Below are 57671 nucleotides of genomic sequence, written 5' to 3' on the forward strand. Positions count from 1 at the left end.
ATTGAGACTCTAAATTTTTTGCGTCATCTAGCGAAGTAGCTTGGCTGTTAGAACTCAATCTGTACGAGTGCCCACACAGATGATTGCTTTATATTGTTAAAGAACGTTGCGATTAAAGCGCTTTGCTTTATCTCGCTAGGGCTGCGCATGTTACGCTTTCCTATTTTTTTGTCAACACTTAATTTAAGAAGTTTTAATATTAAGTTTTACTCGACTCACTTACCGTTTGTTCAGCGCTTTTCATTGCTGCCTGCCGGGTCAGTGGATGCGCATTATAGGGATTATCAGGAAGGGGTCAATGCTTTATTTAAGTTTTATTCAATTATTTTCAATTTAGTACAATTACCATACAAACAAAGGGCTGCAATGGAAATTATGTATAAAAAGCACACACAAAAATTGTTTTGTTGATGAATTAAGTAAAAGCGACACATCTCAATGATGTATCACTTTTACTCTATTATCAGTTTATTGTTTTGTAGTTATTTCCCAGACGGCAATTGAGCCTGAAATTTCGTTACCCACTATAAGCAATGCTTCATTTGTTGCACTTTGCTCTGCAGGTACAAACGCCATTCCTTCAGGAGCAAGATCACCTGTTATGTTAGAACCTGCTTCTAATCCTCGATTGTAGAAATAATCTTGGAACTTCACATCGTAAGGGTTGGTTATATCAAAGACCATTATCCCACCCATTCGCTCTAATCCAACAAAAGCAAATAGTCGATCATTAATTTGGCCTAATGTTAAAGCCTCTGGTTCAGCACCTTTATCATCTGAGCGAGTATCGCCTTTATTTTCGTCTTCGTTATTATTAAATGCCTCCCCATGAATCGAAGCCGTAATACGTCCTATAGTATCGCCTGAGTCAAATACCACCAGCCCGTTACTATCCCAAATAGTAAATGAGCGTGCGCCATATGCATAAAGCTCTTCGTATTGACCATCATTATTAGTATCCCCTTTTACAGTGGTTACTTTTAATCTACCAATATCGCTATCATCATTATTTAAGTCATCAAAATTTGCTGCGAGCGTTAAATCTTCAACACGGCTTTCGTCTATATAGGCAAGACAGCCATCGTCTTCATCGTAATCAAGCCCGCCTTTTGCTAAACAATCAGCCTCATCGGTGGCATCGAAAAAGTATTCACGCGCGTCCCCTTCATTAGCTGAAACAATAAAGTTTGCTCCTTTCCAGCTAAAACTCGAGATTGTGTCAGGCTGATACATACCAAATAAGCCTGAATATGATTTAAAATTTACACCGCCGTCTTTATCTGAAGCATCTATTTTTAAGTTAGACCAATCTTTGAAGCCCAACCCTTTTAGCTCAACGCTATTATCTTCAAGGTTAATAATAGCGAGACCGTTATTTTCTTGAATCGATACATAAGCGTATTTATTATCTTTAGAGATACTGACATATTCAGGCTCTAGATCCATTGCTACAGTAGTATTTATTAGGTTGCCATTTATAGTGCGCCCTGTTGGATTAGCAAATACCAAACCTTGTGCTTCAAGTTCTGCTTGCTGATTGTTATAAGAGGCAAAGCCAATACTGGTAGCAGTATCTTCTATTACACCATTTACAACATTGATGATACTAATTGACCCTTCTGGATCAATACTGTAGTCACCGCTTGGTTCACCTTCATTTGCAACAACTACTTTTGCACCATCGTGGCTAAATGTAACCATGTCGGGTAAAAAACCAGCCGCCACATTTTTAATAAACACAGGGCTGTTGCCACTAATATCGTAAAATGCTATTTGACCAGATTCCCCCACATTCTTTGCAGCCATTGCAACTGCAAGTAGCTCATTATTAGAATCAATTGCGATGCTATTTGCATCTCCAGGAGTATTTTCGTTTAGGGAAAGAGTAATTACACTCGTTAAGTTTGTTGACGTTACAATGCCTTCGTTGTCTTTAACCAGCGCTGTGGCATCAAAAGTGTCAGCTGGAATAATATTGACCACAGCTGCATTGCCTGAACTATTAATTGCGTATATCCACTTTTTTGATTTTTGATACGCCACAATTTCAGCTGCCCCTTCAGGGCTTTGTGCATTGAGTACCGCACGACCAACTAGATTTATATTAAGGCTTGAATTGGCATCTACGCCATCGTTCCCGTCTAAGCCGTCTATGCCGTCTGTACCATTGATACCATCAACGCCATTGATTCCTGGAGTTCCTTGTGCACCAGCTTCACCTTGCACACCGTTAACCCCATCGTCACCATCAATAGAGCAGCCTGTGAGTACCGATAGGATTGATAGTGCAAGTATTGTTCTTCGTAACATTGTTATTTCCTTAGTATTGTAATTGATTAAATATCAACACATAGGAATGACAACAATATGGCATTTTTATTTAATTACATTTATGCAATAAAAAAGCGAGTTTTTAAACTCGCTTTTTAAATTGAATAAACTTAGTTATTTTTTAACAGGCCGTTTCCAACCATCTAAGTTTCGCTGTTTACCACGTGCAACCGCTAATTGTTCATCAGCCACTGCGTTTGTAATGACCGAACCAGCTCCAATTGTAGCTGTTGCACCAATATTTACAGGTGCAACTAATGACGAATTTGACCCGATAAATGAGTTATCGCCAATGATAGTTTTTGATTTATTTACGCCATCGTAGTTACAGGTAATAGTACCTGCACCTATATTAACCTTTTCGCCAATTTCAGCATCGCCAAGATAAGTTAAGTGATTAGCTTTAGAGCCTTTTCCTAAACGCGATTTTTTCATTTCAACAAAGTTACCAATATGCGAATCTTCTTCCATAATAGCGCCAGGACGAAGACGGGCGTAAGGGCCTAGTGTACATTTAGCTGCGACAGACGCATCTTCAACTAATGTATTCGCTTTAATAATTACGTTATCGCCAATCGTACAATCTTTAAGGACACAATTAGGACCGATTTCAACGTTGTTACCCAGTGTTACTTTACCTTCAAAGATAACATTAACATCAATCAGCACATCTTCGCCGGTTGTCACTTCGCCGCGTACATCGATACGCGCAGGGTCTGCAAGTGTTGCACCGTTTAGCATTAATTCTTCTGCTTGCCAAGCTTGATATGCACGTTCAAGACCAGCAAGTTGTACACGGTTATTTGCACCTTCAACTTCCATTGGGTGATCCGGTTGCGCTGAGCTGATCTCAACACCTTCAGCGTGTGCCATTGCTACGATGTCTGTTAGGTAGTATTCGCCCTGTGCGTTTTCGTTAGACAAGTTACCTAACCAGCTTTTTAATAGCTTGCCATTCACTGCCATAATGCCAGTGTTTACTTCAGTAATTAATAGTTGCTCTGGTGATGCGTCTTTTTGCTCAACAATTCCGACTAACTTGCCGTCTACACGCAACATACGGCCGTAGCCATTAGGGTTTACTAAATTAACAGTTAATACTGCTAAGCCATTCTTAGGCGTCGCTTCAAGCAAGCGCTCAAGTGTAGATTGTTTAGTAAGTGGTACGTCACCGTATAAGACTAGAACAGTGTCTTCATCATTAATATGAGGGTTTGCTTGTGCTACAGCATGACCGGTACCAAGCTGGTCTGCTTGAAGCACCCAGTTTACGGCATTATCAGCCAATTGCTGTTGTAATAACTCGCCGCCGTGACCATAAACTAAATTAGTTGAAGTTGCACCTAATGCATTGGCGTTATCAATGACATGTTGCACCATGGGTTTACCCGCAACTTTGTGCAGTACTTTTGGTAGAGCCGAACGCATACGAGTACCTTTACCCGCAGCTAAAATAACCGTCGTAAGTGACATTAAAACAATATCCTTCTTTCTTTGTTTTAGTTAACTAACACAATCACACCACTATTTATTTGGTGACGCATGCCACTTCATGTGCGCATGCTCGCAGCAAAAATAATCACATGCTGCGTACCTAAATTGAATGAGTGTTTGTTTATCTAGCTTTATTGTAACGAGGTTTGCTGAAGGATATAAGTATAAGAAGTGATCTAATGCACTCTTTGCATCAATAATTTATTTTAAGCACAAAAAAGCCCACTATAAAGTGGGCTTTTAATAAACCAGATAGGCTTACTTATTACGTAATTGCTGAATAACACGTAGCTGAGCAATTGCTTCAGCGAGTTGAACAGCTGCTTGGTTATAATCTAACTCAGCAGTGCCACCTTGTGCCATTTGTTGTTCAGCGTCACGTTTAGCTTGTTCTGCAGCTTGTTCGTCTAAGTCTTCACCTCGAACAGCTGTATCTGCAAGTACAGAAACAATGTTCGGTTGAACTTCTAGCGTGCCACCTGCAATGTAGATGAGCTCTTCTTCACCAAATTGCTTAACTAAACGTACCATACCAGGTTTAAGGGCAGTTAGTAGTGGAGCGTGACCGGCATTTACACCTAACTCACCTTCACTACCACTTACTTGAATAGATTCAACCAAACCAGAAAATAATTTCTCTTCAGCGCTTACTACGTCAAGATGTACAGTCATAGCTGCCATACTACCCTCCTAATTACATGCTTTTGGCTTTTTCTGCCGCTTCTTCGATAGAGCCAACCATGTAGAACGCTTGCTCTGGAAGGTCATCAAACTCACCGTTTAAGATGCCTTTAAAGCCAGCAATTGTGTCTTTAAGTGAAACGTATTTACCTGACGCACCTGTAAATACCTCTGCCACGAAGAATGGCTGAGATAGGAAGCGTTGGATTTTACGTGCACGAGATACAAGTTGCTTATCTTCGTCAGAAAGCTCGTCCATACCTAGGATTGCAATGATGTCTTTAAGTTCTTTATAACGCTGAAGAACTGTTTGAACGCCACGTGCTGTATCGTAGTGCTCTTGACCAATTACTTGTGGGTCAAGTTGACGTGAAGATGAATCAAGTGGGTCTACCGCAGGGTAAATACCAAGTGAAGCGATATCACGTGAAAGTACTACTGTTGCATCTAAGTGAGCAAAGGTAGTTGCTGGAGATGGATCCGTTAAATCATCCGCAGGTACGTATACCGCTTGGATTGAAGTAATTGAGCCAGTCTTAGTAGATGCGATACGCTCTTGAAGTACACCCATTTCTTCAGCAAGTGTAGGCTGGTAACCTACTGCTGATGGCATACGACCAAGAAGTGCTGATACTTCTGTACCTGCAAGTGTATAACGGTAGATGTTATCTACGAAGAAAAGTACGTCACGACCTTCGTCACGGAATTTCTCAGCCATAGTAAGACCCGTTAACGCTACGCGTAAACGGTTACCTGGAGGCTCGTTCATCTGACCGTATACAAGCGATACTTTATCAAGTACGTTTGAATCGTTCATCTCATGGTAGAAATCGTTACCCTCACGAGTACGCTCACCAACACCTGCGAATACTGAGTAGCCGCTGTGCTCGATTGCGATGTTACGGATAAGTTCCATCATGTTTACGGTTTTACCAACACCGGCACCACCGAATAAACCAACTTTACCACCTTTAGCGAACGGACATACAAGGTCGATTACCTTGATACCTGTTTCTAAAAGTTCAATTGAACTTGATTGCTCTTCGTAAGAAGGCGCTGCACGGTGAATAGACATACGGTCTTCTTCGCCGATTGGGCCTGCTTCATCGATTGGCTCACCAAGTACGTTCATGATACGACCTAAAGTTGCAGTACCTACTGGAACTTTAATCGCTTCACCTGTGTTTTCTACTGAAGCACCACGACGTAAACCGTCTGTAGTACCTAGTGCGATAGCACGTACCACACCGCCACCTAGCTGTTGTTGAACTTCTAGAGTCAAACCTGCTAAATCGCCATCTGTTACTTTTAGTGCGTCATATACGGCTGGCACGTTGTTTTGCGAATATTCAATATCCACAACGGCACCGATAATTTGGACGACCTTACCTAAACTCATGTCTATTCCTCTCTTTAATCTTTGCCAGAAGCATTAAACTGCGGCTGAACCAGAAACAATCTCACTAATTTCTTGTGTGATTGCAGCTTGGCGCGCCTTGTTATAAATAAGCTGTAACTCATCCATAAGGTCGCCAGCGTTATCAGTTGCAGCTTTCATCGCAACCATACGGGCAGCCTGTTCAGAGGCAGCGTTCTCAACTACACCTTGGTATACTTGAGACTCAATAAAGCGTACTAACAGCGCTTCTAAAATCGCGTCTGGGTTTGGCTCGTATAAGTAGTCCCATGCATGTGCAGAAACTTCTTCTTCAGCTTTTGGCAAAGGGAGTAACTGATCTATCATTGGCTCTTGCTTCATGGTATTAACGAAGTTGTTATATACCAAGAATAAACGGTCAATTTTGCCTTCAGAGAATGCATCTAGCATTATTTTTACAGGACCAATTATGTCTTGTACTGAAGGTTTATCTCCTAAGCCCGCTTTTTTAGCGAGTAGTTGACCACCAAAACGTTGGAAGAAACCAGCAGCTTTGCTGCCTAAAGTTGCAAACTCGGCGTCTACACCTTTTTCTTTCCACGCTTTAACGTCTTGTGCAACTTTCTTAAACTCGTTTGAGTTTAAGCCGCCACACAAACCACGGTCAGTAGAGATAACAATATAACCAACTCGTTTTACTTCACGCTCTTCTAAGAACGGGTGAGTAAAATCAAGATTTGCTTGAGCAACACGACCAATTACTTTACGTAATTTTTCAGCGTATGGACGGCTTGAAGCCACTCGTTCTTGCGCCTTTTTCATTTTAGACGCAGCAACCATTTCCATTGCACTGGTGATCTTTTGAGTATTTTTAATACTGCCGATCTTGCTTTTAATCTCTTTTCCGCTGGCCATGACTCTCTCTCCGAATCAAGGTGAGCTTTAGCAAGCTAAAGCGCACCATTAATAACTAAATTACCAAGTTTGCGTAGACTTGAACTTCTCTAGAAGTTCTTTAAGCTGCGCTTCGATCTCGGCGTTGTAGTTACCTGTTTCATTGATTTGAGCCATAAGCTCTGCGTATGTGCTGTTTGCATAAGAAAGTAAAGCTGCTTCGAAATCCATGATTTTAGGGATTTCAACATCTTTTAAATAACCTTTCTCTGCTGCAAATAACGACAAAGACATTTCAGCAACAGACATTGGTGCGTACTGTTTCTGCTTCATTAGCTCTGTTACACGCTCACCATGCTCAAGTTGAGCACGAGTTGCATCATCAAGGTCAGACGCGAACTGCGAGAACGCAGCTAATTCACGATACTGAGCTAGGGCTAGACGGATACCGCCACCTAGTTTCTTAACGATTTTAGTTTGTGCAGCACCACCAACACGCGATACCGAGATACCAGCATTTACTGCCGGACGGATACCTGAGTTGAATAAGTCAGTTTCTAAGAAGATCTGACCATCGGTGATAGAGATAACGTTAGTCGGTACGAACGCAGAAACGTCGCCGCCTTGAGTTTCAATGATTGGCAATGCCGTCAATGAACCTGTTTTACCTTTCACTTCACCATTAGTGAACTTCTCAACGTAATCAGCGTTTACACGCGATGCACGCTCTAGAAGACGTGAGTGAAGATAGAATACGTCACCTGGGTATGCTTCACGACCTGGTGGACGCTTAAGTAGCAATGAGATTTGACGGTAAGCAACAGCTTGCTTAGATAAATCATCATATACGATTAGCGCGTCTTCACCACGGTCACGGAAGTATTCACCCATAGTACAGCCCGAGAACGGAGCTAAGTACTGAAGTGCCGCAGACTCAGAAGCAGATGCAACAACAACGATTGTGTTTTCTAATGCACCGTGCTCTTCTAATTTACGTACTACGTTAGCAATAGTAGAGGCTTTTTGACCAACCGCAACGTACACACACTTAACGCCTGTGCCTTTTTGGTTGATGATTGCATCGATTGCTAGTGCAGTTTTACCTGTTTGGCGGTCACCGATCACAAGCTCACGCTGACCACGACCAACTGGAATCATCGCATCAATAGATTTGTAACCAGTTTGAACTGGCTCATCAACAGATTGACGTTCGATTACACCTGGTGCAATTTTTTCTACAGGTTCAAAACCGTCGTTATCTAAAGCGCCTTTACCATCGATAGGTGCACCAAGTGTGTTTACAACACGACCAAGTAGACCACGACCAACAGGAACTTCTAAGATACGGCCAGTTGTATAAACTTTTACGCCTTCTGTAAGGTCAGCGTAAGGACCCATTACTACTGCACCAATTGAGTCACGCTCAAGGTTTAGTGCGATAGCATAACGGTTGCCAGGAAGCTCAATCATCTCACCTTGCATACAGTCAGCTAGACCGTGGATGCGAATGATACCGTCAGTAACAGATACAATTGTACCTTCGTTACGAGCTTCACTTACAACTTCGAACTGCTCAATACGTTGTTTGATCAGATCTGAAATTTCAGTGGAATTAAGTTGCATGCTCTTTTTCCCAATTACGATTGTAGTGTTGTGGCTAAGCGGTTTAATTTACCGCGTACTGAGCCGTCGATTACAGTATCACCAGACTTGATAATTAGTCCGCCAACAACTGTAGCGTCTTCACTACAATTCAGCTTAACTTTGCGTGCGAAACGTTTTTCAAGTGCCGCTACCAATGATTCTTGCTGCTGAGCAGCTAGAGGGGTTGCCGAAATCACGTCTACTTCGATTTCTTTATCGTATTCTGCTTTAAATTCAGCAAATAACTCTGCAACCGCAGGTAGGGCAATCAAACGTCCATTTTCAGCCATCACCTTCACTAGGTTCTGACCTTGTTCGTTGAGCTGCTCAGCACAAATCTGATTAAATAACTCAGCTTGTGCAGTTGCAGTAGGCAATCCAGCTAAAATGCTTGATGCTTGTTCATTGCTGGCAACTTCACCAGCAAAAAACAACATCTCATTCCAGCTTTCCATAGTGCCTTTTTCAACGGCAAGTTCAAAAGCCGCTTTAGCGTATGGGCGAGCGATAGTAGTCAATTCAGACATGCTCATACCCTCCTAATTACAGCTCAGCGACAAGTTTTTCAACGATGTCACTATGTGCGGCTTGATTGATTTCGCGCTCTAAAATGCGTTCAGCACCAACCACTGCAAGAGTAGCTACTTGTTTACGTAGCTCTTCTGTTACACGGTTACGTTCTGCTTCGATTTCAGATTGCCCTTGAGCAATAATTTTTTCACGCTCTTGCTGACCACGAACTGTTTCTTCGTCAACAATTAGCACGGCACGCTTTTTAGCTTGATCAATGATATCAGCCGCTTGAGCTTTTGCATCTTTAAGCTGATCAGCAGCTTTCTTTTGCGCAAGTTCTAAGTCTTTCTCGGCTCTATCAGAGGCAGCTAAACCATCTTCGATTTTCTTTTGGCGAGCTTCAATTGCACCGTTTAATGGTGGCCATACGAATTTCATACAGAAAAGTACGAACACCGTAAACGCAATTAATTCACCGATAAGAGTGGCGTTTAAGTTCACAACCGCTCCTCCTTAAATAGTAAGCTGTTCAAAAAATAAAATTAAAGTACGAACAACAATACCATCGCGATACCAACACCAATCATTGCTACAGCATCGATTAGACCAGCTAGGATGAACATCTTAACTTGTAGTGAAGGAGCAAGTTCAGGTTGACGCGCACACGCTTCTAGGAATTTACCACCCATGTTACCGAAGCCGATTGCAGTACCGATTGCACCAAAACCGATAAGTAAAGCTACAGCGATATACTTAAGACCGATCATTAGTTCCATTTTTTTCTCCAAAGTTTCAATTGTAAATTAAAGTTAAAAGTAAAATTGTAAATGTATAAATTAGTGATTATCAGAGCTTGCCATGCTTAGGTAAACGATTGTAAGCATCATGAATACGAACGCTTGTAATACGATTACTAAGATATGGAATACTGCCCAGATAAAGTGCAACGGAAGTTGCATTAAACCAACTGCGCCGATTAAGATGAAAATCAACTCACCAGCATATAAATTACCGAACAAACGCAGTGCTAGCGAGAAAGGCTTAGCAACAAGAGCAATAAGTTCAAGTAACAAATTAAATGGGATCAAAAGAATTTGAACCAATGTGTTGTTTGAGCTGAACGGGTGAAGCGTTAACTCTTTAATGAAACCACCGATACCCTTGATTTTAATTGAGTAACCGATCATCAATAAGAAAACACCTAGCGCTAGCGCTGCTGTTAAGTTGATGTCAGTAGTAGGTACGATTTTCATGTATACGTCATGTGAGTCCATACCAAATGCAGTTTCGCCAACAAAGCCAGCAAATGCAGGTAGGAAATCAACAGGTATTAAGTCCATTAAGTTCATTAAGAATACCCAAACGAATATCGTTAATGCTAATGGTGCGATAAGCTTGCTCTTACCGTGGAAGGTATCGCGTACGTTGTCGCCAACGAATTCGACTACCATTTCAATGAAACATTGAAATTTACCCGGTACACCCAGTGTTGATTTTTTAGCGGCACTACGGAAGATCCATAAAAATATAAGACCTAAACCGATAGACCATGCGAGGGTATCTATATGCCATGCCCAGATCCCACTGTCACTACATGCTTTATTAAATGCGAAACCGGCATCGGTATAACACATCTTTGCATTAGTTAAGTGGTGCTGAATATGGCTAGATAGAGTAACTTCTTCTGCAGCCATGTTATATCCCAAAAGTTAATGTTTAAAAAAAACGGGTGCAAACAATCCTGTTATTAGCGTAAGTACATAAATACTAAAAAAAGGTAACATTATTACCGTAAAATGCTTTAGTACTAGCGCGAACAATATGATTGTCAGCAAAAATTTTAGTCCATTACCACGCTTTAGCGAGGTATATGCTTGATTTACCTTACTAGCACCCATATACCTGAATGCATAGATGGCAAATACACAGTGGGGAAGTACTGCTACAGCGCCTCCAGCTAATGCTGATAGACCAGCATCTACTCCCCAACCGATGAAAACAATTGTGGCAGCAACCAATGCTACACTACCTTGCAAACAGATTAATTTAAATGCAGCCAACTGATAAGGCGCTGCTAACTTATTAGTCACGTTTCGTTAACCTTATTGGCATTCTATTTGTCAGGGTATGAAAACTGGCGAAATTATACTGAATCCTGCCAGTTTTGCAACTTGAGTCGGTGTATTGTGGTGCAAAATAGCGACAATTGTCTCATTTTGGACATGATATTAATTAATGCTCGGAATAGTCTTGGTTTATACGGTGTAAAATTCCATCTAACTCATCTAAATTAGTGTAGGAAATAACCAATTTACCTTTGCCTTTTTTGTTGTAGTTGATTTCTACTTTGGCGCCCAAGTTGTCTGCTAATTGCTGTTCTAACTGTTTGACATCTGGATCTTTTTCTAAAGGCTCTTTTTTAGGTGCGGGCTCTAAAATTGAACGAACTAACTTCTCTGTTTCACGAACAGTCAACGCTTTTGCAACGGCCAAGCGCGCAGCATCAGATTGCGACTCACCTTCTAGCGCTAACAAACAACGAGCATGACCCATTTCAATGTCACCATGTTCTAACAATATTTTAACATCATCGTTTAAGTTATTTAAGCGCAGTAAATTAGTTACCGTGGTGCGAGATTTACCGACAGCTTCAGCCACTTGTTGGTGCGTTAATTCAAATTCATTCAGTAAACGGCTTAATGCAATGGCTTCTTCCATTGCATTTAAATCTTCACGTTGAATATTTTCAATCAGCGCAATAGCAACAGCCGCTTCATCAGGCACATCCTTAATAATACAAGGAACAACATCCAGCTTCGCTATCTGTGCTGCACGCCAGCGACGTTCACCAGCAATAATTTCATAACTATTTTCTGCAATAGGGCGCACTACGATTGGTTGAATGATACCTTGTGAACGAATAGAGCTTGCTAATTCTTCAAGTGCTTCTTCCGACATGTCTTTACGCGGTTGGTATTTACCTGAATGTAAGAACTCAATCGCTAATTTCTGTAAATCAGACTTTGGACCATCAACTGATTGTTCTATTACAGGTGATACCTCAGCCGTATCTTGATTTACCGGCGTTGGTGCTGGTTTTGATGAACTTAGTAAAGCATCGAGTCCTCGGCCTAAACCGCGTTTTTTAGCAGACATGTTATTTTTTTACCTCAAAGTTAGGCGACGATAGGAGATTTTTTTTCTTTTCTGCGAAGCATTTCACCGGCAAGGGCTAAATAGGCTTTAGCGCCACTTGATGCCCGGTCATAGTACATAGCGGGTGCGCCAAAACTCGGCGCTTCAGCTAAACGCACATTACGTGGAATAACGGTGCGGTATACTTTATCACCAAAATGTTGTTTTAACTGTTCTGATACATCATTTGCTAATCGATTACGTGGATCGTACATCGTACGCAAGATACCTTCTATTTGCAGTTTTGGATTAACCATTTTAGCAAGTTGGGTAATGGTATCCATCAAAGCAGTTAATCCTTCAAGCGCATAATACTCACATTGCATTGGCACTAAAATGGAATCTGCAGCAGCCATTGCGTTTACAGTTAACATATTTAAAGAAGGAGGACAGTCGATAAAAATAAATTCGTATTGATCTGATATTTTTTCTAAAGCATTCCGTAAGCGTACTTCGCGAGCAAAAAGCTCCATCAGTTTTACTTCTGCTGCGGTAACATCGCCATTGGCAGCAATTAAATGATATTCACCAGAGGTCTCTTTGCATACGACTTCATCGATTGGCTTTTCTTCGATTAATAAATCATAGATGGTTGCAACATCGCTGTATTTATCAACACCGCTTCCCATGGTGGCATTACCTTGCGGATCGAGATCGATTAATAGCACTTTGCGTTTTGTTGCAGCCATAGAAGCTGCTAAATTTACAGCTGTGGTGGTTTTACCCACGCCGCCTTTTTGATTTGCTATTGCAATGACTTTTGCCACAGTGCTCTGATCCCTAGTCTTTAGAAAGAATAATTAAATGTCTTTGTGCATCTAACTCTGGAACTTCCAATGCTATTTTTTGCTCAAATTTAATGCCTGCTGGTAATGATTCTAGTTCGTCACTAGGAAACACACCTTTCAATGCTATAAATTTACCTGAATGATCAATTAAGTGTGAACACCAGTCAACCATATCTTGTAATGAAGCAAATGCACGACTTAATACACCATCTAATTTAACACTTGGCTGGTATTGTTCAACTCTAGACTGTACAGGGGTGACATTTTTAAGCCCAAGCTCATGTTTAACTTGCATTAAAAATCTTACTCGCTTGCCTAAGCTATCCAGTAAAACAAACTGAGTATTGGGTAGCGCTATCGCTAAAACAATACCCGGTAAACCAGGACCCGTCCCAACATCTATATAATGATGACCGGGTAGGTGAGGAGCAACAACTAAACTATCCATGATGTGTTTAATCATCATTTCCTCTGGCATGCGCACAGATGTTAGATTATATGCTTTGTTCCATTTGTTAAGTAACTCAACATATTGAACGAGTTGTTGCTGTTGTTTTTCAGTTAGCGCAATATCAGTTTGCGCTAACAAAGAGGTCAATTGTTGCTGTAACACGGTATTCCTTAATCACTACGCGATTTTGCGTAATAAGCCTTGCTTCTTTAGATACACTAATAATAGCGAAATCGCCGCAGGGGTGATACCAGAAATACGCGATGCTTGGCCGATAGTGTCAGGGCGGGCTTCTGTTAACTTAGCAACAACTTCATTTGATAACCCCGAAACAGTCGAATAATCATAATCTTTTGGCAATACGGTTTCTTCGTGACGTAATTGTTTATTGATCTCATCTTGCTGGCGTGCAATGTAGCCTGCATATTTAGTATGGATCTCAACTTGTTCAAGCGCCGGTGCATTTTCAAACTCAGATCCTAGGCCATCAATTGCCATAAGATCGATGTAACGAATCTCAGGACGACGTAGAAGATCTTCTAAACTCGCTTCACGAACTAAAGGTGTTTTCAATAAGTTATTTACTTGATCAATTACAGCATGATCCTTATGGATCCATGTTTCTTTAATACGCTGTGACTCTTTTGCGATCACATCCATTTTTTCGTTAAATGATTGCCAACGCTCATCATTAACCAAACCTAGCTCGCGGCCTTTGGCTGTTAGACGGATATCTGCATTATCTTCACGTAGCAATAAACGGTATTCAGCACGGCTAGTAAACATACGGTATGGTTCTTTAGTGCCGAGTGTTGTTAGATCATCAATAAGTACACCTACATAAGCTTCATCACGACGTGGGGTCCATGGCTCTTTACCTTGAACTTGAAGCGCAGCATTCATACCAGCAATTAAACCTTGTGCACCCGCTTCTTCATACCCTGTAGTGCCATTAATTTGGCCAGCAAAGAATAATCCATTAATAAACTTAGTTTCTAATGATTTCTTTAAATCGCGAGGATCAAAAAAGTCGTATTCAATTGCGTAACCTGGGCGACATATATGCGCATTTTCAAAACCGGCAATTGATTGTACGATTTCTAATTGAACATCAAATGGTAAGCTTGTAGAAATACCATTAGGGTAAAGCTCATAAGAGGTTAATCCTTCTGGCTCCACAAATATTTGGTGTTTATCTTTATCTGCAAAACGAACGATCTTATCTTCAATTGATGGACAATAGCGTGGACCAATGCCTTCAATCACACCTGAATACATAGGTGAGCGATGAAGGTTATTGCGGATCACATCATGAGTTTTTTCATTGGTGTACGTGATATAACACGGAATTTGTTGTGGATGATCACTTTGTTTACCTAAAAATGAAAATACCGGGGTAGGTGCATCACCTGGCTGCTCTTGCATTTTAGTAAAATCAACAGTGCGTGCATCTATACGTGGTGGCGTACCTGTTTTTAAGCGATCAACACGAAATGGCAATTCACGTAAACGATCAGCTAAAGCGATTGAAGGTGGATCACCTGCTCTTCCGCCTTTAAAATTCTCAAGGCCGATATGAATTTGTCCACCAAGGAAAGTACCAACGGTCAATACCACTGATGGTGCGCTAAAACGTAACCCCATTTGGGTAACTACACCTTTAACCTGGTTATTTTCTACAATGAGATCATCACACGATTGCTGAAAGATCTTTAAATTATCTTGGTTTTGCAAGATGTCTTGAATGGCAGCCTTATATAAAGCGCGATCAGCTTGTGCACGAGTTGCACGAACAGCAGGGCCTTTAGAAGAGTTTAGTGTTCGAAATTGGATCCCGCCTTTATCAATAGCTTGAGCCATTGCACCGCCGAGTGCATCAATTTCTTTAACTAAATGACCCTTGCCAATACCACCAATGGCAGGGTTGCATGACATTTGGCCTAAGGTATCCATGTTGTGAGTCAGTAAAAGCGTATTCATTCCCATACGCGCAGCAGCCAATGCAGCTTCAGTGCCTGCATGCCCACCACCAACAACGATAACATCAAAATTTTCGTGAAAAATCATTTCAGGATCCTACTTAAATCAACCAGCAAACTGCCAAGGGGAGCGTATTCTACCTATAAATTGACAGAAGATAAATGATTAAACTGTGCTCAAGATCTAAGTAAGTGATCTCTAATAATATAAAGGATCTTTTAAAGAGATCTTTTATTTCTATTACTACTACTGATCAGGTTTTCTGTTGATAAGGTCTAGTTTGTATATTAAAACATAGAGTTAGATCCGATCTAAAGGTGTATATATGATCGGATCAACACGCATATAAGCTCTGACCAAAAGAGCTATTTATACACAGGGGGTAATCGAATGGATCTTATCCCATGGATAACAACCCTTAGAAACGCAGTTAGATCATAGGTTATCCACAAACCGATCTAAATTCTCAATATATTGTGCATAACTTTAGCTGGTGGATTTACATTAGATCACTGTGTTTTTAGGTTATTTATTTCGATCCACCCTGGCAGCCAGGCTAAAGCAGTGTCTTCTGGTAGTTCTTCATCAAGTATGTTCAGTTCGAGTCGCTGGGCCGTACAGTGCGCACCTTTGCTCAAAAGTAGTGCCTCTAAATTGCGTCCAGCAAGGTTATAAGTGTCATAGCTGGTGTCTCCTAAGCCAATAACACTAAACTTTAATCCTTGTAAATCATCTACTTGATTAATACTCTCGATAAAAGGAAGCAAGTTTTCTGGGTAGTCACCTGCACCATATGTTGATGTACATATTAGCCAGATAGTGTTGTCTTGGTTGATATCATTAAAGCTTGGCTGATCATGCACTTCAGTTGAGATCCCTAATGAAATTAGCTGTTCTGCTAATTGTTCACCAACATACTCAGCAGATCCCATTTGACTACCAATTATAATATTTACCAAAGACATAAATTTGCTGATCACTTACTAACTTAATTTGCAGCTATGATAGCTAACTTTATTGCTCAGTAAAGGGAATACTTTCACTTTGTATAACTTTTTATGAGTAAAAACTATCCATTCATTTTTGGTTTATTTTAATTTATTGAAAAATATAAACAAAATAAAATATTCCTAAATGTAATCATCTGATAAAGCTGTGTGTAATTAGTGTGGAACTATTGGATTTTTATTAACTGATCAGAATCATTTTTTACTAAGTCATTGATCTTTTTTAGATAACAAAGTGTTTATTTTTATTCGTATACCTATAAATAAAATGTGGATAGATCGGCTGTGAATAACGATCGTTTGAGGTTATAAAAAAAGTACTCTTCATTAATTATTTTTTCATTTACAGCAATATTAACGGTTTATTTTTTAAAAAACGTTAAATAAAGACAAAAAGAGAGAGGAACCTTACTTAGTTTTTATAAAAAATATGGCTTTTAACTTAAAGATCGTCCGTTTGTGGATAAGTTTTTTGTTTTATTAAGTGATCATTAGCACTGTTTAACGTCTTTTTTATTTTAGGATCGATCAGCACTGCTTATTATCAAGAGCTAAATGCTTTTTTAAATTGCTTAATTTAAGCGTAAAAATATCAAATCAAACGATGAAATAGCGCTTTTAGCTAGGTCGCGTTAATGAAAATTAGACTTTTAAATACGCGTGTCAGGTAATCTTCAAAATGCAGTAGATGCTGATAATGTGTACTTATTTAAAGCTTAGAATGAGTCAGAGTGGGCGTTATCCACCAGCAATTTGGCTTAGTTTTTGATTTTTTAAATGGTTTTATGCAGAGGGTTTATAACTAAAGAGGTCGTAATTGTGAGTGAAAAGAGTGCTTTCACACTCTTTTAATATAAGAGTAAAGTTATTTACCGATACAAAACGAGCTAAATATTTTGCCAAGTAGGTCATCAGAGGTAAATTCGCCGGTAATTTCATTGAGGAAGTGCTGTGTTAAACGCAGCTCTTCTGCCAGTATTTCACCAGCTATATGCATCTCTAATTGGTCCTTACCTGTATGCAAATGATGGGCTGCGTTTTCTAATGCATCTAAATGACGACGACGTGCCATAAAGCCACCTTCCGTTGCGCCATCAAACCCGACACAAGCTTTTAAGTGAGTACGAACTAACTCTATACCTTCAGCATTTTTAGCACTGAGACTTATCACTGGGTATTGCTGGTTTTCACTCATACCGACTTCATCACCCGATAAATCCGCTTTATTTCGGATCACCGTTACTCCCATACCTTGTGGAAGCTTGGCCATAAACTCCGGCCAAATAGCATGTGGGTCGGTGTCTTTTGTATCAGTACCATCAAGCATAAATAACACGCGATCAGCTTGGTTTATTTCATCCCATGCGCGCTCTATACCTATTTGTTCTACTCGATCAGGGCTTTCACGTAGGCCTGCGGTATCTATAATATGCAGTGGCATGCCATCAATATGGATATGTTCGCGTAGTACATCACGGGTGGTGCCTGCAATCTCTGTTACGATGGCGGCTTCTCTACCTGCTAAGGCATTAAGTAAGCTAGATTTACCCGCATTAGGGCGCCCAGCAATAACAACACGCATACCTTCACGCATAATACTGCCTTGCTTAGCTTGATTGGTCACGTTGTTGAGTTGATCAATAATGGCATTTAGATCACCAGAGACTTTACCGTCTGATAGAAAATCGATTTCTTCATCAGGAAAATCAATTGCTGCTTCAACATACATACGCAAGTGAATGACTTTTTCGACTAGAGTATCAATATGCTTTGAAAACTCACCCTGAAGCGATTGTAATGCGCTTTTTGCTGCTTGTTCACTAGTGGCATTAATTAAATCAGCAATGGCCTCTGCTTGGGTTAAATCCATTTTATCGTTCATGAAAGCGCGTTCTGAAAACTCACCTGGCTTGGCAAGTCGCACGCCGTCGATTTGGCTTATTTCCTTTAATAGCATATCCAGAACTACTGGGCCGCCGTGACCTTGTAACTCAAGTACATCTTCGCCAGTAAATGAATTAGGACCCGCGAAGTAAATTGCAATACCTTGGTCAAGTTGCTTACCTGCAAGGCTTTTAAAAGGTACATAGTCAGCATAGCGAACTTTAGGGCAACGGCCAATAATTTGCTCTGCAACGCTTTTTGCTAAGCTGCCAGAGACGCGAATAATACCAACCCCACCACGTCCTGGTGCGGTTGCTTGTGCTGCAATTGTGTCTTGATTAATCATGCGATGAAATAATGCCAATGAAAGAATGAATGCTAGCTCTATTGTAACCTATGGCTTAATTTCATGCGAATAGCTGTTTAACCAATGAAGTGCTAGAAGTCTGATGTAAATATTACTTTATTTAGTTTTAATTAATAATAAGCGTTAATTGCAAATGATAACTATATTCATTAACATGTTGCGCATTCTAAATCTTATCGTTTTTTACTATGCGTCTTTCTACTGTTTTTATTGCACTTGCTGCTGGTTTTTCGGGCATTGGCCATGCTCAAACTGAAGTTGCTATTTCTGATCAAAATGATTCTAAAGAACTCGAAAAAATAGAAGTTGTTGGCCGTGCGTTTTCTTTATATCGCCCAACCGAATCAAGTTTTGCTACTCGTACTAATACACCTTTAGAGAAAATTCCTCAATCAATTCAAATTTTGCCGCAGGAGCTGATCAGTGATCAGGCTGCTCGCCAAATTACCGACCTTTACAGCAATATTGCTGGCGTTAATGCTTTTAGTTATTCGGGCGTAACATTCCGTGGCTTTCGCCAAGATGAGATTTTATACGATAGTGTGAAGGGCGACCCTTTTAACGGTTTTGCTGTACCGCAATTATTTAATATTGAACAAGTTGCGGTTTTAAAAGGGCCTGCTGGTGCTATATACGGTAGTGGTAATCCGGGTGGTATTATTAACTATGTAACTAAGAAGCCTCAATTCACACGTGAGCACAGTATTGAGGTTGAAGTAGGTAATGATGACTTCTTCAGTGGTGCATTAGAAAGCACGGGAACATTGAGTGAATCACTTGATAATCATGCTTACCGTATTGGCATCTATCGTGATACTGAAAAGCCATTTCGCGCGAATACTAGCAGCGATAATACTATTGTAGACCTTGGTTATACTTGGCTTATGAATAGTGCAACCGAATTGACCACTCAGTATACCTATATAGAACAAGAGTTGGGTGGAGCACGTTTACGTGGTGTAGCAGCTGATGATAATGGACACTTTCTGACAGATATTAGTTGGAACCATAACGAAGCCACTGACTTTCAAAATGTAGAAGCGCATGTCTATCAAGCGACTCTAAAACATGAATTTAATGATGTTTGGCGTACAGATGTCACAGCACGTTATTTTGATAACAAAGAAGTGCAAAATTACCATGAACCAAGAGGTCTTGTAGATACTGATGACGACGGTATTGTTGATTGGAGCCATCGCGAGTTTCGTGATCAAGTACGTGAGAACGAAGGCTTTAGTTTAACAGCTAATGCGATCGCAGAATTTGTAATTGCAGACATGCAACATCAAGTGCTGTTTGGTAGTGACTGGTATGAGCATGACTTTGAAAGTGTGTACCGCACAGCAAAGCAAAAGAGTAAAGGAGGCCCTGTACCTGGCCTTGATCTTAACGACCCTGAGTATGGTTTAACCTCTGCTGATGATTATGATCTTGAAAATATTACACCAAGACTTGGGAAAACGAATAGCACGCGTTTTGGTGCGTACTTGCAAGATCAGCTAGATATCACCGCTAATTGGAGTGTGACTGCTGGTTTAAGGTATGACCGCTTTGAAGATAAAGACTTGTTAAATCAAACCGAGTTTTCTGATAGCGATTTAACTTACCGTATTGGTACCAGCTATAACATTAACAACATGTTCTTTCCTTATGCACTCCATGGTACTGGCTTTGTGCCGCAAAGTGCGAGTAATCAAGAAACAGCAAAGGGCGGTCCGTTCTCGCCAGAGACTAGCCGTATTAATGAGTTAGGTTTAAGAACTAAACTATTAGATGATACGCTTGCTGTTAATATGGCTGTGTACGATATTGTCCGCGAAGACATCCTGCAGCCTAGCTTATTAGGTGATGTTGCAGGTGACGGCGTTGATGATTTAGTTGCCGTTGGTGAAGTACAAAGTAAGGGCTTTGAACTCGAGGTGGTTGGTGACATTACTGATCGCTGGGTAGTTACTGCAAGCTACGCTTATAATGATACCCGTATTACTGAAGCCAACGATAGCATTCGTAACCAAATTCCTGATAGCGATAAATTTGCTAACGCGCCGCAAAATACCCTAGGTATATGGACACGCTATGAGTTACCTAGCTTATTGTCATCTATTTCTGCTGGCTTAGATTATGTTGATGAACAGCTTAGTTTAGGTGGTCAACGTGTTAAACCTTACACTGTTTACAATATGGCGTGGCAAACAACCGTTGATAACTGGCAATGGCAGCTATCAGTTAAGAACTTGTTTGATAAAGAGTACGCTAGCAGTGGCTTTATCGAGCGAACAGGGCACTTTCCTGGTGAACCGCGTCGAATATATTTAAGTGCTAAATACAGCTTTTAATGGTGGCGAGTGAACGCTAAAAGTTGGTTTAACTTACATTCCTGGGCAGGGCTTTTTGTTGGAGTCCTGCTTTTTGTTACCTGCGTATCGGGCACACTCGCTACGTTAAGCCATGAACTCGAGTACTTAACAGACGCTAAGTATCGTGCTTTATCTTCTTCTGCTTCGACTAACTACCAAGCTATCGAAAACACCCTTAATAAGCATTACCCGCAAGCTAAATTACTTTATATTCAACGTCATAAGCAAGATTACCTTGCTACTGAAGCGGCCCTTAAAGTCGGTGACTCATTTCGTTTTGTTTATTTAGATGCAGCAACTGGTAGCTTACTTGGTGAAGGTGAGTGGGCGCGGATATCGCGGTTTTTACGTAATTGGCATATGAATTTGTCGATGGGTTGGACGGGTAAATTAATTGTCACCAGTTTAAGTATTTTACTTGTTATTTTATTGGTCTCCAGTTTTTACGTGTATCGGCACTGGTGGCAAGGTTTTATGAAAAGGCCTGCTATGCTCTGCCTTGGTAAGCGCAGTAGTTGGTCTGATTGGCATAAGCTGTTAGGGCTTTGGAGTTTATGGTTTATAGCTGTGATGGCCATCACTGGGGTTTGGTATCTTGTAGAGCACGGGCTGCAAACCGCGAAAGTCCCCCACACTGTTTCTGCTCCACAAGCTTTGAGTGACTTTAAAAAACAAATCCCTCGCAAAGGTGTATTACCAATTAGTTTAACAACAGCTTATAAAGCCGCTCAACACGCGTTTCCTAGCCTGGATATTCGCTATATACGTTATCCTAATAAAGTGAATCAGCCTATTGAAGTGCGTGGCTATAACGATGATATTTTACTTCGCCTTCGTGCTAACCGTGTCTTTTTAAAACCAAGCTCGGGTGAGGTACTTGGTCTACAAAAAGGGGAAGAATTAAAGCTGCTTCCGCGAATTAAAGACACTGCTGATCCACTGCATTTTGGTAACTTTGCAGGAATTGGTACCAAACTTATTTGGGGGCTTTTTGGAGCATTAATGAGCCTTGTAAGTGCTGCTGGCATCTATATGAGCTGGCTTAGGGTTAAGCGTAAAACAACGGTTGTGAGATGGCTTGGTTTATCAGGGGGTATTGTAATCGGTTTGGTGGTAGCTTCGCTGTTAACAACGAGTTTGAGCTTTACTGAGCGAAGTGTGCCAAACGTGGTTTACTCACCTACTTTTGGTTATTATACCAATCCGCAATAATACTTAATCATTTTGCGGGGCTAAACGTGTCGCTACCTGCGTTAAAAAATTCTCATTTAGAACAACTAAATAGCGAATTTTTTGCCTTGCTATCAACACGTTTTTCTACCCCCAAAATAGCTCACTTAATTAAGCGAATTGGTATTAATTTTCAAGCATTAAAAAGGCGCTGATTAGCGCCTTTTTTGTTAGGTGAAGAGTTTAACCTCTTACCTTAATACCTTGTTTTTCCATACCGCGGTAAATATAGAGCATTTGCGCGATTGAAATAAGGTTAGATACTAACCAGTAAAGTACTAGGCCAGACGGGAACCATAAGAAGAACACAGAGAAGATAACCGGCATAAAGGTCATCATCTTTTGTTGCATCGGATCAGTCACTGTCATTGGTTGTAACTTTTGAGTGATGAACATACTTAAACCAAATAAAACGGGTAATACGTAGTATGGGTCCATTGCTGATAAGTCAGTTAACCAAAGGTAAAACTCTGCATGACGTAGTTCTGTTGATTCTAAAAATACGTAGAACAAGGCTAAGAAAATAGGCATTTGTAGCAAAATTGGGAAACAGCCACCCATAGGGTTTACCTTCTCTTTGCGGTACATTTCCATGGTTGCTTGGCCGAATTTTTGACGGTCATCACCATACTTTTCTTTAAGTGCAGCCATTTTAGGTTGCAGCGCACGCATCTTCGCCATCGAGGTGTATTGCGCTTTAGTTAATGGGTACATTAATGACTTAACAATAATAGTAATAGCAATAATCGCCAGACCCCAGTTACCCAAAATGCCGTACAACCATTTTAGTAGTACAAATAATGGTTGCGAGATAAAAAATAACCAACCGTAATCCACTGTTAAATCAAGGTCGGGGTGAATTGCTTCTAACTTATCAGACTCTTTCGGGCCCATGTAGTAAGTAGCACCAATACTTGCTTGTTGGTTAGCTTGAATATTTACTGGCTCACCTTTAGCACCTATGATTGCGGCATTGCCTGACGCAATTAAACTGTAAAGGGTATTTTGTTGTTCTTGTACAGGTATCCAAGCACTTACAAAGTAATGCTGAATAAATGCAACATAACCACCTTGGGTATTAATACTGAGGTTTTTATCAGCCATGTCTGAAAAACTGTACTTTTCATATTTCTCTTCACTAGAGCCATAAGCAGCACCAAGATAGTTCTGGTCAACTAAGCTGCCTTTTTCTTGAACTGTACGCTTAATTTGTGTGTAAAGCTGTACTTGAATTGGCTCAGCAGTGGTGTTGTTTACAGTATATTCTAGAGCAACGTCGTATTGGCCTTTCTTGAATACGTAGGTTTTAGTAAACGTAACACCTTTACTATCTGTAAACGTTAGAGGAACGCGGAGCTCATCACCATTCATTGTATAGCTTTTTTGCTCAGTGCTATAAACAGGGCGGCCATTTGCTGATGCATCAGGACCATTTAAACCAATTAAACCACTTTGTGAGAAGTATTGATTGCCATCAAACTCACCCAAAAGCATAAAGGGTGTTTCTTCACCTTTTACTTCTTCGTATTGCAGTAGGTCTGATTCAACAATATCACCACCGCGGGTATCTATTTTTACAGTGAATACGTCAGTTGTGATATCGATTACTGAACGTTTTGCACTGGTTGCTGCAGTTGGTAAATCACCATCTGTTGACGAAGGTACATAATCATCAGAATCAGGTGAGTTAGATTGTAGTGTTTGTGTGTTGGCACTAGGATCGGCTTTTGGTGCGTTGTAATCGTTATTCCATTCTTGGAACAATAAAAACGATACAAGCATCAAACCGATGAATAAAAACGTGCGTTGCGATTCCATAACAGCTCTTATTTCTCGTGTTGGTGGTTAATATGGGTTGTTTTTTCAGGAACGGGGTCGTCTCCGCCTGAGTGTAAAGGATGACATTTTAATATGCGTTTGAGCGCTAACCAACTGCCTTTTACAGATCCATGCAAATTAATTGCTTGAATAGCATAACTTGAGCAAGTGGGATTAAAACGACAATGCGGACCTAACAGCGGGCTAATCCACTTTTGATAACCGCGAATTATTAACACTAAACAAAACGTTGGAAAAGCAACAATTGGTTTAAGTAACCTCATGATGTTCTATCCTCTGTATATATTTAGTGGGTGGATACCATGAATTTAAACACCCAAAACGGAATTTTAAATGCATGATTAAAAGGTGAGCTAAAGATACCTTAATTAACCCTATAATTCTATTGCTATTGGCTTTGTTTATTTGATTTAGCCGATTTATTAGGTCGTCTTTTAAATGGGGGTGGTTTAGGGGCACCCGGTTTGCAGCGTTCATTAATTTTGCGCCACAATTTAGTTAATTGCTTTGTGAGCTCTTCGTTTGATTGTTCATCGATGCCACTTTTAACCATTAACACAATATCGATGTTATCAATAGTATGCTGATTTAAACGAAAACTTTCGCGAGCAAGACGTTTAATACGGTTACGTTGACAGGCTTTTTTAACTCGTTTTTTAGCAACAGTAAGGCCTAAGCGAGGTTTTGCTTGGTCATTAGGTTTTGCTAATAAAGTAAAGAAAGGAGTTGCAGCCCGAGCGGGTTCATTAAATATGCGAGAGTAATGCGAGGGAGTTAACAGACGTAACTCCCTGCCAAAGTTAAAGTCTTCCACTTATATATTAAGCAGAAAGAACTTTACGGCCTTTAGCGCGGCGACGAGCTAATACTTTACGGCCATTTACAGTTGCCATGCGAGCACGGAAACCGTGAGCACGTTTGCGTTTTAAAACGCTAGGTTGAAAAGTTCTTTTCATAACAATTCCATCCGATCGGTTAAAGGTTAAAACATCCTATGCAGGTCGCGATCCTGGCACAGGTGCCATTGCGAGCGCGAGATATTATAGAGGAAGACCTCTAAAGTCAATCATAATTACATATATAATAGAGTATGGGACAAAGTAAAAACAGTGGGATCAGCTAGGATCCTTATAATAAAGGAGTTTTCCACAGCCTCTGTATAAAAAGTGCATAAAAGCTTGGGGTAACTAAATTAGATCAACTATTTTCATCGCGATCTAGTGGGTTTTTTGTTATGATCAGTCAGTGGCGTTAAAAATATATTTTATTATAAATCAGTCTGTTACTAATTTTTTAAGCCGAGATCATGTTTTTCAAAAAAATCAATCTTGTACTTGTGGATAAAGTGCCTTCATAATAGTCGGTCTTGGGTTAATAAATTGCCTAATAACAGTAATAAAAGTATAACTTTCTGGTTTATTATGATGGCCGGGAATAAAAACTAAATCTTTGGGAGTTTAACTGTGTATCTGTCGGTTTGGCAAAGTTGTTTATATGTATTGCAAGATGAACTGCCTTCGCAGCAGTTCAGTATGTGGGTAAGACCATTACAAGCAGAAAGTACCGAAGATACCTTGACTATTTATGCGCCTAATCGGTTTGTACTTGACTGGGTGAGAGAGAAATACCTCAACCGCATTAACGAATTACTTGTCGAAATTTGTAAAGATGAAGCACCTGAATTACGTTTTGATGTGGGTAGCAAGCCTATATTAAATACGCAGATGGCGGCTCCCGTTGCTGATAATACGCCACCAATAAATCAACCCGCTGCTGTAGAGCAACCAAAAGCGGTTAAGCAAGTGGTAGAGCCTGCGCCCAAATCTGGGTATAAACCAAATATAAAAGAAAACTATACCTTTGATAGTTTTGTTGAGGGTAAATCTAACCAGTTAGCAAAAGCTGCCGCAACACAGGTTGCAGATAACCCAGGTGCAGCATTTAACCCTGTATTTATATATGGTGGTACTGGCTTAGGTAAAACGCATTTATTACATGCTGTAGGGAATGGCATCATGGCGAATAAGCCCGATGCTAAAATTGTCTATATGCATTCAGAGCGTTTTGTACAAGATATGGTAAAAGCGCTGCAAAATAATGCCATAGAAGAATTTAAACGCTACTATCGTAGTGTAGATGCGCTAATGATTGATGACATTCAATTTTTTGCTAATAAAGAGCGCTCTCAAGAAGAATTCTTCCATACTTTCAATGCGTTACTTGAAGGTAACCAGCAAATTATTTTAACCTCAGACCGTTATCCAAAAGAGATTGAAGGGGTTGAAGACCGCCTTAAATCACGTTTTGGCTGGGGTTTAACCATTGCTATTGAGCCACCAGAGCTTGAAACGCGCGTTGCTATTTTAATGAAAAAGGCGCAGCAGAGTAAAATTAACTTACCTCATGAAGTGGCGTTTTTTATAGCTAAGAAATTACGCTCAAATGTACGTGAGCTAGAAGGTGCACTTAACCGTGTTATTGCCAATGCTAATTTTACCGGTCGTCCAATTTCAATCGACTTTGTTAAAGAAGCACTACGCGACTTATTAGCGCTGCAAGACAAGCTTGTAACGATCGATAATATTCAGCGTACCGTTGCGGAATATTACCGTATTCGCGTATCAGATTTACTATCTAAACGTCGCAGCCGCTCTATAGCAAGGCCACGCCAAGTTGCAATGGCATTATCAAAAGAATTAACAAATCACAGTTTACCTGAGATTGGCGATGCGTTTGGTGGGCGAGATCACACCACTGTATTGCACGCGTGCCGAAAAGTTAAATCACTGCGTGATGAAAGCCACGAAGTGAAAGAAGATTATCAAAACCTAATAAGAACATTGTCATCTTAAGGCTGACTTTACTATGCAAATAACCATACCAAGAGATCAATTTTTAAAACCTTTAGTGCAAGTGTCGGGTGCGATTGAGCGTAAGCACACCTTGCCGATTTTATCTAACGTATTGTTAGAGGTCGTAGATGGTCAGTTGGCCATGACAGGTACAGATCTTGAAATTGAGCTTGTCGCTAACGTATTTGTTGGTGACGATGTTGAAGATACAAAGCTAACATTACCAGCAAAAAAGTTGCTGGATATTTGTAAAAGTTTGCCAGATGGTTGTGAGTTAACATTATCAAGCCAAGATCATCAGTTGCTCTTAACCAGTGGTAAAAGCCGTTTTTCATTAACTACGCTTGCTGCTGAAGACTTTCCTAATTTAGAGCAGTGGGATGGTGAAGTAGAGTTTCAGTTAACTCGGTTAGAATTACGTAAGCTACTTGAAAGCACTCATTTTTCAATGGCTAATCAAGATGTACGTTATTACTTAAATGGCATGTCGTTTGAAGTAGATAACACAGACATTAAAACTGTTGCTACAGACGGTCACCGTTTAGCAATTGCGCAAAAAGAATTACCTCACTCGTTAAATACACAACGTCAGTTAATTATTCCACGTAAGGGCGTGCAAGAAATTATGCGACTAATGGTTGCCGACGAAGAGCTGGTAACCATTCAATTTGGTGCAAACCATATTCGAATTATTGATACCGAGTTTACTTTTACCAGTAAATTGGTTGACGGCCGCTTTCCTGATTATCGTCGAGTATTACCACGCGGTGGCGATAAAGTAATTACCGCAAACCGTGAGTGGTTACGTAGCGCTTTTCAACGTGTTTCAATCTTATCGAACGAAAAGTTTAGAGGGGTTCGACTAAACCTTTCTGAAGGTTTGCTAAAAATAACTGCAAACAATCCAGAGCAAGAGCAGGCTGAAGAAGTGGTTGAGGTAAATTATCAAGGTGATGATTTAGAAATTGGTTTTAACGTTTCTTATGTACTTGATGTATTGAACACACTTAAAACAGAAGATGTTTTATTTACTCTAGCTGATTCAAATAGTAGTGCATTAATTGAAGGTGCGGGTGACGAAGAAGCCATGTACGTTGTTATGCCGATGCGCTTATAAGGTTTTATGAGTTTAAGTCATTTAAGCCTCAATGATTTTAGAAATATTGAGGCGCTTACATTGGAACCTGTAAACGGTATTAATGTAATTTACGGTGAAAATGGCAGTGGAAAAACCAGCCTTTTAGAGGCTATTTATTTCCTTTCTCATGGCAAATCATTCCGCACACCTAAACATAAAAGCATTATAAAGCACCAGCAGAGTAAGTTTACAATACATGGTAGAAAATCGCTTTATAACTTGTCTATACCAATCGGTATCAGCAAAAGCTTAAATGGAGATACCGAGCTTAAGATTCAAGGTAAAACTAGCCGTAGAGTCTCTGAGCTCGCACAACTCATGCCTGTTCAAGTTATTACGCCTGAGAGCTACTCTTTATTTTTTGGTGGCCCAAAAGAACGCCGAAAATTTTTAGATTTGGGATTGTTCCACGTGGAACAAGACTTCTTTTATTTGTGGCAATCATTCAATAAAGTACTCAAGCAACGAAATGCATTATTAAAAAGCAAACCCAAAAATTATTTTGACCAAATTAGGTTTTGGGATAAAGAATTTGTTAGACTGGCTGAGCAAATAAATACTTTAAGAATTGCGTATATAAGTAGGTTTAAGCAACAGTTTTTTGATAAAATGTGTGCAGACTTAACGCTTATAAGCGATTTAGAAATAAACTATCAAGCTGGCTGGAAAGAGACAGAGTCTCTAAGCGATGCCCTTGAACAAAACTTTGAACGCGATAGCCGTCAAGGTTTTACCAGTAAAGGCCCACATAAGGCCGATTTTAATTTTAGTGTTTCTGGCAACAGTGTTGAAAATACATTTTCCCGCGGTCAATTGAAGCTATTGCTTTATGCGTTAAAAGTAACGCAAAATAGTTTGATTGAGTCAGAAACTGAAAAGCAATCTATATTGCTAATAGATGATTTACCTTCAGAGCTTGGAGAAGATACGAAAGAGAAGGTCGGCCAATTGTTGTCGCACTGTCACTCCCAAATATTTATCTCTGCAATTGAATCTGAAAGTATTTCTGCTGTGGTGGAACCCATGCAACGAGAACTAGAAATGTTCCACGTGAAACATGGCAACCTAATAACAAGATAAGTGGGATTAACCATGTCTGAGAATTACGATTCGTCGAGTATTAAAGTACTAAAAGGATTAGACGCAGTAAGAAAGCGTCCTGGAATGTATATAGGGGACACCGATGATGGCACAGGCTTACACCATATGGTGTTTGAGGTCGTTGATAACTCTATTGATGAAGCCTTAGCCGGCCACTGTGATGACATCTTTGTCACCATTCATTTAGATGGTTCAGTCTCTGTTCGAGATAACGGTCGTGGTATTCCAACTTCAATACATGAAGAAGAAGGTGTATCTGCAGCTGAAGTTATCATGACGGTACTTCATGCTGGTGGTAAGTTTGATGATAACTCTTATAAAGTATCAGGTGGCTTACACGGTGTAGGTGTTTCTGTTGTAAATGCATTATCAGAAAAACTAAAACTAACTATTCGCCGTGAAGGCAAATTGCATGAGCAAACATACACTATGGGTGTGCCAGATGCGCCATTAGCTGTTATTGGTGATTCTGATAGCTCAGGTACAGAGTTACGTTTTTGGCCAAGTGCTGAAACGTTCACTAACTTAGATTTCCATTATGACATTCTAGCTAAACGTTTACGCGAATTATCATTCTTGAATTCTGGTGTGAGCATCATCTTAACGGATGAGCGAGAAGAAAATAAATCTGATCACTTCAAATACGAAGGCGGTATTCAAGCGTTTGTTGAATATCTAAATCGTAATAAAAACCCAGTTCACAAAGGGGTATTCCATTTTACTCACGAGCGTGAAGAAGATGGAATTAGTGTTGAAGTATCTATGCAGTGGAATGATGCATTCCAAGAAAATATTTACTGTTTCACAAATAACATTCCACAACGCGATGGTGGTACTCACTTAGCTGGTTTTAGATCTGCGCTAACGCGTACACTTAATAACTATATGGAAAAAGAAGGCTTTAACAAGAAAGCTAAAACAACCAGTAATGCGACGGGTGATGATGCTCGTGAAGGCTTAACTGCGGTTGTAAGTGTTAAAGTACCTGATCCTAAGTTCTCATCACAAACCAAAGATAAGCTAGTATCAAGTGAAGTTAAATCTGCGGTTGAGCAAGCAATGGCTGAAAAGTTCACTGAGTTTTTATTAGAAAACCCAATGGACGCTAAAATCGTTGTGGGTAAAATCATTGATGCAGCTCGTGCGCGTGAAGCAGCCCGTAAAGCACGTGAAATGACTCGCCGTAAAGGTGCAATGGACTTAGCAGGATTGCCAGGTAAACTTGCTGATTGCCAAGAGAAAGACCCAGCACAATCTGAACTATACATAGTGGAGGGTGACTCAGCTGGCGGTTCAGCCAAGCAGGGTCGTAACCGTAAGAATCAGGCGATTCTTCCGCTAAAAGGTAAAATCTTAAACGTTGAAAAAGCGCGTTTTGATAAAATGTTATCTTCGCAAGAAGTGGCGACGCTAATCACCGCATTAGGGTGTGGTATTGGTCGCGATGAATATAATCCTGAGAAATTACGTTATCACCGTATCATAATCATGACCGATGCCGACGTGGATGGTTCACACATTCGTACCTTGCTACTAACATTTTTCTATCGTCAAATGCCAGAAATTGTTGAACGTGGCTATATATATATTGCTCAACCACCACTTTATAAAGTGAAAAAAGGCAAGCAAGAGCGTTATATCAAAGATGATCCAGCATTAGTTGAGTACTTAACATCTTTGGCACTAAATGGTGCAGCGCTTTACACTAGTGCTGATGCGTCAGCGCTTGAAGGTGAAGCACTTGAAAACATTGTTCATGATTACCAAAATACAGTTAAAGTTATTGAGCGATTGAAACGTAAATACCCGAACACGGTTATGAATCGTTTAATTTATCAAAGTGAGCTTAAAGCAGAGCATCTTGCTGATGAAGAAAAGGTAATTGCTTGGACTAAAGAGCTCGTTGATGACTTAATTGAGCGTGACGAAGATGCAACCATTTTCCATGCTGGTACTGAGCACGATACAGAGCGTAACCTATACTATCCGGTTGTGAATATTCGTCAGCATGGTGTGGATAAAGCACACATACTTCATTATGACTTTATTGCTTCAAAAGATTATCAACGCATTGCTGTGACTGGTAAAAACATCGCTAACGTCCTTAAAGAGGGTGCATATATTCAACGCGGTGAAAAAACAAAAGCTGTTGATAACTTTGTGGATGCATTGGAATGGTTGATCACAGAATCTAAGCGTGGGATCTATATTCAACGCTATAAAGGATTGGGTGAAATGAACCCTAGCCAACTGTGGGAAACGACAATGGATCCTGATGCGCGTCGTATGTTGCAAGTAACGATCGAAGATGCTGTTGGTGCTGATCAATTGTTTGCTACATTGATGGGTGATCAAGTAGAGCCTCGCCGAGAGTTTATCGAAACGAACGCACTACGCGTAGTGAACCTCGATGTTTAATTGCGAGTAATAATTTAAAAAAGGAGCCTGATGGCTCCTTTTTTATTGGCTGCAATTGCACAAACTGCTTAAAACATGACTACGCACAAGGTATACTGAGGGTAATTTTCACGCTACATCACAGCAGATACTAAAAGCCAAATATGCAAAAATATGACGTTAAAACCTTTCAAGGTTTGATCCTGGCTTTACAGGATTACTGGGCACAGCAAGGTTGTGTCATTATTCAGCCACTCGATATGGAAGTTGGCGCAGGTACATTCCATCCACAAACATTCTTAAAGTCTATTGGTCCTGAGCCAATGTCTAGCGCATACGTACAACCGTGTCGCCGTCCTACAGATGGCCGTTATGGTGAAAACCCTAATCGCTTGCAACATTACTACCAGTTTCAAGTCGTACTAAAGCCATCGCCAGAGAACATCCAGGAGCTTTATTTAGGCTCTTTAGCTGCTGTAGGTATTGATACGTTAACTGACGAAGTACGCTTCGTAGAAGACAACTGGGAGTCACCTACATTAGGTGCGTGGGGCCTAGGTTGGGAAATCTGGTTAAACGGTATGGAAGTAACGCAGTTTACTTACTTTCAACAGGTAGGTGGCATTGAGTGTTCACCCGTGACTGGTGAAATTACTTACGGCCTAGAGCGTTTGGCAATGTACATTCAAGGCGTAGATAGTATTTATGACCTTGTTTGGGCTGACGGTCCTATGGGGCGCGTTACCTATGGTGACGTTTTTCACCAAAACGAAGTAGAGCAATCAAAATACAACTTTGAGCACGCTAACGTTGAAGACTTATTTGCACAGTTTGATAAATGTGAAGCTGAAAGCCAAAAGCTTATTGAAGCTGATTTACCATTACCTGCTTATGAGCAAGTGATGAAAGCCTCGCATGCATTTAACTTACTTGATGCGCGTCACGCTATCTCAGTGACTGAACGCCAACGTTATATTTTACGTGTTCGTGCCTTATCTAAAGCATGTGCACAAAGTTATTATGATGCTCGCGAAGCGCTTGGCTTCCCGCTTTGTAAGGATTAAGCATGTCAGCACAAAATTTATTAGTAGAAATTGGCACCGAAGAGTTGCCACCAAAAGCACTGCGAAAACTTGCAGAGGCATTTGCTGAAAACCTAGCAGCAGAACTTGAAAGCTTAGAGCTTTCTCATCAAGGTGTAAATTGGTATGCATCACCACGTCGTTTAGGCTTACAAGTAAAAGCGCTTGAAGCCAAACAACAAGATAAAGAAGTTGAGAAACGTGGGCCTGCAAAAAAAGCTGCATTTGACAGTGAAGGCAATCCAACTAAGGCGGCCATGGGTTGGGCGCGCGGTTGTGGTATTGATGTTAAGGACGCACAAACTCTTGAAACAGATAAAGGTGCGTGGTTGTTACACATTGCTAAAGTAGCAGGTAAAGAAACCACTGCTTTGCTAAATGACGTGGTGAATAAAGCGTTAGCAAAATTGCCTATTCCAAAACCAATGCGTTGGGGCGCGAATAAAACACAATTTATTCGTCCTGTTCATACAGCAACAATTTTGTTTGGCGATAAACTTATTGAAGGCGAGGTACTTGGTAAAGCGATAAGTAATCAGCTTCAAGGCCATCGTTTTCATCACCCAGAAAAAATTAGCATTAACCATGCTGATGAAGTTTTTGACGTGCTTAAATCTGCACACGTTGTTGCCGATTACGAGGAACGTAAAGCACAAATTCGCAGCCAAATTGAAACTGCCGCAAAAGCAGTAAACGCTGTGGTTGCCATGGATGAAGATTTACTTGAAGAAGTAACCTCTTTAGTTGAATGGCCAGTAACCCTAACAGCAACTTTCGAAGAAGCGTTTTTAGATGTACCAGCAGAAGCGCTGATCTACACCATGAAAGACGACCAAAAATACTTCCCGCTATTAGATCAAGATGGCAAGCTACTAAATAAGTTTTTGTTTGTTTCAAATATTGAAAGCAAAAACCCAAGTGTTGTTATCGCAGGTAACGAAAAAGTAGTGCGCCCGCGTTTAGCTGATGCGCAGTTCTTCTTTGAAACAGATAAAAAGAAAACCCTAGAAAGCCGCTTAGAATCACTTGATAGCGTATTGTTCCAAAAGCAACTGGGTACACTAAAAGATAAGTCTGAGCGTATTGCTGCACTTGCCGGTTACATCGCTGAGCAACTAGGTGCAGATAAAGCACTCGCAGAGCGCGCTGGCTTATTAAGTAAAACAGACTTAATGACCGAAATGGTAATGGAGTTTACAGACGTACAAGGTGTGATGGGCATGCATTACGCACGCCATGATGGTGAAGCCGAAGACGTAGCCATTGCGCAAAATGAGCAATACATGCCACGCTTTGCAGGCGACAGCTTACCAACAAACTTAATCAGCTGTGCGGTTGCCATCGCAGATAAGTTTGACACGTTGGTGGGTATTTTCGGAATTGGCCAAGCACCAAAAGGCGATAAAGACCCGTTTGCACTTCGCCGTGCTGCAATTGGTGCGTTACGTATCATGGTAGAAAAAGAGCTGCCGCTTGATATCTTAGACCTTGTTGCTAAATCACAAAGCTTATTTGGCGAAAAGCTAACTAACCTAAATGTATCTGCTGATGTGTTTGAGTTTATGCTAGGTCGTTTCCGTGCGTGGTACCAAGACGAAGGCATTCAAGTAGACGTTATTCAAGCAGTACTTGCACGTCGCCCAACTAAGCCTGTTGATTTTGACCGTCGTGTTAAAGCGGTAAGTCATTTCCGTACATTAGACGCAGCAGAATCGCTTGCAGCGGCTAACAAGCGCGTAAGTAATATTCTGGCTAAGAATGACATTACAAGCCAAGGCACGGTCGATGAGAGCCTATTAAGTGATGATGCTGAGAAAGCGCTTGCTTCACAAGTTGCTAAGTTCGCAACTGACCTTGCACCACTTTATGCTGCCGGTGATTATCAAGAAGCACTTGCGCAATTAGCGGGTATCCGTGAAAGTGTAGATAACTTTTTTGATAACGTGATGGTAATGGCTGACGACGAAGCAGTTAAGCAAAATCGTTTAGCGTTACTTAGCCAATTAAGTGGCTTATTTTTAGATATTGCTGATATTTCAGTACTACAGAAGTAAATTCAGCGTAGCTTAAAAAGCCAGCAGCTATGCTGGCTTTTTTGTATTTAAGGTTAACCTATGAAACGTATTATAACGCTTGCGGTCGTTAGCTTATTAACCGCATGTTCGAGCCAAGTTCAACTTCCTAGTATTGATGACGTACTACCTAGTAAAGAGCTAGATAAAACTATGTACTTACGCGGTGATTTCACCTTATGGGATGCAGAGCCTCAGTACCAATTTGAACAAGTTGCTCCTGCGATTTACCAAGCCGATGTTAAGTTTTCAACACCGGGTAAAGTCTACGAATTTAAAATCGCCGATGCCGACTTTAGCGAAGGCTACAATTGTGGATACAGCGAAACTGCACCAGCAGGGCAATCGCTAGTACTTGGTCAAGCTGCCATTGCCGACTGTAATACCATCTATAATTACTTTAGCTTCACCCCAGCAGCAAAAGGCCGCTACGTAGTAAGCATTGATTATCGTAATTACAATGAGCCAAAAGTGACGATAACGAAGAAGTGAGAGCTGTAAGCTATAAGCCGTCAGCTTTCAGTTGCCCGAGTGAATTGATAGATTTGTGACAAGGACGTTAGTATATGTGTGCTAAACAATGGAATGAAGAAATAAAAATTGACGGTGTAACTTACCCAGCAGATCAATTAAATAGAAAACAAGATGCAGAGCTATTAACTAAAATCCTTGTTCGCCGCTCAAACTCGAATAGAGAAAAGCCTAATAAATCCTCTTATGTAATTAACGTTAATGCTGAATGGGGCGCAGGTAAAACTTATTTCGTTAAACGTTGGGCTGAAGACTTAAAGTATGAGCATCCTGTTGTTTATATAGATGCTTGGTCAAATGACTTTATGGATTCACCTATTATTACCGTGCTTGCTGAAATACAAGAACAGCTTTTAGAAACCATTAACAAAAGTCATTTAACTCAAGCCAAAAGAAAAAGCTTTAAGAATATAGGTATATCTGTATTACCAAAAATTTTAGCAGCATTGGTTAAACGATATGGTGGTTTTGATATTGAAGATTTATTTGTTGATGAAAGCTCTAACACAGATGCTACACCATCAACACAAAACAATAAGTCATTAGATTTATCAGCGGCAATGGAAGCTATGACGACCCAAGCATTCAAAGAGCATAGTGATTATAAAAAAGGTGTAAAAGAACTAAAAACCACAATTAAAGAGTTAGTTAAATACGCCATTGAAAAACCTAAAAGTAGACTGCGGGCAACAGCTCCTGATTACCCCGCATTCATATTCATTGATGAATTAGACCGCTGCCGCCCAACATATGCAGTAGAAATGCTAGAAGCAATAAAGCATATTTTCGATATTGAAGGGTTAGTAATAGTTGTTTCAACACACACAGAAGAACTGCAGCACACAATAAAAGCTTTATATGGAAACAACTTTAACGCTGATAATTATTTAAGACGCTTCTTCGATACAAAGTATCATCTAGATGTTGGGATTTCAGCCAGTTTACTAAAAGCAAATTGTGATTTTACAGTATTAGATAATAACTACCTTGAACAAAAAAGCATTTTGCTGTTTCCGCTTTTATCTCAAGGAGATGATATAAAGAGACAGCTATCGTCGCTCATTGCTGAAGTCTCCAATTGGCAAAATTTAGCGCCTAGGTCAGCTATACAATTAGCAAATAGATTACTTACAAGTATAGAGTTAATTGGCGAAGAGAAAACAGTAGATATTTTAGTCCTGCTAGTTTTACTTTGTTTATATATGTTCAATAAACCTCAATATGACTATATGTGCAGCATTTTTGATGAACAACGATTTGAAATAAATCCTAGGGTTACAGATTTAAAGCTTTCCTCCAAACAACTAAATTTACCTAAGTACCTAAAAGAAATGCTTTTTGCAGCAGAGAAGCTAGATGGTATAAATCAATTACTAAAACTAGAAAGTTATGAAAAAGCAAGTTTGATGAATCTTAAAATCAACTTTTCAGATATTGATCTTTTAACTTATTTTTTGAGTTTTCAAAGCGTTTTAAACAGGGGCGATAAAGCTATAAAACCAGGCTTTATGAATACGTTTGGTTATGATGGGAGGGGGGCTATACATGACTACCAGCTGTTAGAAGCACAAATGACATTCTTAGGAGTAAACAGTTTGAGTGCAAATGATTACTTGAACTTAATTGGCTTAACGAACAAATTTACTGATAGCTGATAGCTTTTACAACCCTTTCCTCACCAAGTATCGATACGGCATTTCATCTACTTCTTTTGCCACCAACGTGTGATCCATAAATGTGCAAAAACTAGGGATGTCGCGGGTGGTTGAGGGGTCGTCGGCGATGATGAGTAAGGTTTCGCCTTCTGCCATTTTACGCACCGCACCGCGGATCATCATGACAGGCTCTGGGCAACGTAGGCCGATGGCGTCTAATTGGTGATCGGGGTTATCAAAACTCATAGCGGTGACCTTTATCAAGTGGTGCTTAATGATTAATTTAAGGTCGCTAGTTTAACGGCCTCAAATTAAGAAATAAAGTAACAACACTTATCGTGTTGAAAATAGATTAGTATTGTACCCAAAGATGCTATTTAAATGTAATAATGTTATTTTCATTTAATTATATCAAAGCATGGAATGGCGATGGCGTTAGAATACTCTTTACTATGGATACCACTGTTAAATTTAGCGATACATTTTCTGATTAAGTTTAAACAGCTGAACAAATACGACATGTACATTTACTTTGTAATAAATGGTGTATTTATTTCCAGTATTCTTACAGGTGTAAAATCTATTTGGTGTGGTTGGCTGGTGGCTTTAGTGTCTTATTTCTTGATTAGTAAATTAGCCTTTTTTAAGGGTAAATAAAAAGGCAAAGAGTCAAACTCTTTGCCTTTTGTCATCAAGTAAAAAAATAACCTCTTTATAGAGGAGGGCTACTAATTAGTCTTGCACACGTTCAAATACAGTTGCGATGCCTTGGCCTAAACCAATACACATAGTCGCTAAACCATATTTCGCGTTTTTGTCTTCCATTAAGTGAATAAGCGATGTGCTAATACGCGAGCCTGAACAACCCAGTGGGTGTCCAAGGGCAATTGCGCCACCATTCAAGTTAACTTTTTCATCAACCACATCAGCAAGACCTAAGTCTTTTAATACAGGTAGTGATTGTGCTGCGAATGCTTCGTTAAGCTCAGCTACGTCGATGTCATCAATAGTGATACCCGCTTGTGCCAATGCTTTTTTACTTGCTGGTACTGGGCCGTAACCCATGATTGATGGATCGCAACCAGCAACCGCCATTGCTTTAACGCGAGCACGAATTGGTAGGCCAAGCGCTTTCGCTTTTTCTTCGCTCATTACTAACATGGCTGATGCGCCATCAGATAGTGCTGATGAAGTACCGGCTGTTACTGAACCCGATGCAGGATTAAACACAGGGCGAAGCTGTGATAGGCCTTCAACCGTCGTTTCTGGGCGAATGACTTCGTCATCTTCAACTAAAATTAAAGAGCCATCTGCTGCGTGACCTTCCATTGCGAGGATTTCGCGGCGGAAACGGCCTTCAACCGTTGCTGCATGTGCGCGCTGGTGCGAACGATATGCAAATTCATCTTGCTGCTCACGGCTAATGCCGTGAAGTGTTGCAAGGTATTCAGCAGTTAAGCCCATTGAGCCAGATGCTTGTGCAATTGAAGTCGCTAGGCCTGGGTGAAAGTCATTACCGTGAGTCATAGGCACGTGGCCCATGTGCTCAACACCACCAATTAGGTAAGTGTCGCCTGCGCCAGTCATAATCGCACGCGCTGCGTCATGCAATGCTTGCATAGACGAGCCACATAAACGGTTTACTGTTGTTGCTGGTACTGAGTGTGGAATACCCGCAAGTAGTGATGCGTTACGTGCAACGTTAAAGCCTTGCTCTAATGTTTGCTGTACACAACCCCAATAAATGTCGTCGATTGATGCTGGATCAACCGCTGGGTTGCGTTCTAGTAAGCCCTTCATTAAGTGAGCGCTTAAGTCTTCCGCACGTTTGTGTTTGAATACGCCGCCTTTTGAGCGACCCATTGGTGTACGGATACAATCTACAATTACTGGATTATTCATGATATTAACCTTCCACCTTATAGAATACACGGCCTTCTTCAGCCCATTTGCGAGTTTGCTCTGATACTTGGTAAATCGCACCTAGGTGAGCATATTTGTCAGCTGCTGCAACAAAGTTAGCTAAACCAGTTTGATCTAAGTAACGGAACGCGCCGCCTCTAAATGGAGGGAAGCCAACGCCGTATACAAGCGCCATATCCGCTTCTTGAGGAGAAGCAACAATGCCTTCTTGTAAACAAAGAAGTACTTCGTTGATCATAGGAATCATACAACGGTCAATAATTTCTTGCTTATCAAACTCTTTCGGTGCGTCTGTAATTGGCGCTAGAAGCTCAATTGCTGTTGCATCGCTTGATTTTTTAAGACGACCACGGCGATCTGTTTCGTACTTATAGAAGCCCGCTTTGTTTTTCTGACCAAAACGTTTTTCGTTAGCAAATACAGTCACAGGATCTTTTTCTGCTCGCGCCATACGCTCAGGGAAACCATCAGCCATTACGCCAGTACAGTGATAAGCCGTATCAATACCTACAACGTCAAGTAGGTAAGCCGGGCCCATTGGCCAGCCAAATACGTTTTCCATTACTTTATCTACTTTTGCAAAGTTAGCGCCTTCAACAACAAGTTTGCTAAAGCCTGCAAAGTAAGGGAATAAAACACGGTTTACAAAAAAGCCTGGGCAATCATTAACAACGATAGGTGACTTGCCAAGTTTAAGGGCGTAATCAACCACTGCATTAATCGTTTTATCTGAAGTTTTTGCACCACGGATAATTTCTACTAATGGCATTTTTGGAACAGGGTTAAAGAAGTGCATACCGCAGAAGTTTTCTGGTTTATCAAGCGCTTCTGCTAATAGGTCAATACAAATAGTCGATGTGTTTGATGTAAGAACCGTGCCTTCTGGCATGTTCTTTTCAAGATCAGCTAATACCGCTTGCTTAACTTTAGGATTTTCTACAACGGCTTCAACAATGATGTTAGCGTCTTGTAGGTCTGTGTCGTTAAGTGTCGGTTTGATTTTGCTCAGCGTCGCCAACATTTTTTCCATTGGCATGTGGCCGCGCTTCACTTTTGCACCTAATAGTTTAGATGCTTCACCCATACCTAAATCAAGTGCATCTTGTTGGATGTCTTTCATTATAATAGGCGTGCCTTTATACGCAGATTGGTAAGCGATACCGCCACCCATGATACCTGCGCCTAATACAGCGGCTTGTTTAATTTCTACGTCGCTGTGCTTAGCAAGTTTACGTGCTTTACCTTTAATGAACTGGTCATTTAAGAAAATGCCTGTTTGCGCTGCTGCTTCATTAGTGCGTGCAAGTTTTGCAAAGTTAGTATTCTCGATTGCCATTGCTTCGGCGCGTTCACAATTTGCCGCAGCTTTGATAGTACGTACAGCCATAACTGGAGCAGGATAGTGGCCTTTGGTTTTACCCATTACCATACCTTCAGCCATTGCGAAGCTCATGCCTTGCTCAACACGGTTTAATTTAAGCGGTTGTAGCTTAACGTTGCGCTTTGCTTGCCAATCTAACTTTCCTGAGATAGCAAGTTCAAGTGTTGATATGCTTGACTCTAAAAGTTTGTCAGCACTAACTACCGAGTCAACGGCACCTACTTTAAGGGCATCCGCTGCGCGATTTTCTGAACCTGATGTGATCCAAAGCATGGCGTTATCCGCACCTACAATGCGTGGCAGGCGAACTGTGCCACCAAAACCAGGCATAATGCCCAATTTAACTTCTGGTAAGCCAATTTTTGCGCTAGTACTAGCAACACGATAATCGGTAGCAAGTACCCACTCACAGCCACCGCCAAGCGCTAAGCCGTTTATTGCGCTTAGTGTTGGGAATGGTAAATCTTCTAAAGCGTCAAAAACATCAGTGGCATCTTTGATCCACGTTACTAATTCAGCTTCTGGTTTAGTAAACGTTGGTAAAAATTCGAAAATGTCGGCGCCAATAATAAAGTGGTCTTTATCACTGGTAAAAATCATGCCTTTGATATCTTTGTTTGCTGCTAATTCTTTTAATGCAGAGGCGCAATCTTTCAAGGTTTGCTGAGACAAAGTGTTTACAGAACCTGCAACACAAAATTTGAACTCGGCGATATTATCCTTGATGAAAGCAACTTCAAAGGAATCGCTCTTATATAACATTATTATTCTCCCTAGTGTGTGAACTAAGACTGGTACGATGAGTTTGCATTTCAATCAGTGTGCTTGCTTTAAATAAAAAATGCAACGAAAAATTTACTATGCTCTGTTACTACTGGTTAAAATATAGCTGGTTTGATGCTAAGGTGTAGGCGAAGTTTTTAGCTGAATTTATATTTTTATTTTTGAGTACTTTTAATTCTAAAGGTCATCATGAAAAAACAATTATTAGGTTGGACGGCAGCTGCATTATTTCTCCCTTTTCTTTCTGCCGAAGCCAATGACGAACACAGCGCTTTTTTAAGCGCAGAGAAACAAGCTCGCTCAAGTAACTACAACAAATTTAAAGAGGCGGTGGGTGTACTCGACCATCCTTTAAAACCTTATGTTGAAAAGACATATTGGCAACGACACCCCAGCATTAAGCACCAAACTGAAATAGAAAATTACTTAACCATTTACCAAAACACGCCGCTCGAATGGCCTGTACGTAAGGCATGGCTAAAGTATTTGAGTAAATCGAACCGCAAAGCCACTTTTATAAATAATTATAAAAAGACCAGCAATAACGAATTAACGTGTACATATTTGCAATATCAGCTTGATTTAGGCGCGCCAGAAAAGGCGATCCTTAATCAAATAAGCGATTTGTGGGTCGTTGGTAAGTCACAACCCAAAGAGTGCGATTCGTTATTTAGTTTGTGGCGTAAAAAAGGTTATTTAAACCAAGATCGTATTTGGCAAAGAATTACTTTAGCTGCGCAAGGCGGAGACAGAAACCTACTGCCTTATTTAAAAACGTTATTGCCTAAAAAAGAGCAATACTTAGCCGATCTCTATCGCAAGGTGAGAAGTGACCCAAGTGCATCTGCTGGGCTTTATCGTTATAAAAATAAAACCGTTAAAGAAGGTGAAATTGCGCACTATGGCGTAAAGCGCCTAATTTGGCGTGATAAAGACTTAGCACTTAAAGCGTGGGAAAAGCTTGATAAGATGTTTGACTACTCTGATGAGCAAAAAGCAGATGTTTATTATACGTTTGCTTTGTCTTTAGCGTCGAGTGGCCATGAGCAAGCACGATTTTGGTTAAATAAGGTTCCTAAGGAACGCCAAGATAGAAAGCTAATGCAATGGCAGCTAGGCAATATGCTTAAAACACAAGATTGGTCTGGCATTGTTGCGTTCTTCACAGGCAAAGAGAATTTGAGTCTTGGTCAACAATATTGGTTAGCATATAGCTTAGAGCAGCGTGGTGATGTAGATCGCGCAAAAGCAATTTGGCAAACCGTGGCAAAAGAACGTGACTACTATGGCTTTTTAGCAGCAGCCAGATTAAATATACCTGTGCAACTAAATACAATACCTTTGCAGGTGAGTGATACGTTGGTCACTGAAGTGGCTGAAGCGCCAGGCTTTAAACGTGCAAAAGCACTTTATGAACTTGAGCGTTATACGTCTGCACGTCGAGAGTGGAATTATTTAACGCGTACTTCTAGCGAAAAAGAGAAGTTAGCGGCATCAAAACTCGCGGCAGAACTTGATTGGTACGACAGTACTATCTATACCTTAGCGCAAATTAAAGCATGGGATTATGTAGAGCTGCGGTTTCCATTTGCGTTTCAAGACTTATTTGAACGTTACAGCAAGCGCAACCGCATAGATGTTACTTGGAGTATTGCCATTTCACGTCGAGAAAGCTCATTTGCGCCCGATGCACGTTCACACGCTAATGCACGTGGTTTAATGCAATTATTACCAAGTACTGCTAAATATGTGAATAAAAGCACCGTTTCAAGTCGGCGCTTGAATCACCCCCAAACAAATATTCGTTTAGGCACGGAATACTTGGGATATTTAAAAAAGAAAAATAAGGGTAACGAAGTACTCGCAACCGCATCTTATAATGCAGGTTACCACCGCATTAAACGATGGATACCTGATGACGCAATGCCAGCTGAGTTGTGGGTAGAGCTGATTCCGTATCGTGAAACACGCAATTACGTAAAAAATGTATTCGCTTATCGTCAGGTATACCACACTCGTATGGGCCGTGACGGGAATTTACTCGCGCCGATATTAGATATGAAAATGGGCGGTTAACCTTATTTAGGTACATCTACATTGGGAGTATACCCAAACCACCTCAAGATGCAGAATTCAGCGTTTCACAGGGGCTTAGTATCAAGGCGTTACTTTGCAAGAATGGCACTCCCTTTTAAGAAGTAACAACGATGAGAGTAAGTGCCTGAGAAATGCCCAAAGGGTTGGTTTAAAAACGATTTATACTGCATTATTGATTTTAACAATAGAACCACTATTATTTGCAATCAATGCTTTGCCTAAATCGCTTTTAACTCCAACTGAAACTCGCATCTTGAGGTGGTTTGGGTATATATGAGTCTATGGTAGACTCTCGCACAAGTTAAATTTAACAGATGGGTTTACTATGGATAAATTAGCCGTTTCTTACGCCGAACATATTGCAACACTGCAACAGCGTACGCGTACTATTATTGATCGTGAAGGTTTAGAAGGTTTAGTGATCCATTCAGGGCAAGCTAAACGTCAGTTTTTAGACGATATGTATTATCCGTTTAAAGTTAACCCGCATTTTAAAGCATGGTTACCTGTCATCGACAATCCACATTGCTGGATTGTTGTTAATGGTAGCGACAAGCCAAAGCTTATTTTTTATCGTCCAGTTGATTTTTGGCATAAAGTACCTGATGAACCACGTGATTTTTGGGCTGATTATTTTGATATTGAGTTGCTACTTAAGCCTGATCAGGTTGAAAAGCTACTGCCATATGATAAAGAAAAATATGCTTACATCGGTGAGTATTTAGAAGTAGCGCAAGCACTGGGTTTTAGCATTATTAATCCTGAGCCGGTATTAAACTATTTCCATTATCATCGCGCTTATAAAACGCAGTACGAGCTTGAGTGTTTACGCCAAGCTAACCGAATTGCGGTTGATGGCCATAAAGCAGCCCGAGATACTTTCTTTGCTGGTGGTTCTGAGTTTGATATACAGCAAGCTTACTTGATGGCAACACGCCAAAGTGAAAACGAAATGCCGTATGGCAACATTGTTGCACTAAACGATAACTGCGCTATTTTGCATTACACGCACTTTGACCCTGTAGTGCCTAAAGAACATCAATCATTTTTAATTGATGCAGGTGCTAACTTTAACGGCTATGCCGCAGATATTACCCGCACGTATGATTTTAAAAAGTCAGGCGAATTTGCTGATTTAGTGAATGTAATGACTGAACACCAAATTGCCCTAGGTAATGCTTTAAAGCCAGGCCTACTTTATGGTGAATTACACCTTGATTGCCACCAGCGTGTAGCGCAAGTATTAAGTGATTTTAATATTGTGAAATTACCTGCTGCAGAAATTGTTGAGCGCGGTATTACTTCAACATTCTTCCCACACGGGCTTGGCCACCACCTTGGTTTACAAGTGCATGATATGGGCGGTTTTATGGCTGACGAAAGTGGTGCCCACCAAGCGCCGCCAGAAGGTCACCCATTCTTACGATGCACACGTCTGATTGAGAAGAATCAAGTGTTCACTATCGAACCTGGCTTGTACTTTATTGACTCGTTGTTAGGTGATTTAGCGCAAACAGATAACAAACAGTTTATTAACTGGGAAAAAGTTGAGTCGTTTAAACCATTTGGCGGCATTCGTATCGAAGATAACATCATCGTACACGAAGACAGCTTAGAGAATATGACGCGCGATTTACACTTAGCTTAAGTGATAAATCAGCGATAGAAGGGGCCTTTTGGCCCCCTTTTTTTGGTTGAATATTGGGTTAAATAAAGTATGTCAGAATATAAGTACCCCGCAGCCGATGTATTTCATCAAGAAGAAATAAAAAAAAGCACCTTTATTGTGCATATTGCCCACACTCCGGATTTAGCTGCAGCAAAAGCATTTATAAAAAGCATTGAAGAAAAATACGCAGATGCACGACATAACTGTTGGGCTCATGTAGCAGGTAACCCTGGAGGCAGTCATGTATATGGCTTTTCAGATGATGGAGAGCCTAATGGGACCGCAGGGAAACCAATGCTAAACGTTTTAGTTGGCTCAGGTTTAGGTGAAGTAACTGCGGTCGTTACACGTTATTTTGGGGGCATAAAGTTAGGGACTGGCGGATTGGTCCGCGCCTATGGTGGCTCACTTAATAATGCCTTGGCGCAGCTTAATACAGTAGTAAAAGTGCCCAGTGTAGAACTTATCGGTTTTAGTGATTACAGTATTCAAGGTGCTATTGAGCAATTATTAAAAACAAAATATCAGGTACTTGATATCGAAAAGCAATTTACTGCTAATATTGAATGGGTTATTACTATAGATAGCCGTGAAGCTGCTCAAGCGATTAAAGATATTTATGATTTGAGCCATGGCGCGGTTGAGTTAAAGATCAAAGAGTAAGACAATAACAATAGTTAATAACGATATCTTAAAATAAAAGCGATGGCTCAATGCAATTTCGTACCATAATAAAAATCCTAGGCCAACTTGTTGTACTGTTTAGTATAACAATGGTGCCTCCTGCGGTTGTATCGCTTATTTACAAAGATGGTGGCGGTGTCCCTTTCGTCTTAGCGTTTATTTTCAGTGTTGTTATTGGCTTAATGGCTTATTACCCAAATAGGCAGGAGGATGGAGATTTAAAAGCACGCGAGGGCTTTTTAATTGTTGTCTTGTTTTGGCTGGTACTGGGGGCGTTCGCTTCCATTCCTCTTATTTTTCTAAGTGAACCTAACCTGTCGTTAGCTGATGCGGTATTTGAAGCCTTTTCGGGACTTACAACCACAGGGGCGACCGTATTAACAGGGATTGAGTATTTACCCAAATCGGTATTGTTTTATCGCCAACAATTACAGTGGCTTGGCGGTATGGGGATCATCGTACTAGCGGTGGCTGTACTACCAATGCTTGGAGTTGGTGGCATGCAGCTTTATCGTGCAGAGACTCCAGGGCCGGTAAAAGACTCTAAAATGACGCCGCGTATCGCAGATACGGCAAAACATCTTTGGTATATTTATGTATTTTTGACTGCTAGCTGTTCAGTCGCTTACTGGACTGCGGGGATGGATTGGTTTGATGCTATTTGCCATGCATTTTCTACAATTGCGATAGGAGGCTTCTCAACATACGATGCTTCTATTGGGCACTTTGATAGCCCGTTAATAAACTTTATTTGCGTCGTCTTTCTAATCATCGCAGCAATCAACTTTACTTTGCACTATGCAGCTGTCTCAAGTCGTAATATTGCTGTGTATATTCGCGACCCTGAATTTAAAGTATTTTTGTTTATACAACTTGCGCTGGTGGTCATTTGTTTTACTGTTTTATCATCAAATAATATTTATGCTGATGGTGATGAAACCTTAGATCAGGCTTTATTCCAAGCAGTATCGATGAGTACTACTGCAGGCTTTGCAACAGATAACTTTTCAGCTTGGCCACTGTTTTTACCTATACTATTAATCTTTTCAAGCTTTATAGGGGGGTGTGCGGGCTCCACAGGTGGTGGTATGAAAGTCGTTCGTGTATTCCTGCTATACTTACAAGGAGTGCGAGAACTCAATCGCCTTGTTCATCCGCGTGCAATTTATTCTATCAAGCTAGGTAGAAAGGCACTACCCGATAAAGTGGTCGAAGCCGTTTGGGGGTTCTTCTCTGCTTATGCGCTTGTATTCGTTATTATCATGTTAGCTCTAATGGGAACGGGCATGGATAACATAACTGCGTTCTCAGCCACTGCTGCTTGTTTAAATAACTTAGGCCCTGGTTTGGGGGAAGTAGCAAGTCATTACGGCGCCGTGAGTGATACGGCAAAATGGTTACTTACCATTGCAATGGTATTTGGCCGATTAGAGATTTTTACCTTGCTGGTACTGTTTACGCCTACGTTTTGGCGTGGTTAACGCAGCCTTTAAGCTATCTGTTTATCGCTATTTATATAGCTAATTAATAATTAAAAATGGTCAAAGGAAATGCCTGAAACAAAGCAATTACACAATCTAGAGAAACTTGCGTTTATAACCGCAGGTACTTTAGTGGATATTGAAATACTTACCCCGACTAAAAGTAAACGTCTGAAAACAGAGTTTGTAGGGTTACTCAACGACCACTTTGTTGTGCTGAATTACCCATCACCTCGGCGATTAGGCAATGCAGGCGAATACCTCAAAGATGGTACGGTTATTATTGTGCGTGCTGTGCTTGAAAGTGGCGGTGGGCAGGTAATTGCGTTTCGTCAGAAAGTTATGTCAGTTTCTTCTCACCCTAAACGACTCATCTTTTTACATTTTCCAGACCAAGTTCAATTATTTAGTTTGCGATCTCAAACCCGTATACCCACGTTATTACCTGCAACAATTCAGCTCAGCGATGAACACAAATTGAAAGGAGTCATAAAAGACGTATCAATCACCGGAGTAATGTTTGCGCTTAAAAGTGAAGATGACCTAAGCAAACTCAAAGACACTCCTTGCAAAATATTGCTCGATGAAAGAGATAACGAAGTGAATGAGTTTTCAGGGCAAATTTGCAGTGTTCGCAGTTTGGCTGATGACACTCTATTGGGTGTTCAACTAATAGTAAGTGAAGATGAAATGAATAAATTTATGAAAGATCATTTGATCGACTTATCTGTTTTGGAGCCCTTGATATAAAAATGCTTTAGCCTCGCTCTTTGACACAGTAGCGAAGGAATTACCTTAAATAATGTCTTATTGATATTTTAAAGGGGTAATCATATGGCATATTCACCGCAGAAGTTTGTTTGGTATTTAGCTTAGGGCCGATTTACTTTTTGTTGCCTACATGGATGGTGGTAAGGAGTTTGAGCAGGACGCGAAAGCTTAGCTCGGTTTAGACTTATTCTCAATGGATGAGAGGCATTAGAATAACGCCGGAGCAGTTATCAAGCCCACTAGGTTACAAATCCTAGTATCGTTTAGGCGATTAAAGCTTATTGGCAATGGCTCTAGTAATGACCGAGCTCCATTTATAAACAGCAAATAGTAGCGGTTTACGTTTATTCGTTTGGTCTTATTTCGCTTATTTGCAACAAATTCATTTCACTCAAATAAAACCCCAATAGCAGTAGAAAAAATGTTTGCTTTTATTTAAAAGTAGTTATAAATCAACCCACTACAATGTATTTTATTTTTAAAAATATTCTCCCCTAAAACCTGTTCAGCATAGGTTTATCCCTTTTTAACAAAAACAAACACTAATAATCTTGTTTAGAGTGGCTTTGTGTCTTTTTTATTAATCCTAACATGTTGATTTATAGCGTTTTAAATTTCACGTCATTACACGTGTTGCTAAAAAGCAACAAAAAAAGACTGTTCAAATAACCGTTTTGTCAAAAAATCTTACTAAGCTTTTGTTTTTATTGGTTTTATAAAGGTTGGCATTGAAGTTGTAATACTTAGTTCGAACGAAACGAAAACGTGATTAAGTATTTAATCGCAACGTACATAAACTTTGAAGGAAGATTGATTATGAACACATTAAATAAAACTTTAGCACTTATCGCACTAGCATCTTCATCAGCAGCGTTTGCTGCAACTGATTTCGACACGCTTGACGTAGATGGTAATGGCGCAATCAGCCAAAGCGAAGCATCAGTTGACGCTGCACTAATGAGTCAGTTTAAAACGCTTGATACTGACGGTAACGGCGAGCTATCTAAAGAAGAATTCTCAAAGGCTTAATTAGCGCCTTAGGATTTTAAAAAAGGATTTACCGTTTTTACGTAACACATTATTTAGAAATTGAAGGAATTATATTATGAACACATTAAATAAAACTTTAGCACTTATCGCACTAGCATCTTCATCAGCAGCGTTTGCGGCAACTGATTTCGACACGCTTGACGTAGATGGTAATGGCGCAATCAGCCAAAGCGAAGCATCAGTTGACGCTGCATTAATGAGCCAGTTTAAAACGCTTGATACTGACGGTAACGGCGAGCTATCTAAAGAAGAATTCTCAAAGGCTTAATTAGCGCCTCAGGATTTTAAAAAAGGATTTACCGTTTTTACGTAACACATTATTAAGAAATTGAAGGAATTATATTATGAACACATTAAATAAAACGTTAGCACTTATCGCACTAGCATCTTCATCAGCAGCGTTTGCGGCAACTGATTTCGACACGCTTGACGTAGATGGTAATGGCGCAATCAGCCAAAGCGAAGCATCAGTTGATGCAAAGTTGATGAGTCAATTTGCAGAGCTAGATTCAGACGGCAATGGTGAGCTATCTAAAGAAGAGTTCGAAAACGCCTAATGACAATTTACTTAAAGGCTTTTGCGTAATAATTCTGAGTTGCCAAAGACAACCTAAATAGGCCGGGAGCCTATGACAAAGAAGCGCAGGGACATAAAGCCAGTTTAATAAACAATGAAGGAATATATAGATGAAAAAATTTACTAAGACATTAGCCCTAATCGCACTTGCATCTTCATCAGCAGCGTTTGCAGTGACCGATTTTGATACCCTAGACGTTGATGGTAATGGTGTAATAAGCCAAAGCGAAGCAGCGGTTGATGCAAAATTATTAAGCCAATTCAAAGAACTTGATAAAGATGGTAATGATGAGCTTTCGAAACAAGAGTTTTCCGAAGCTTAAAGTGAATTTTTACGCACAATGGATCTTTGAAAAGGACTTCTTACCTTTATTTAACTAGGAAACAAATTATGAAACATATTAATACAGCGCTTGCTATTATCGCCCTTGCTTCTTCATCTGCAGCGTTTGCTGCTGTGAGTTTTGACACATTCGATACTAATGGCGATGGCGCGATTAGCCAAAAAGAAGCCTCTGTGAATGCACAGCTCGTAGAAATTTTTTCGGCGTTAGATACTGACCAAAATGGTGAACTTTCAAAAGAAGAGTTCTCTAAAGTACAGTAATACTGTTTGGTAATAGAAAATACAGTAATTTCACTTCATATACGTTAAAGCAGCTTTGCCTTTGAAATAGGCAAGCTGCTTTTTTATGTTTATAAGAAAATGGCGCTGACTTGGAATAGTTTCTCAACAAAGTGAATATGCTTTTTGTCGATTAAGAACATAATAACATGGTCACCAGAATGGATGATGGTATCGTCGTGGGCGATGAGTACATCGTCGTTTCGTACAATGGCGCCAATGGTGGTGCCTGCGGGGAGTTTGATGTCTGCAATAGCGCGCCCAACAACTTTTGACGTGTGTTCATCGCCATGTGCTACCGCTTCAATTGCTTCTGCGGCGCCTTTACGCAGTGAATAAACATTAACAATATCACCACGGCGTACATGGGTAAGCAATGCTGAAATTGTCGCTTGCTGAGGCGATATAGCAATGTCTATTTCACCACCTTGAACTAAATCAACGTAAGCGCCACGCTGTATTAGCACCATGGTTTTTTGTGCCCCCATACGCTTTGCTAACATGGCGGACATTATGTTTGCTTCATCATCGTTTGTTACAGCGATAAAAACATCAACTTGTTCAATATGCTCTTCAGAAAGCAGCTCTTGGTCTGATGCATCGCCACAAAATACCACGGTGTTGTCGAGTAATTCAGATAATTGCTCGGCGCGTTCTTTACTGCGTTCAAGTAATTTTACACTGTGGTTTTTCTCAAGCGAGCGGGCAAGTCCTGCACCAATGTTACCACCACCTGCGATCATGATTTTTTTATATGAACGTTCAAGCTTTTGCAGTTCGTTCATTACCGCGCGAATATGTTTAGTTGCGGCAAGGAAGAACACTTCATCGTCGGCTTCAATGACGGTGGTGCCTAATGGTTTAATCGCTTTACCTTGACGATAAATAGCCGCTACACGCGTCTCAACATTGGGAATGTGTTCTTTGAGAGCTGAAAGTGCATAACCTACGAGTAAACCACCGTAGTACGCTTTTACGGCCACTAAGGACAGCATGCCATCGCCAAACTGTAATACCTGTAACGCACCAGGGTAATCAATTAAGCGGCGAATATACTTAGTCACCAATTGCTCAGGCGCAATATAGTGATCAACGGGTAAATCGTCGTTTTGAAATAGTTTTTCACGGTACTTAAGATATTGCTCAGAACGAATACGGGCAATTTTAGTGGGCGTATTAAAAATACTGTAAGCCACTTGGCAGGCAACCATGTTCACTTCGTCTGAGCTGGTTACTGCAATGATCATATCGGCGTCTTCGGCACCGGCCCTGCGCAATACATCGGGGTGTGCGCTGTGGCCAGTAACACCTTGTAGGTCGTACTTGTCTTGTAACTCACGTAAGCGGTTGCCATCGATATCAACAACCGTTATTTCGTTTTGTTCACCTACTAAGTTTTCAGCGAGTGTGCCGCCTACTTGCCCGGCGCCGAGTATGATTATTTTCATTATTTATCTTATGACTGTTTTTTTACAAGCTTGGCATAATAAAACCCATCACTTTCGCCTGGCAGTAATTGTAAGCCTGGGTTTGTGGTGGTGTCGTTATCATGCAAAGGTATATGCTTAACATCAGTGTTACTTGCTAGAAATTTAGCAACTTGTTGTTGATTCTCAAGTGGTAATACTGAGCAGGTTGCATAAATTAATGTGCCGCCTGGTTTTAGTAAAGGCCAGATGCTATCTAAAATATCACCCTGTAGCGCAGCCAAGTCATTAATATCTGACGCGCGACGTAGCCATTTTATATCTGGGTGACGACGAATAACGCCAGTCGCAGAGCAAGGGACATCCAGTAAAATGCGGTCAAATTGCTGCTCATCCCACCAGGTATGTGGCTGCGATGCGTCTGCACATTGTAAGTCTGCACCTAAACCGATACGCGTTAAGTTTTGCTTTACGCGCTCAAGGCGGGTTGCATCGCTATCAAGGGCAAGTACATCGGCGTCGGCGAGCTCTAAAATGTGGCAGGTTTTACCGCCAGGCGCTGCACAAGCATCAAGTATATGCTCATCATCTTTAGGGTCTAACAAGCGCGCAGCTAATTGCGCTGCCGCATCTTGTACTGAGCAAGCACCAGTATCAAATTCAGGCAGCGAGAACACATCGCGTGGTTTATCTAGTTTAATACCATCAACAAAGTCAGGGTTTACTGTGTGATCAATATCATTCGCGCTGAGTATTTCACTGTATTCTGTGGTGCTGTACTGCGCTTGATTCACACGTAGCCACATAGGAGCTTGTAGCTGGTTGGCCTCTAAAATTTGTTCCCATTGCTCAGGATAGGCTTCTTTTACCTGTTTAATAAACCAATTTGGGTGGTTGTATAAACACACAGGAATTTGTTTAGCTTTTTCTTCAAGCTCACTCTGTTGGCGTTGAAAACTACGTAGAATAGCGTTGATCAGGCCTTTTAGGCCAAGCGCTCGAAGTTGCGCTAAAGCATTCACGGTTTCGCTGATCGCGGCATGGGGTGGAACCCGCATATGTTGTAGTTGGTAAATGCCCACATACAGTAAAAACTGGAATATACGGCGTTTACCTTTTAACGGTTGCTCAACCAAATGTTGGCAATAATTCTCTAAACTCGGCAGGTAACGTAATACGCCATAGCAAATTTGCTGTAATAAGGCTTTATCTTTAGGTGATAGGCCTTGGCTCGCAAAAGGGAGCTCTTGGTTTAAAGATGCGCCCTTATCGACTACGTTATATAAAGTTTCGGCGGCAAGCGCGCGTACGTTTGGAATATTACTCATTATTTTCGCCTAAGACGCTGCCTGGAGTAACCCAGTCACTGCGGCCATTTAAAAAGTCTGTAACAGCCATTGGTTTTTTACCTTGTGGCTGTAATTGAGTTATTTTTAGCGCGTGTGTGCCACAAGCGACTACAATACCGTGTTTGTCACTGTTTAAAATAGTGCCCGGCGTACCTTGTTGCTCAACCACATCGGCTTGATAAATTTTTACTGTGTTCTCGCCCATTTGAGTAAAGCAGACAGGCCAAGGGTTGAATGCACGAATATTACGCTCTATTTGCTGCGCATCCATAGACCAATCAATATTAGCTTCATCTTTTGATAACTTTTTAGCGTAATTAGCTAAAGTATCATCTTGTACTTGTGGGGTTATCTCACCATTGGCTAATTTGGCTATGGTTTCAACAAGTGCCGTTGGACCTAACTCCGCTAGTTTAGTGTATAAACTTGCGCTGGTTTCAGTCGCATCGATAGGGCAGCGGCTAATATGTAACATATCACCAGTATCTAACCCTTCGTCCATTTGCATTATGGTTACGCCAGTTTCATCGTCGCCCGCCCAAATCGCGCGCTGGATCGGCGCTGCACCACGCCAGCGTGGTAAAATTGAACCATGCACATTTAAGCAACCTAGGCGTGGAGCCTCTAAAATTGCTTTTGGCAGTAAAAGTCCGTATGCAACGACGATCATGATATCTGCATTTAAGCTGCTTAATTCACTTAATGCATCGTCATTTTTTAGTGACGCAGGTTGAAAGACAGGTAAGTCATTAGCTAAAGCAAGCTCTTTTACTTCACTGGCTTTTAGTTTTTTACCGCGTCCTGCAGGGCGGTCTGGTTGACTATAAACACCAACAACGTGATGTTCAGAATCAATAAGAGCTTGTAAATGGCGCGCAGCAAAATCCGGCGTACCAGCAAAAATAATGCGTAGTGGTTTTGTCACTGAGTTTTCCTAAGGTGCTTATTACTGTGCTGCAAATTTAGCTTCTTTTTCAAGCTTTTTACGAATACGTTGGCGCTTTAATGGTGATAAGTAATCAATAAACAACTTGCCTTTAAGGTGATCAAGCTCATGTTGAATACAGATCGCTAAAAGCTCATCGGCATCTAGGCTGTATTCTTCACCTTTTTCATTAAGTGCACTAACCGTTACGGTTTCTGCGCGATCTACTTTTGCGTATGAATGCGGCACTGATAAACAGCCTTCTTCACTCACGGTTGCGCCATCTTGCTTGGTAATCACTGGGTTAATTAAAACCAATGGTTCGTTGCGTTCTTCTGATACATCGATCACCACAATACGTCGATGAATATCAACTTGTGTGGCGGCAAGGCCTATGCCATTTTCGTCATACATTGTTTCTAGCATGTCTTTAACTATTTGACGAACTTCGTCGTCAACGCTTGCTACGTCTTTAGCAACAGTACGTAAACGCTCATCTGGAAATCTTAAAACTTCTAACCTAGCCATAGTAACCTTTTCACTTGTGCATAATATAGGGTATTGTATGCTCTTATTTTAGCCATTCGCGTTCACCTTTAACAGGTTTTGGTTGATAATAATGAAAAAACACCACAAGGAAGCCCAATGAAATACCCGTTTTTAGCCGCTGTGCTGATATTAAGCTCTGCATTTTCATCTCATGCAGATGTTTTATCAATTAAAAAAGATGCGCCTAAACAATATGTTGTGAAAAAAGGTGACACATTATGGGATATTTCGGGTATCTATTTGAGCGAACCTTGGTTGTGGCCAGAACTGTGGCAAATGAACCCACAAATTAATAACCCGCACTTAATTTATCCCGGTGATGCACTCTCTTTAATTTATGATGAGCATGGAAATCCACGGTTAGTGATTAATACTGGTTATAAAAAGCTTTCTCCGCAGGGGCGTATAACGCCTAAAGGTAAAAATGCGATTCCTACATTGCCGCTTGAACTACTTCGTCCTTACTTAACCTATGAACAGGCGATTAGTGGTGAGCAAATTGCTGGTTTACCTTACATTTTAGGCGCGAACGAGAACACTAAAATGAATACGTTGGGTCACATCGTTTACGTTAAAGGTAACCTTAATAAGCATGAAAGTTATGCCATTTACCGAAAAGGCAAACCATATAAAGATATTGATAGCGATGATGTGCTTGCTTATAAATCTGTATTAGTCGGCGTGGGGCGTGCATTTAGATCAGGTGATATTGAAAATGGCGTGCCGGCTTCAGTAAAGGTAGAAAGCGTCAAACAAGAAATTAGAGCCACAGACTTTTTATTACCAGCAATGGAAGGACAAACTCTTCCTGCATTCTTTAATATGAAGCGCCCAGAACAACCCATTGAGGGAAATATTATTTCTGCAGTAACTGAGCTGCGAGAATTTAGCACGATGGATATAGTAGTGCTAAACTTGGGGTCAGAGCAGCAAATTAAAGCGGGCCATATTTTAGATATAGAGCGTCAGTCGCCAACTGTTTTTGATGGCCGAAATGGCCCTCGATACAAAGAAGATTCGAACAGCCTTGAAAAGCTTATTACAAATACTAGCGAGTTTTTGGGTGTCGAAGCAGATAAAGACGCGACTGTTTGGCATATGCCTAAAGAAAAAGTCGGTGAGCTAATGGTGTTTAAAGTATATGACAATGTTAGCTATGCCTTAATAGTGAAAAACCAGCACCCAATCCGAGTCGGTGATTTTGCAGTAATAAATTAAACAGGTTTGAGTGCTCTAAGGAGAGAGCATGGAACAGTCATACGGCAAGCTGACACATTGGCTTGCATTTTATTTATGCAAAGGTCTGGGTGTTAAAACGCTGCTGGCACTCGCTGAAAAAGTGCCATTAGAAAACCTCGCTGATTTATCTTATCAGCAACTACTTGAATCAGGTCTTAATCAGCAAGTCGCTACAAATCTGGTGGCAACGGATTGGCAACTTGTTGCGCACTACGAAAACTTACTACTCGCTTCAGACATTGAAGTTATTAGTTATTTTGATTCGCGTTATCCGCCACTGTTAAAACAAATTGCCAGTGCTCCATTATTACTATTTTGTCGTGGTGACTTAGCGCTTTTAACCAGCCCACAAATAGCCATCGTCGGCAGCCGCAATGCAACCCCTATCGGGCTCGAAATAGCCGCTCAATTTGCACATCAACTCAGTGAAGCCAATTTAACTGTTACATCTGGTATGGCGTTGGGTATTGACGGTGCTGCACACAAAGGAGCCCTCGCTGGAGCGGGAAATACCATTGCAGTTTTAGGCACCGGTGTGGATGTTTACTACCCTAAACGACATAAGCTTTTAACAGATCAAGTATTAAATTGTGGTTTACTAGTCAGTGAGTTTTTACCCGGAACAGCAGCTAATGCGAATAATTTTCCGCGTCGTAATCGCATTATATCTGGATTATCCTTAGGGGTTTTGATTGTGGAAGCTGAGATTAAAAGTGGCTCGTTAATTACCGTTCGATATGCACTTGAGCAAAATAAAGAGGTGTTTGCAGTTCCAGGCTCTATCAAAAACCCATTATCACAAGCGAGTCATTTTTTAATAAAACAGGGGGCAAAGTTAGTCGAAAATGTCAGTGATATTTTAGAAGAAGTGAGCTTTTTTGGTCAAAACAGTCTATATAATATAGATGAGCCTGTTGAAAATAAGCCTGAATGCGACGTACTGAAAAGCGTAGGTTTTGAAGTTACACCGGTTGATGTAATTGCTCGACGCTGCCAATGGTCGATTGAGAAAGTGCAGACTCGTTTACTTGACTTGGAATTAGATGACAAAGTAGAGCGAGTTTTAGACGGCTATATCAAATTGGGAGGAAACTAATATGTTCGATATCCTCATGTATTTGTTTGAAAACTATATTCATAGTGAAGCTGAGGTCTTTGTTGAGCAAAATGAGCTCACCGATGAGCTATTGTGCGCAGGCTTTAATAAACCCGAAATCTTCAAAGCTCTTGATTGGTTAGAACAACTCGCAGACTTACAACACAGTGATGAAGTTCCTTATTTAAATGCTTACCCGCAACACGCTGTGCGTATTTTTACAGATAGTGAGTGTCAGATGCTTAGTACGGAATGTCGAGGTTTTCTGATGTTTGTAGAGCAAATAGGTGTAATCAATAATGAAACCCGAGAAATGGTCATGGACCGATTGTTCGCTTTAGATAAACCTTATATCGGCCTAGATGACTTAAAATGGGTGGTGTTAATGGTATTATTTAATGTCCCAGGCTCTGAGTTAGCTTATTCGCAAATGGAAGAACTTATTTTTGACGAGCCAGCAGAGGTATTGCATTAACACTTTGTGGTGCTTGTAACTTTAATTAGTTTGGGTATATTAGGCGAAAATTAGCCAGTCGCTTTGGAATCACATGAGTAAAATAGATCATTCGCTTTTCTCTGCTAATCAGCATGCCCTCGAAAAAGAATACGAAATTTGCCCTCAATGTGGTTCTGAATTAGTGATCCGTAACAGTAAAAGCGGGCCTTTCCTTGGTTGTGCAAGCTATCCTAAATGCGATTTTATTCGGCCTCTAGCTCAACACGATACTCAGCAAATAAAAGTACTTGATGACAGTCCGTGCCCAGAATGTGGTAATCCGCTGGTGGTTAAAAATGGCCGTTACGGTATGTTTATTGGTTGTACCGGCTATCCCGAGTGCCATTACATTGTTCACGATGAAAAAGAACCTGATGCAGAGGTGTTACCTGCTTGCCCTAAATGTAAAAAAGGGCAGTTAGTTGCGCGCAGTAATAAATTTGGTAAAACTTTTTATTCCTGTGATAGCTACCCAAGTTGTAAATATACCCTTAATTTTAAACCTATTGAGCATACTTGCCCTGAGTGCCAGTGGCCAGTCATGATGCAAAAGCAAATGACCAGCAGTGTTGTGTTACAATGCCCACAGAAAAGTTGCTCGCATAAAATCACTGTCAGCGAGTAAAACGCTTAACTTTTATTGTATTTGGAGATTTGTGTGACAGATCCAATCCCTTCACCTTTAACT

Annotated in this window: 53 protein-coding genes (1 of these 53 running past the window's edge); 25 read left to right on the plus strand and 28 right to left on the minus strand. The window is 40.6% G+C overall.

What is annotated here, in order from left to right:
* Positions 1 to 468: 468 nt before the first annotated feature.
* The 17 genes from CSC79_RS17795 to mnmE form a co-directional block, all read right to left on the minus strand.
* Positions 469 to 2310 (minus strand): choice-of-anchor I family protein, encoded by a 1842-nt coding sequence (locus CSC79_RS17795; RefSeq protein ID WP_099297110.1) that lies wholly within the window; start codon positions 2308 to 2310, stop codon positions 469 to 471.
* 135 nt (positions 2311 to 2445) lie between these two features.
* Positions 2446 to 3804, minus strand: a complete 1359-nt coding sequence (gene glmU, locus CSC79_RS17800) for a bifunctional UDP-N-acetylglucosamine diphosphorylase/glucosamine-1-phosphate N-acetyltransferase GlmU (RefSeq protein ID WP_099297112.1) — start codon at positions 3802 to 3804, stop codon at positions 2446 to 2448.
* A gap of 279 nt (positions 3805 to 4083) precedes the next feature.
* The gene (locus CSC79_RS17805; RefSeq protein WP_099297114.1) at positions 4084 to 4506 is read right to left on the minus strand and encodes a F0F1 ATP synthase subunit epsilon; all 423 of its coding nucleotides are present in this window, start codon (positions 4504 to 4506) and stop codon (positions 4084 to 4086) included.
* Between the two features lie 13 nt (positions 4507 to 4519).
* Positions 4520 to 5905: a F0F1 ATP synthase subunit beta gene (atpD, locus tag CSC79_RS17810; RefSeq protein ID WP_099297116.1), complete on the minus strand. Its 1386-nt coding sequence runs from the start codon at positions 5903 to 5905 to the stop codon at positions 4520 to 4522.
* Positions 5906 to 5938: 33 nt separating this feature from the next.
* Entirely contained in the window at positions 5939 to 6799 is an 861-nt protein-coding gene (gene atpG, locus CSC79_RS17815; RefSeq protein ID WP_099297118.1) for a F0F1 ATP synthase subunit gamma, read from the minus strand.
* A gap of 60 nt (positions 6800 to 6859) precedes the next feature.
* Positions 6860 to 8401 (minus strand): F0F1 ATP synthase subunit alpha, encoded by a 1542-nt coding sequence (gene atpA / locus CSC79_RS17820; protein ID WP_099297120.1) that lies wholly within the window; start codon positions 8399 to 8401, stop codon positions 6860 to 6862.
* A 14-nt stretch (positions 8402 to 8415) separates the two neighbouring features.
* Positions 8416 to 8949: a F0F1 ATP synthase subunit delta gene (gene atpH, locus CSC79_RS17825; RefSeq protein WP_099297122.1), complete on the minus strand. Its 534-nt coding sequence runs from the start codon at positions 8947 to 8949 to the stop codon at positions 8416 to 8418.
* 16 nt (positions 8950 to 8965) lie between these two features.
* Positions 8966 to 9436: a F0F1 ATP synthase subunit B gene (gene atpF, locus CSC79_RS17830; RefSeq protein WP_099297124.1), complete on the minus strand. Its 471-nt coding sequence runs from the start codon at positions 9434 to 9436 to the stop codon at positions 8966 to 8968.
* Positions 9437 to 9477: 41 nt separating this feature from the next.
* Positions 9478 to 9711, minus strand: a complete 234-nt coding sequence (gene atpE / locus CSC79_RS17835) for a F0F1 ATP synthase subunit C (protein ID WP_010561330.1) — start codon at positions 9709 to 9711, stop codon at positions 9478 to 9480.
* Between the two features lie 60 nt (positions 9712 to 9771).
* The gene (gene atpB, locus CSC79_RS17840; protein ID WP_099297126.1) at positions 9772 to 10629 is read right to left on the minus strand and encodes a F0F1 ATP synthase subunit A; all 858 of its coding nucleotides are present in this window, start codon (positions 10627 to 10629) and stop codon (positions 9772 to 9774) included.
* Between the two features lie 15 nt (positions 10630 to 10644).
* A complete protein-coding gene (locus tag CSC79_RS17845; protein WP_099297128.1) occupies positions 10645 to 11025 on the minus strand; it encodes an ATP synthase subunit I in 381 nt (126 codons plus the stop codon).
* Positions 11026 to 11167: 142 nt separating this feature from the next.
* On the minus strand, positions 11168 to 12091 hold the full coding sequence (locus tag CSC79_RS17850; RefSeq protein WP_099297130.1) for a ParB/RepB/Spo0J family partition protein: 924 nt from the start codon (positions 12089 to 12091) through the stop codon (positions 11168 to 11170).
* Between the two features lie 20 nt (positions 12092 to 12111).
* Complete coding sequence (locus tag CSC79_RS17855; protein ID WP_099297132.1) at positions 12112 to 12897, minus strand: ParA family protein; 786 nt, start codon at positions 12895 to 12897, stop codon at positions 12112 to 12114.
* A 13-nt stretch (positions 12898 to 12910) separates the two neighbouring features.
* On the minus strand, positions 12911 to 13531 hold the full coding sequence (rsmG, locus tag CSC79_RS17860) for a 16S rRNA (guanine(527)-N(7))-methyltransferase RsmG (protein ID WP_099297134.1): 621 nt from the start codon (positions 13529 to 13531) through the stop codon (positions 12911 to 12913).
* A 15-nt stretch (positions 13532 to 13546) separates the two neighbouring features.
* The gene (mnmG, locus tag CSC79_RS17865; protein ID WP_099297136.1) at positions 13547 to 15436 is read right to left on the minus strand and encodes a tRNA uridine-5-carboxymethylaminomethyl(34) synthesis enzyme MnmG; all 1890 of its coding nucleotides are present in this window, start codon (positions 15434 to 15436) and stop codon (positions 13547 to 13549) included.
* A 422-nt stretch (positions 15437 to 15858) separates the two neighbouring features.
* The gene (locus tag CSC79_RS17870; RefSeq protein WP_099297138.1) at positions 15859 to 16314 is read right to left on the minus strand and encodes a flavodoxin domain-containing protein; all 456 of its coding nucleotides are present in this window, start codon (positions 16312 to 16314) and stop codon (positions 15859 to 15861) included.
* A gap of 907 nt (positions 16315 to 17221) precedes the next feature.
* Complete coding sequence (mnmE, locus tag CSC79_RS17875) at positions 17222 to 18586, minus strand: tRNA uridine-5-carboxymethylaminomethyl(34) synthesis GTPase MnmE (protein WP_099297140.1); 1365 nt, start codon at positions 18584 to 18586, stop codon at positions 17222 to 17224.
* A 209-nt stretch (positions 18587 to 18795) separates the two neighbouring features.
* Here mnmE and CSC79_RS17880 point away from each other — a divergent pair, with 209 nt between their 5' ends.
* Together CSC79_RS17880 and CSC79_RS17885 are read left to right on the plus strand one after the other, a co-directional pair.
* Positions 18796 to 20943, plus strand: coding sequence for a TonB-dependent siderophore receptor (locus CSC79_RS17880; protein WP_099297142.1), 2148 nt, complete (start codon positions 18796 to 18798; stop codon positions 20941 to 20943).
* Between the two features lie 9 nt (positions 20944 to 20952).
* A complete protein-coding gene (locus CSC79_RS17885) occupies positions 20953 to 22176 on the plus strand; it encodes a PepSY-associated TM helix domain-containing protein (RefSeq protein ID WP_099297144.1) in 1224 nt (407 codons plus the stop codon).
* A gap of 201 nt (positions 22177 to 22377) precedes the next feature.
* On the opposite strand, the gene yidC is transcribed toward CSC79_RS17885, so the two are convergent.
* From yidC to rpmH, 4 genes are all read right to left on the minus strand, one after another.
* Positions 22378 to 24012 (minus strand): membrane protein insertase YidC, encoded by a 1635-nt coding sequence (yidC, locus tag CSC79_RS17890; RefSeq protein WP_099297146.1) that lies wholly within the window; start codon positions 24010 to 24012, stop codon positions 22378 to 22380.
* An 8-nt stretch (positions 24013 to 24020) separates the two neighbouring features.
* Positions 24021 to 24296, minus strand: a complete 276-nt coding sequence (gene yidD / locus CSC79_RS17895) for a membrane protein insertion efficiency factor YidD (protein WP_099297148.1) — start codon at positions 24294 to 24296, stop codon at positions 24021 to 24023.
* 125 nt (positions 24297 to 24421) lie between these two features.
* Positions 24422 to 24847: a ribonuclease P protein component gene (gene rnpA / locus CSC79_RS17900; protein ID WP_058562002.1), complete on the minus strand. Its 426-nt coding sequence runs from the start codon at positions 24845 to 24847 to the stop codon at positions 24422 to 24424.
* A 7-nt stretch (positions 24848 to 24854) separates the two neighbouring features.
* Positions 24855 to 24989 (minus strand): 50S ribosomal protein L34, encoded by a 135-nt coding sequence (gene rpmH / locus CSC79_RS17905; RefSeq protein ID WP_004335215.1) that lies wholly within the window; start codon positions 24987 to 24989, stop codon positions 24855 to 24857.
* 507 nt (positions 24990 to 25496) lie between these two features.
* Here rpmH and dnaA point away from each other — a divergent pair.
* The 8 genes from dnaA to CSC79_RS17945 all read left to right on the plus strand — a co-directional run bounded on the left by dnaA (position 25497) and on the right by CSC79_RS17945 (position 36861).
* Entirely contained in the window at positions 25497 to 26885 is a 1389-nt protein-coding gene (dnaA, locus tag CSC79_RS17910; RefSeq protein WP_099297150.1) for a chromosomal replication initiator protein DnaA, read from the plus strand.
* Between the two features lie 13 nt (positions 26886 to 26898).
* Positions 26899 to 28002, plus strand: coding sequence for a DNA polymerase III subunit beta (gene dnaN / locus CSC79_RS17915; protein WP_099297152.1), 1104 nt, complete (start codon positions 26899 to 26901; stop codon positions 28000 to 28002).
* Positions 28003 to 28008: 6 nt separating this feature from the next.
* Complete coding sequence (gene recF / locus CSC79_RS17920; protein ID WP_099297154.1) at positions 28009 to 29103, plus strand: DNA replication/repair protein RecF; 1095 nt, start codon at positions 28009 to 28011, stop codon at positions 29101 to 29103.
* Between the two features lie 12 nt (positions 29104 to 29115).
* Positions 29116 to 31542 (plus strand): DNA topoisomerase (ATP-hydrolyzing) subunit B, encoded by a 2427-nt coding sequence (gene gyrB / locus CSC79_RS17925; RefSeq protein WP_099297156.1) that lies wholly within the window; start codon positions 29116 to 29118, stop codon positions 31540 to 31542.
* A 143-nt stretch (positions 31543 to 31685) separates the two neighbouring features.
* Positions 31686 to 32585, plus strand: coding sequence for a glycine--tRNA ligase subunit alpha (gene glyQ / locus CSC79_RS17930; RefSeq protein ID WP_099297158.1), 900 nt, complete (start codon positions 31686 to 31688; stop codon positions 32583 to 32585).
* Positions 32586 to 32587: 2 nt separating this feature from the next.
* Positions 32588 to 34657: a glycine--tRNA ligase subunit beta gene (gene glyS, locus CSC79_RS17935; protein ID WP_099297160.1), complete on the plus strand. Its 2070-nt coding sequence runs from the start codon at positions 32588 to 32590 to the stop codon at positions 34655 to 34657.
* Between the two features lie 60 nt (positions 34658 to 34717).
* Positions 34718 to 35167: a hypothetical protein gene (locus CSC79_RS17940; protein WP_099297162.1), complete on the plus strand. Its 450-nt coding sequence runs from the start codon at positions 34718 to 34720 to the stop codon at positions 35165 to 35167.
* A gap of 74 nt (positions 35168 to 35241) precedes the next feature.
* Positions 35242 to 36861: a P-loop NTPase fold protein gene (locus CSC79_RS17945; protein ID WP_099297164.1), complete on the plus strand. Its 1620-nt coding sequence runs from the start codon at positions 35242 to 35244 to the stop codon at positions 36859 to 36861.
* Positions 36862 to 36867: 6 nt separating this feature from the next.
* Here CSC79_RS17945 and tusA read toward each other — a convergent pair whose 3' ends face one another.
* The 3 genes from tusA to fadB form a co-directional block, all read right to left on the minus strand.
* On the minus strand, positions 36868 to 37107 hold the full coding sequence (gene tusA, locus CSC79_RS17950; RefSeq protein WP_099297166.1) for a sulfurtransferase TusA: 240 nt from the start codon (positions 37105 to 37107) through the stop codon (positions 36868 to 36870).
* Positions 37108 to 37593: 486 nt separating this feature from the next.
* Entirely contained in the window at positions 37594 to 38763 is a 1170-nt protein-coding gene (gene fadA, locus CSC79_RS17960; RefSeq protein WP_058562012.1) for an acetyl-CoA C-acyltransferase FadA, read from the minus strand.
* Positions 38764 to 38767: 4 nt separating this feature from the next.
* Positions 38768 to 40927 carry a fatty acid oxidation complex subunit alpha FadB gene (fadB, locus tag CSC79_RS17965; protein WP_099297170.1) on the minus strand — a complete coding sequence of 720 codons (2160 nt, stop codon included), beginning with the start codon at positions 40925 to 40927 and terminating at the stop codon, positions 38768 to 38770.
* 210 nt (positions 40928 to 41137) lie between these two features.
* Between fadB and CSC79_RS17970 the strand changes: the two genes are divergently transcribed.
* The 10 genes from CSC79_RS17970 (at position 41138) to CSC79_RS18020 (ending at position 49884) form a co-directional block, all read left to right on the plus strand.
* On the plus strand, positions 41138 to 43024 hold the full coding sequence (locus CSC79_RS17970) for a transglycosylase SLT domain-containing protein (RefSeq protein ID WP_099297172.1): 1887 nt from the start codon (positions 41138 to 41140) through the stop codon (positions 43022 to 43024).
* A 346-nt stretch (positions 43025 to 43370) separates the two neighbouring features.
* Entirely contained in the window at positions 43371 to 44693 is a 1323-nt protein-coding gene (pepQ, locus tag CSC79_RS17980) for a Xaa-Pro dipeptidase (protein WP_099297176.1), read from the plus strand.
* Between the two features lie 69 nt (positions 44694 to 44762).
* Positions 44763 to 45377 (plus strand): YigZ family protein, encoded by a 615-nt coding sequence (locus CSC79_RS17985; protein WP_099297178.1) that lies wholly within the window; start codon positions 44763 to 44765, stop codon positions 45375 to 45377.
* Positions 45378 to 45427: 50 nt separating this feature from the next.
* A complete protein-coding gene (locus CSC79_RS17990) occupies positions 45428 to 46879 on the plus strand; it encodes a TrkH family potassium uptake protein (RefSeq protein WP_099297180.1) in 1452 nt (483 codons plus the stop codon).
* 69 nt (positions 46880 to 46948) lie between these two features.
* Entirely contained in the window at positions 46949 to 47629 is a 681-nt protein-coding gene (locus CSC79_RS17995; RefSeq protein WP_099297182.1) for a flagellar brake protein, read from the plus strand.
* 837 nt (positions 47630 to 48466) lie between these two features.
* Complete coding sequence (locus tag CSC79_RS18000) at positions 48467 to 48679, plus strand: EF-hand domain-containing protein (protein WP_099297184.1); 213 nt, start codon at positions 48467 to 48469, stop codon at positions 48677 to 48679.
* A gap of 76 nt (positions 48680 to 48755) precedes the next feature.
* Positions 48756 to 48968 carry an EF-hand domain-containing protein gene (locus CSC79_RS18005; RefSeq protein WP_099297184.1) on the plus strand — a complete coding sequence of 71 codons (213 nt, stop codon included), beginning with the start codon at positions 48756 to 48758 and terminating at the stop codon, positions 48966 to 48968.
* Between the two features lie 76 nt (positions 48969 to 49044).
* Complete coding sequence (locus tag CSC79_RS18010) at positions 49045 to 49257, plus strand: calmodulin (RefSeq protein ID WP_099297186.1); 213 nt, start codon at positions 49045 to 49047, stop codon at positions 49255 to 49257.
* Between the two features lie 130 nt (positions 49258 to 49387).
* Positions 49388 to 49600 carry a calmodulin gene (locus CSC79_RS18015; RefSeq protein ID WP_099297188.1) on the plus strand — a complete coding sequence of 71 codons (213 nt, stop codon included), beginning with the start codon at positions 49388 to 49390 and terminating at the stop codon, positions 49598 to 49600.
* Positions 49601 to 49668: 68 nt separating this feature from the next.
* On the plus strand, positions 49669 to 49884 hold the full coding sequence (locus CSC79_RS18020; RefSeq protein ID WP_099297190.1) for an EF-hand domain-containing protein: 216 nt from the start codon (positions 49669 to 49671) through the stop codon (positions 49882 to 49884).
* 89 nt (positions 49885 to 49973) lie between these two features.
* On the opposite strand, the gene trkA is transcribed toward CSC79_RS18020, so the two are convergent.
* Genes trkA through def form a run of 4 tightly spaced genes read right to left on the minus strand, consistent with a single transcriptional unit; the run spans position 49974 to position 54131 of the window.
* Entirely contained in the window at positions 49974 to 51350 is a 1377-nt protein-coding gene (gene trkA / locus CSC79_RS18025) for a Trk system potassium transporter TrkA (RefSeq protein ID WP_099297192.1), read from the minus strand.
* Positions 51351 to 51358: 8 nt separating this feature from the next.
* A complete protein-coding gene (gene rsmB / locus CSC79_RS18030) occupies positions 51359 to 52657 on the minus strand; it encodes a 16S rRNA (cytosine(967)-C(5))-methyltransferase RsmB (protein WP_099297194.1) in 1299 nt (432 codons plus the stop codon).
* On the minus strand, positions 52650 to 53603 hold the full coding sequence (fmt, locus tag CSC79_RS18035; RefSeq protein WP_099297196.1) for a methionyl-tRNA formyltransferase: 954 nt from the start codon (positions 53601 to 53603) through the stop codon (positions 52650 to 52652). Before fmt ends, rsmB begins: the two co-directional genes overlap by 8 nt.
* A gap of 21 nt (positions 53604 to 53624) precedes the next feature.
* Positions 53625 to 54131 carry a peptide deformylase gene (gene def, locus CSC79_RS18040; RefSeq protein ID WP_099297198.1) on the minus strand — a complete coding sequence of 169 codons (507 nt, stop codon included), beginning with the start codon at positions 54129 to 54131 and terminating at the stop codon, positions 53625 to 53627.
* A gap of 117 nt (positions 54132 to 54248) precedes the next feature.
* On the opposite strand from def, the gene CSC79_RS18045 reads away from it, so the two are divergent.
* The 5 genes from CSC79_RS18045 to CSC79_RS18065 all read left to right on the plus strand — a co-directional run.
* Entirely contained in the window at positions 54249 to 55370 is a 1122-nt protein-coding gene (locus tag CSC79_RS18045; protein ID WP_099297200.1) for a LysM domain-containing protein, read from the plus strand.
* A gap of 28 nt (positions 55371 to 55398) precedes the next feature.
* Entirely contained in the window at positions 55399 to 56487 is a 1089-nt protein-coding gene (dprA, locus tag CSC79_RS18050) for a DNA-processing protein DprA (protein WP_099297202.1), read from the plus strand.
* 1 nt (position 56488) lies between these two features.
* A complete protein-coding gene (locus CSC79_RS18055) occupies positions 56489 to 56962 on the plus strand; it encodes a DUF494 family protein (RefSeq protein ID WP_099297204.1) in 474 nt (157 codons plus the stop codon).
* Between the two features lie 73 nt (positions 56963 to 57035).
* Entirely contained in the window at positions 57036 to 57608 is a 573-nt protein-coding gene (locus CSC79_RS18060) for a topoisomerase DNA-binding C4 zinc finger domain-containing protein (protein ID WP_099297206.1), read from the plus strand.
* Positions 57609 to 57641: 33 nt separating this feature from the next.
* On the plus strand, positions 57642 to 57671 hold the beginning of the coding sequence (locus CSC79_RS18065) for an L-threonylcarbamoyladenylate synthase (protein ID WP_237114058.1). Its footprint extends 537 nt past the window's final position; 30 of the gene's 567 nt are visible here — the first part of the coding sequence; the start codon lies at positions 57642 to 57644; its stop codon lies beyond the right edge, outside the window.

This window comes from Pseudoalteromonas sp. 3D05, assembly GCF_002723455.1.
Classification (GTDB): Bacteria; Pseudomonadota; Gammaproteobacteria; order Enterobacterales; family Alteromonadaceae; genus Pseudoalteromonas.

Excerpts from the sequence above, each read along its gene's own strand:
- CSC79_RS17795 (WP_099297110.1), bottom strand. The coding sequence starts at position 2,310 with ATGTTACGAAGAACAATACTTGCACTATCAATCCTATCGGTACTCACA.
- glmU (WP_099297112.1), bottom strand. The coding sequence starts at position 3,804 with ATGTCACTTACGACGGTTATTTTAGCTGCGGGTAAAGGTACTCGTATG.
- CSC79_RS17805 (WP_099297114.1), bottom strand. The coding sequence starts at position 4,506 with ATGGCAGCTATGACTGTACATCTTGACGTAGTAAGCGCTGAAGAGAAA.
- atpD (WP_099297116.1), bottom strand. The coding sequence starts at position 5,905 with ATGAGTTTAGGTAAGGTCGTCCAAATTATCGGTGCCGTTGTGGATATT.
- atpG (WP_099297118.1), bottom strand. The coding sequence starts at position 6,799 with ATGGCCAGCGGAAAAGAGATTAAAAGCAAGATCGGCAGTATTAAAAAT.
- atpA (WP_099297120.1), bottom strand. The coding sequence starts at position 8,401 with ATGCAACTTAATTCCACTGAAATTTCAGATCTGATCAAACAACGTATT.
- atpH (WP_099297122.1), bottom strand. The coding sequence starts at position 8,949 with ATGTCTGAATTGACTACTATCGCTCGCCCATACGCTAAAGCGGCTTTT.
- atpE (WP_010561330.1), bottom strand. The coding sequence starts at position 9,711 with ATGGAACTAATGATCGGTCTTAAGTATATCGCTGTAGCTTTACTTATC.
- atpB (WP_099297126.1), bottom strand. The coding sequence starts at position 10,629 with ATGGCTGCAGAAGAAGTTACTCTATCTAGCCATATTCAGCACCACTTA.
- CSC79_RS17850 (WP_099297130.1), bottom strand. The coding sequence starts at position 12,091 with ATGTCTGCTAAAAAACGCGGTTTAGGCCGAGGACTCGATGCTTTACTA.
- mnmG (WP_099297136.1), bottom strand. The coding sequence starts at position 15,436 with ATGATTTTTCACGAAAATTTTGATGTTATCGTTGTTGGTGGTGGGCAT.
- CSC79_RS17870 (WP_099297138.1), bottom strand. The coding sequence starts at position 16,314 with ATGTCTTTGGTAAATATTATAATTGGTAGTCAAATGGGATCTGCTGAG.
- mnmE (WP_099297140.1), bottom strand. The coding sequence starts at position 18,586 with ATGATTAATCAAGACACAATTGCAGCACAAGCAACCGCACCAGGACGT.
- CSC79_RS17880 (WP_099297142.1), top strand. The coding sequence starts at position 18,796 with ATGCGTCTTTCTACTGTTTTTATTGCACTTGCTGCTGGTTTTTCGGGC.
- yidC (WP_099297146.1), bottom strand. The coding sequence starts at position 24,012 with ATGGAATCGCAACGCACGTTTTTATTCATCGGTTTGATGCTTGTATCG.
- yidD (WP_099297148.1), bottom strand. The coding sequence starts at position 24,296 with ATGAGGTTACTTAAACCAATTGTTGCTTTTCCAACGTTTTGTTTAGTG.
- rpmH (WP_004335215.1), bottom strand. The coding sequence starts at position 24,989 with ATGAAAAGAACTTTTCAACCTAGCGTTTTAAAACGCAAACGTGCTCAC.
- dnaN (WP_099297152.1), top strand. The coding sequence starts at position 26,899 with ATGCAAATAACCATACCAAGAGATCAATTTTTAAAACCTTTAGTGCAA.
- recF (WP_099297154.1), top strand. The coding sequence starts at position 28,009 with ATGAGTTTAAGTCATTTAAGCCTCAATGATTTTAGAAATATTGAGGCG.
- gyrB (WP_099297156.1), top strand. The coding sequence starts at position 29,116 with ATGTCTGAGAATTACGATTCGTCGAGTATTAAAGTACTAAAAGGATTA.
- glyQ (WP_099297158.1), top strand. The coding sequence starts at position 31,686 with ATGCAAAAATATGACGTTAAAACCTTTCAAGGTTTGATCCTGGCTTTA.
- glyS (WP_099297160.1), top strand. The coding sequence starts at position 32,588 with ATGTCAGCACAAAATTTATTAGTAGAAATTGGCACCGAAGAGTTGCCA.
- CSC79_RS17940 (WP_099297162.1), top strand. The coding sequence starts at position 34,718 with ATGAAACGTATTATAACGCTTGCGGTCGTTAGCTTATTAACCGCATGT.
- CSC79_RS17945 (WP_099297164.1), top strand. The coding sequence starts at position 35,242 with ATGTGTGCTAAACAATGGAATGAAGAAATAAAAATTGACGGTGTAACT.
- tusA (WP_099297166.1), bottom strand. The coding sequence starts at position 37,107 with ATGAGTTTTGATAACCCCGATCACCAATTAGACGCCATCGGCCTACGT.
- fadA (WP_058562012.1), bottom strand. The coding sequence starts at position 38,763 with ATGAATAATCCAGTAATTGTAGATTGTATCCGTACACCAATGGGTCGC.
- fadB (WP_099297170.1), bottom strand. The coding sequence starts at position 40,927 with ATGTTATATAAGAGCGATTCCTTTGAAGTTGCTTTCATCAAGGATAAT.
- CSC79_RS17970 (WP_099297172.1), top strand. The coding sequence starts at position 41,138 with ATGAAAAAACAATTATTAGGTTGGACGGCAGCTGCATTATTTCTCCCT.
- pepQ (WP_099297176.1), top strand. The coding sequence starts at position 43,371 with ATGGATAAATTAGCCGTTTCTTACGCCGAACATATTGCAACACTGCAA.
- CSC79_RS17985 (WP_099297178.1), top strand. The coding sequence starts at position 44,763 with ATGTCAGAATATAAGTACCCCGCAGCCGATGTATTTCATCAAGAAGAA.
- CSC79_RS17990 (WP_099297180.1), top strand. The coding sequence starts at position 45,428 with ATGCAATTTCGTACCATAATAAAAATCCTAGGCCAACTTGTTGTACTG.
- CSC79_RS17995 (WP_099297182.1), top strand. The coding sequence starts at position 46,949 with ATGCCTGAAACAAAGCAATTACACAATCTAGAGAAACTTGCGTTTATA.
- CSC79_RS18000 (WP_099297184.1), top strand. The coding sequence starts at position 48,467 with ATGAACACATTAAATAAAACTTTAGCACTTATCGCACTAGCATCTTCA.
- CSC79_RS18005 (WP_099297184.1), top strand. The coding sequence starts at position 48,756 with ATGAACACATTAAATAAAACTTTAGCACTTATCGCACTAGCATCTTCA.
- CSC79_RS18010 (WP_099297186.1), top strand. The coding sequence starts at position 49,045 with ATGAACACATTAAATAAAACGTTAGCACTTATCGCACTAGCATCTTCA.
- CSC79_RS18015 (WP_099297188.1), top strand. The coding sequence starts at position 49,388 with ATGAAAAAATTTACTAAGACATTAGCCCTAATCGCACTTGCATCTTCA.
- CSC79_RS18020 (WP_099297190.1), top strand. The coding sequence starts at position 49,669 with ATGAAACATATTAATACAGCGCTTGCTATTATCGCCCTTGCTTCTTCA.
- trkA (WP_099297192.1), bottom strand. The coding sequence starts at position 51,350 with ATGAAAATAATCATACTCGGCGCCGGGCAAGTAGGCGGCACACTCGCT.
- rsmB (WP_099297194.1), bottom strand. The coding sequence starts at position 52,657 with ATGAGTAATATTCCAAACGTACGCGCGCTTGCCGCCGAAACTTTATAT.
- def (WP_099297198.1), bottom strand. The coding sequence starts at position 54,131 with ATGGCTAGGTTAGAAGTTTTAAGATTTCCAGATGAGCGTTTACGTACT.
- CSC79_RS18045 (WP_099297200.1), top strand. The coding sequence starts at position 54,249 with ATGAAATACCCGTTTTTAGCCGCTGTGCTGATATTAAGCTCTGCATTT.
- dprA (WP_099297202.1), top strand. The coding sequence starts at position 55,399 with ATGGAACAGTCATACGGCAAGCTGACACATTGGCTTGCATTTTATTTA.
- CSC79_RS18055 (WP_099297204.1), top strand. The coding sequence starts at position 56,489 with ATGTTCGATATCCTCATGTATTTGTTTGAAAACTATATTCATAGTGAA.
- CSC79_RS18060 (WP_099297206.1), top strand. The coding sequence starts at position 57,036 with ATGAGTAAAATAGATCATTCGCTTTTCTCTGCTAATCAGCATGCCCTC.